General features: G+C 33.0%; 49 protein-coding genes and 2 pseudogenes (2 of these 51 cut by a window edge). 14 read left to right on the top strand and 37 right to left on the bottom strand.

The annotated features are described in order from the left end of the window. Window positions 1-37, top strand: partial view of a hypothetical protein gene (locus tag E0I26_RS07765; protein WP_131915916.1) — the end only. The gene continues 470 nt to the left of window position 1, outside the view; the window shows 37 of its 507 coding nt (coding positions 471-507); its start codon lies off the left edge, out of view; its stop codon occupies window positions 35-37. 50 nt (window positions 38-87) lie between these two features. Here E0I26_RS07765 and E0I26_RS07760 read toward each other — a convergent pair whose 3' ends face one another. The 10 genes from E0I26_RS07760 to E0I26_RS07715 form a co-directional block, all read right to left on the bottom strand. Then, a complete protein-coding gene (locus tag E0I26_RS07760) occupies window positions 88-516 on the bottom strand; it encodes a protease complex subunit PrcB family protein (protein ID WP_131915915.1) in 429 nt (142 codons plus the stop codon). A gap of 72 nt (window positions 517-588) precedes the next feature. After that, the gene (bshA, locus tag E0I26_RS07755) at window positions 589-1,722 is read right to left on the bottom strand and encodes an N-acetyl-alpha-D-glucosaminyl L-malate synthase BshA (protein ID WP_131915914.1); all 1,134 of its coding nucleotides are present in this window, start codon (window positions 1,720-1,722) and stop codon (window positions 589-591) included. Window positions 1,723-1,802: 80 nt separating this feature from the next. After that, complete coding sequence (locus E0I26_RS07750; protein ID WP_131915913.1) at window positions 1,803-2,441, bottom strand: phosphatase PAP2 family protein; 639 nt, start codon at window positions 2,439-2,441, stop codon at window positions 1,803-1,805. Between the two features lie 159 nt (window positions 2,442-2,600). After that, complete coding sequence (locus E0I26_RS07745) at window positions 2,601-5,597, bottom strand: glycoside hydrolase family 3 N-terminal domain-containing protein (RefSeq protein WP_131915912.1); 2,997 nt, start codon at window positions 5,595-5,597, stop codon at window positions 2,601-2,603. A gap of 13 nt (window positions 5,598-5,610) precedes the next feature. Then, window positions 5,611-6,093, bottom strand: coding sequence for an ABC transporter ATPase (locus E0I26_RS07740; protein ID WP_131915911.1), 483 nt, complete (start codon window positions 6,091-6,093; stop codon window positions 5,611-5,613). Window positions 6,094-6,173: 80 nt separating this feature from the next. Then, window positions 6,174-6,965 (bottom strand): (Fe-S)-binding protein, encoded by a 792-nt coding sequence (locus E0I26_RS07735; protein WP_091206088.1) that lies wholly within the window; start codon window positions 6,963-6,965, stop codon window positions 6,174-6,176. Between the two features lie 162 nt (window positions 6,966-7,127). Next, window positions 7,128-8,459 carry a (Fe-S)-binding protein gene (locus E0I26_RS07730; RefSeq protein ID WP_131915910.1) on the bottom strand — a complete coding sequence of 444 codons (1,332 nt, stop codon included), beginning with the start codon at window positions 8,457-8,459 and terminating at the stop codon, window positions 7,128-7,130. 5 nt (window positions 8,460-8,464) lie between these two features. Beyond that, window positions 8,465-9,430 (bottom strand): MlaD family protein, encoded by a 966-nt coding sequence (locus E0I26_RS07725; RefSeq protein WP_131915909.1) that lies wholly within the window; start codon window positions 9,428-9,430, stop codon window positions 8,465-8,467. A 50-nt stretch (window positions 9,431-9,480) separates the two neighbouring features. Further along, entirely contained in the window at window positions 9,481-10,635 is a 1,155-nt protein-coding gene (locus E0I26_RS07720; RefSeq protein ID WP_165929422.1) for an N-acetylmuramoyl-L-alanine amidase family protein, read from the bottom strand. A gap of 49 nt (window positions 10,636-10,684) precedes the next feature. Beyond that, a complete protein-coding gene (locus E0I26_RS07715) occupies window positions 10,685-11,854 on the bottom strand; it encodes an N-acetylmuramoyl-L-alanine amidase family protein (RefSeq protein WP_131915908.1) in 1,170 nt (389 codons plus the stop codon). Window positions 11,855-11,937: 83 nt separating this feature from the next. Here E0I26_RS07715 and E0I26_RS07710 point away from each other — a divergent pair, with 83 nt between their 5' ends. Next, window positions 11,938-14,685 carry a putative LPS assembly protein LptD gene (locus E0I26_RS07710; RefSeq protein ID WP_131915907.1) on the top strand — a complete coding sequence of 916 codons (2,748 nt, stop codon included), beginning with the start codon at window positions 11,938-11,940 and terminating at the stop codon, window positions 14,683-14,685. Window positions 14,686-14,726: 41 nt separating this feature from the next. Further along, a complete protein-coding gene (locus E0I26_RS07705) occupies window positions 14,727-15,107 on the top strand; it encodes a RidA family protein (RefSeq protein WP_131915906.1) in 381 nt (126 codons plus the stop codon). Here E0I26_RS07705 and E0I26_RS07700 read toward each other — a convergent pair. The 5 genes from E0I26_RS07700 to E0I26_RS07680 form a co-directional block, all read right to left on the bottom strand. Then, window positions 15,088-15,462 carry a methylglyoxal synthase gene (locus E0I26_RS07700; protein ID WP_131915905.1) on the bottom strand — a complete coding sequence of 125 codons (375 nt, stop codon included), beginning with the start codon at window positions 15,460-15,462 and terminating at the stop codon, window positions 15,088-15,090. The genes E0I26_RS07705 and E0I26_RS07700 overlap by 20 nt on opposite strands. Window positions 15,463-15,465: 3 nt before the next feature. Continuing rightward, window positions 15,466-16,317, bottom strand: a complete 852-nt coding sequence (locus E0I26_RS07695) for an N-acetylglucosamine kinase (RefSeq protein ID WP_131915904.1) — start codon at window positions 16,315-16,317, stop codon at window positions 15,466-15,468. A 112-nt stretch (window positions 16,318-16,429) separates the two neighbouring features. Then, window positions 16,430-17,434: a type I glyceraldehyde-3-phosphate dehydrogenase gene (gap, locus tag E0I26_RS07690; RefSeq protein WP_131915903.1), complete on the bottom strand. Its 1,005-nt coding sequence runs from the start codon at window positions 17,432-17,434 to the stop codon at window positions 16,430-16,432. A gap of 73 nt (window positions 17,435-17,507) precedes the next feature. Beyond that, window positions 17,508-18,494: a 6-phosphofructokinase gene (pfkA, locus tag E0I26_RS07685; protein WP_131915902.1), complete on the bottom strand. Its 987-nt coding sequence runs from the start codon at window positions 18,492-18,494 to the stop codon at window positions 17,508-17,510. A 387-nt stretch (window positions 18,495-18,881) separates the two neighbouring features. After that, complete coding sequence (locus E0I26_RS07680; RefSeq protein WP_131915901.1) at window positions 18,882-23,288, bottom strand: translocation/assembly module TamB domain-containing protein; 4,407 nt, start codon at window positions 23,286-23,288, stop codon at window positions 18,882-18,884. A gap of 225 nt (window positions 23,289-23,513) precedes the next feature. On the opposite strand from E0I26_RS07680, the gene tsaD reads away from it, so the two are divergent. From tsaD to E0I26_RS07630, 10 genes are all read left to right on the top strand, one after another. Continuing rightward, the gene (tsaD, locus tag E0I26_RS07675; protein WP_131915900.1) at window positions 23,514-24,536 is read left to right on the top strand and encodes a tRNA (adenosine(37)-N6)-threonylcarbamoyltransferase complex transferase subunit TsaD; all 1,023 of its coding nucleotides are present in this window, start codon (window positions 23,514-23,516) and stop codon (window positions 24,534-24,536) included. A 3-nt stretch (window positions 24,537-24,539) separates the two neighbouring features. After that, window positions 24,540-25,250: a 16S rRNA (uracil(1498)-N(3))-methyltransferase gene (locus E0I26_RS07670; RefSeq protein WP_131915899.1), complete on the top strand. Its 711-nt coding sequence runs from the start codon at window positions 24,540-24,542 to the stop codon at window positions 25,248-25,250. An 18-nt stretch (window positions 25,251-25,268) separates the two neighbouring features. Beyond that, on the top strand, window positions 25,269-25,907 hold the full coding sequence (locus E0I26_RS07665) for a DUF4159 domain-containing protein (RefSeq protein WP_131915898.1): 639 nt from the start codon (window positions 25,269-25,271) through the stop codon (window positions 25,905-25,907). Window positions 25,908-26,396: 489 nt separating this feature from the next. Further along, window positions 26,397-27,344, top strand: a complete 948-nt coding sequence (locus E0I26_RS07660) for a zinc metalloprotease (RefSeq protein WP_131915897.1) — start codon at window positions 26,397-26,399, stop codon at window positions 27,342-27,344. A 540-nt stretch (window positions 27,345-27,884) separates the two neighbouring features. Then, the gene (locus E0I26_RS07655) at window positions 27,885-28,829 is read left to right on the top strand and encodes a zinc metalloprotease (protein ID WP_131915896.1); all 945 of its coding nucleotides are present in this window, start codon (window positions 27,885-27,887) and stop codon (window positions 28,827-28,829) included. Window positions 28,830-29,085: 256 nt separating this feature from the next. Then, the gene (locus E0I26_RS07650; protein WP_131915895.1) at window positions 29,086-30,045 is read left to right on the top strand and encodes a zinc metalloprotease; all 960 of its coding nucleotides are present in this window, start codon (window positions 29,086-29,088) and stop codon (window positions 30,043-30,045) included. 221 nt (window positions 30,046-30,266) lie between these two features. Further along, window positions 30,267-31,214, top strand: coding sequence for a zinc metalloprotease (locus tag E0I26_RS07645; RefSeq protein WP_131915894.1), 948 nt, complete (start codon window positions 30,267-30,269; stop codon window positions 31,212-31,214). A gap of 75 nt (window positions 31,215-31,289) precedes the next feature. Further along, the gene (locus E0I26_RS07640) at window positions 31,290-32,381 is read left to right on the top strand and encodes an AI-2E family transporter (RefSeq protein WP_131915893.1); all 1,092 of its coding nucleotides are present in this window, start codon (window positions 31,290-31,292) and stop codon (window positions 32,379-32,381) included. Between the two features lie 2 nt (window positions 32,382-32,383). Continuing rightward, a complete protein-coding gene (locus E0I26_RS07635; protein ID WP_131915892.1) occupies window positions 32,384-33,565 on the top strand; it encodes a class I SAM-dependent methyltransferase in 1,182 nt (393 codons plus the stop codon). Window positions 33,566-33,567: 2 nt separating this feature from the next. After that, window positions 33,568-34,134 carry a hypothetical protein gene (locus E0I26_RS07630; RefSeq protein ID WP_131915891.1) on the top strand — a complete coding sequence of 189 codons (567 nt, stop codon included), beginning with the start codon at window positions 33,568-33,570 and terminating at the stop codon, window positions 34,132-34,134. 4 nt (window positions 34,135-34,138) lie between these two features. On the opposite strand, the gene E0I26_RS07625 is transcribed toward E0I26_RS07630, so the two are convergent. From E0I26_RS07625 to E0I26_RS07565, 13 genes are all read right to left on the bottom strand, one after another. Beyond that, window positions 34,139-34,798, bottom strand: coding sequence for a M15 family metallopeptidase (locus E0I26_RS07625; RefSeq protein WP_131915890.1), 660 nt, complete (start codon window positions 34,796-34,798; stop codon window positions 34,139-34,141). Between the two features lie 343 nt (window positions 34,799-35,141). Then, a complete protein-coding gene (locus E0I26_RS07620) occupies window positions 35,142-35,870 on the bottom strand; it encodes a superoxide dismutase (RefSeq protein WP_131915889.1) in 729 nt (242 codons plus the stop codon). Further along, window positions 35,867-37,033: a chromate transporter gene (locus E0I26_RS07615; protein ID WP_131915888.1), complete on the bottom strand. Its 1,167-nt coding sequence runs from the start codon at window positions 37,031-37,033 to the stop codon at window positions 35,867-35,869. Before E0I26_RS07615 ends, E0I26_RS07620 begins: the two co-directional genes overlap by 4 nt. Window positions 37,034-37,046: 13 nt before the next feature. Further along, a complete protein-coding gene (locus E0I26_RS07610) occupies window positions 37,047-37,547 on the bottom strand; it encodes a hypothetical protein (protein ID WP_131915887.1) in 501 nt (166 codons plus the stop codon). 55 nt (window positions 37,548-37,602) lie between these two features. Continuing rightward, the gene (locus tag E0I26_RS07605; RefSeq protein ID WP_131915886.1) at window positions 37,603-38,472 is read right to left on the bottom strand and encodes a chromate resistance protein ChrB domain-containing protein; all 870 of its coding nucleotides are present in this window, start codon (window positions 38,470-38,472) and stop codon (window positions 37,603-37,605) included. Window positions 38,473-38,825: 353 nt separating this feature from the next. Then, a complete protein-coding gene (locus tag E0I26_RS07600; protein WP_235831738.1) occupies window positions 38,826-39,995 on the bottom strand; it encodes an efflux RND transporter periplasmic adaptor subunit in 1,170 nt (389 codons plus the stop codon). Window positions 39,996-40,059: 64 nt separating this feature from the next. Beyond that, window positions 40,060-41,904, bottom strand: coding sequence for a heavy metal translocating P-type ATPase (locus tag E0I26_RS07595; RefSeq protein WP_131915885.1), 1,845 nt, complete (start codon window positions 41,902-41,904; stop codon window positions 40,060-40,062). A gap of 12 nt (window positions 41,905-41,916) precedes the next feature. Beyond that, window positions 41,917-46,257, bottom strand: a complete 4,341-nt coding sequence (locus E0I26_RS07590) for a CusA/CzcA family heavy metal efflux RND transporter (protein WP_131915884.1) — start codon at window positions 46,255-46,257, stop codon at window positions 41,917-41,919. 29 nt (window positions 46,258-46,286) lie between these two features. After that, complete coding sequence (locus tag E0I26_RS07585) at window positions 46,287-46,901, bottom strand: hypothetical protein (RefSeq protein ID WP_131915883.1); 615 nt, start codon at window positions 46,899-46,901, stop codon at window positions 46,287-46,289. Between the two features lie 13 nt (window positions 46,902-46,914). Then, complete coding sequence (locus E0I26_RS07580; RefSeq protein WP_131915882.1) at window positions 46,915-47,598, bottom strand: HupE/UreJ family protein; 684 nt, start codon at window positions 47,596-47,598, stop codon at window positions 46,915-46,917. 69 nt (window positions 47,599-47,667) lie between these two features. Then, complete coding sequence (locus E0I26_RS07575) at window positions 47,668-47,883, bottom strand: hypothetical protein (RefSeq protein WP_131915881.1); 216 nt, start codon at window positions 47,881-47,883, stop codon at window positions 47,668-47,670. 43 nt (window positions 47,884-47,926) lie between these two features. Then, window positions 47,927-48,355, bottom strand: a complete 429-nt coding sequence (locus tag E0I26_RS07570) for a hypothetical protein (protein ID WP_131915880.1) — start codon at window positions 48,353-48,355, stop codon at window positions 47,927-47,929. Window positions 48,356-48,607: 252 nt separating this feature from the next. After that, window positions 48,608-49,000, bottom strand: a complete 393-nt coding sequence (locus E0I26_RS07565) for a hypothetical protein (protein ID WP_131915879.1) — start codon at window positions 48,998-49,000, stop codon at window positions 48,608-48,610. 570 nt (window positions 49,001-49,570) lie between these two features. Here E0I26_RS07565 and E0I26_RS07560 point away from each other — a divergent pair. After that, entirely contained in the window at window positions 49,571-50,176 is a 606-nt protein-coding gene (locus E0I26_RS07560) for a c-type cytochrome (protein ID WP_131915878.1), read from the top strand. Window positions 50,177-50,404: 228 nt separating this feature from the next. On the opposite strand, the gene E0I26_RS07555 is transcribed toward E0I26_RS07560, so the two are convergent. The 9 genes and pseudogenes from E0I26_RS07555 to E0I26_RS07525 all read right to left on the bottom strand — a co-directional run. After that, window positions 50,405-50,848: a universal stress protein gene (locus E0I26_RS07555; protein WP_165929420.1), complete on the bottom strand. Its 444-nt coding sequence runs from the start codon at window positions 50,846-50,848 to the stop codon at window positions 50,405-50,407. A 2-nt stretch (window positions 50,849-50,850) separates the two neighbouring features. Then, a pseudogene (locus E0I26_RS16630) lies at window positions 50,851-50,946 on the bottom strand (heavy metal-binding domain-containing protein); the annotation flags it as partial. A 38-nt stretch (window positions 50,947-50,984) separates the two neighbouring features. Beyond that, window positions 50,985-51,395 (bottom strand): hypothetical protein, encoded by a 411-nt coding sequence (locus E0I26_RS07550; protein ID WP_131915876.1) that lies wholly within the window; start codon window positions 51,393-51,395, stop codon window positions 50,985-50,987. 182 nt (window positions 51,396-51,577) lie between these two features. Then, entirely contained in the window at window positions 51,578-54,460 is a 2,883-nt protein-coding gene (locus tag E0I26_RS07545) for a multicopper oxidase domain-containing protein (RefSeq protein ID WP_235831736.1), read from the bottom strand. Window positions 54,461-54,480: 20 nt separating this feature from the next. Continuing rightward, on the bottom strand, window positions 54,481-55,350 hold the full coding sequence (locus E0I26_RS07540; RefSeq protein ID WP_131915875.1) for a DUF2911 domain-containing protein: 870 nt from the start codon (window positions 55,348-55,350) through the stop codon (window positions 54,481-54,483). Between the two features lie 25 nt (window positions 55,351-55,375). Next, window positions 55,376-56,086: a PepSY domain-containing protein gene (locus E0I26_RS07535; RefSeq protein WP_131915874.1), complete on the bottom strand. Its 711-nt coding sequence runs from the start codon at window positions 56,084-56,086 to the stop codon at window positions 55,376-55,378. A gap of 24 nt (window positions 56,087-56,110) precedes the next feature. After that, window positions 56,111-56,311 (bottom strand): GDCCVxC domain-containing (seleno)protein, encoded by a 201-nt coding sequence (locus tag E0I26_RS16625; RefSeq protein WP_235831740.1) that lies wholly within the window; start codon window positions 56,309-56,311, stop codon window positions 56,111-56,113. Between the two features lie 69 nt (window positions 56,312-56,380). Further along, window positions 56,381-56,710 (bottom strand): annotated as a pseudogene (locus tag E0I26_RS16620) (MerC domain-containing protein); the annotation flags it as partial. A gap of 37 nt (window positions 56,711-56,747) precedes the next feature. Further along, window positions 56,748-57,671: the 3' portion of an efflux RND transporter periplasmic adaptor subunit gene (locus E0I26_RS07525; RefSeq protein ID WP_131915873.1), read on the bottom strand. 291 nt of this gene lie beyond the right edge of the window; only the last 924 of its 1,215 coding nucleotides appear in the window; its start codon lies off the right edge, out of view — the gene reads right to left on this strand; it ends in the stop codon at window positions 56,748-56,750.

The following is a 57,671-nucleotide window of genomic DNA, read 5'->3' as shown; positions in this document are numbered from 1 at the left end:
TTCTGATATTGCACTAGGACTTAGATACCAATTCTAATATTTTTAGAAAACATATTAAAAACGCCACTATTTCTAGTGGCGTTTTTTTTATTTAAAAATAATTTCTTTTTTGGAATTTATTTTGACTACACAAAAAGGATTTGTAAATGCTTGTGTAACCATGCTCCCAGGTTCAGGGCTAGTTTCTTTTATAGTGATAACAATATTTTTATCGGTTTCTACTACAGTATCAATTCCTATACTATAACCTCCCGAAGTTTTTTCACCCATATTCAAAACTATAAAATTAGAAGTCTGAATATCATTCGGACTAATTTTATTTTTTAAATTTTCATCATTCTGTAGCATTGCAATTTCATTTGGTTCCGAAAGAATCTCAAAAAAACGAATACTTGCACCGCCATTCGTCTGTTGGGTCAAGACTTCATATAAAGAATTTTTATCGGAACTTTTTGTAGATGTTGCGCCACAGGAAACTAAAGTTACAGCCACTAGTGCTACTAATATTTTTTTCATTGCAGAATTTTATTGATTAATAAATTAAATTTAAAAAATGTTACTTGCTTCTATTATAGAAAAATGTAAAATCTATGCGTATTTTTTTATGGCTTTTTTATATAATTCTTCGTAAAGTGGCAAGATGTTTTTGATGTCAAATTGTTTTGCAACTGACAGCGCATTTTCTTTAAATTTCTGAAGAGTAGCATCGTCTTTTAAAATTTTCAAAGCATTTTGTGCCATTTCATCCGTGTTTCCCACATCACTCAAATATCCAGAAATACCGTCAAAATTTACTTCTGGTAAGCCTCCAGAGTTACTTGAAATTACAGGAACACTCCAAGCCATTGCTTCTAAAGCGGCAAGTCCAAAACTTTCGGTTTCAGATGGCAACAGGAATAAATCAGTATAACTCAAAATTTTATCGATTTCATTACTGTTTCCAAAAAAAATAACTTTATCCTGAATTCCTAATTCCTGACATAAATATTCTGCTTTTTCTTTTTCAGGACCATCTCCTACCATCATCAATTTAGCAGGAATCTCTTTTTGAATAGTATAGAAAATTTTAATTATATCCGGAATTCGTTTTACTTTTCTGAAGTTACTGATATGAGTAATGATTCGCTCATTTTCCTTTGCCATTACGGAACGATGACAAGCAATAGTGGGATCATTGACGTTTTTATCTAATTCTATAAAATTAGGAATTACCTCAATTTCGTTTTTTATATTAAATAATTTATGGGTATCATCTTTCAAACTTTGGGAAACCGAAGTAACAAAATCCGATTTGTTAATGCTAAAAGTTACTGCTGGTTTATAGAATGGATGATTCCCTACTAATGTTATATCAGTTCCGTGAAGTGTAGTCACCATTGGAATATTAATTCCCTCATCTTTCAGCATTTGTTTTGCCATATACCCCGCATAAGCATGCGGAATAGCATAATGCACGTGAAGCAATTCGATTTTATATAACTTTACCATGTCAACTAATTTGCTTGACAAAGCCAATTCGTAAGGTTGATAATGAAACAATGGATATTCAGGAACATTCACTTCGTGATAATGCACATTTGCATTTAAAAGCGCCAAACGAACGGGTTGGCTATACGTTATAAAATGAATTTCGTGACCACGTCTTGCCAATTCAAGACCTAATTCTGTAGCGACAACACCACTTCCTCCAAAGGTAGGATAACAAACTATTGCAATTTTCATGTATGTGTTTTAATGAAACGAATTTAAGAAAAATAGGAATGCCTTTTATGGAAATTTAAGTTAAATACTATAAAAGATAATTACATTGTTTCATGCGCTACTTGTCCTTTTTTAGACCTTTTTTTATTAATCCATTTATTCACTTTATGGCTGAGATAAGCCGAGCCGCTTCCTATAATTGCTCCTGCAAATACATCACTTGAATAATGAACCCCTAAATGCATTCGTGAATATCCTACTGCTCCTGCCCATACAAAAGATGGCGCAATTACGTACCATTTGGGATATGCTATGCTCAGTGATGTTGCTGTTGCAAAAGCTAAAGAAGTATGACCGGAAGGAAATGAACTCTCCACTGCCGATGTTGCTTGATCAATATCGGGATAGGTTTCAAATGGTCTGTCCCTTTTCATAGTATGTTTCAATGCAGTGGTAATAAATGCATTCACTAAAAATGTTTCTCCTATAAAAATTGCCTGTTTCTTGATGGAACTATCTTTCTTTATTAAACCAACAGAATATATAATAATGGGAGTTGCAACACTAAATGGAACCGCACTATTCGTTACCAATTTAAAAGTGGGATCTAAGTCTTTATTTCTATCTACATTAATATCGCGTAGCATATTTATATCCATATTTTGAGCATTTACAAAAGTCATGCAAAAAAGCAACACAATTAAATTGACTTTTGTAAAAACGGTATTCTTATTTTTCATCAAGCTATTTTTAGCTCAAATATACTATAATACAGAGTGAAGTTTGAAACTAAATACTTCAAATAAAATTCATAATAACGCTTTTAATAACAATAGCCCAAATGAAATTGTTTGCTAATCTCATTTGGGCTAAGTCCTAATTATTACATTAAAATTAGGCTAGTGTACAATCGCTTCATAAATTACCTTCTGGATATCTTCCCTAATGTTTTCTTTAGATAATCTATTTTCACCTGCAACTGGAAAAGTTCTGTTGGATAAAAACACATAGACAATTTGCGTTTCTGGATCAGCCCAAGCCATCGTTCCTGTGTAACCGGTGTGTCCAAAACTTGTCATGGAAGCACAACCGCACGTAGGTCCTTCAGTACCCAATTGTGGTTTATCAAAACCAACACCTCTCCTATTTCCTGCAGCACAAAAATAACACGTATTGAAATCTTCAAATGTTTTTTCAGAAAAATACTGCTGATTGCCATAACTTCCTTTTTGCAAATAAAGCTCCATCATTTTAGCCACATCCATAGCATTCGAAAAAACGCCGGCATGACCCGAAACACCACCTTCTAAAGCTGCTGACAAATCATTGACATCCCCTTGCAAAAGCTGATGACGGAAATACGTATCTGTTTCTGTTGGAGGAATTCTGTTTTTATCAAATTTAGTCAATGGATTAAAACTGGAATTATTCATTCCGAGTGAGCGATAGAAATTCTCTTGAATTAAAACATCCAATGTTTTACCCGTTGTTTTTTCTAAATAATCTTTCAAAATCATAAAAGTAAGATCACTGTACTTGTATTCTTTTTTCAATGAAATTTTACTCTTAACAATCATTTTCATTATTGTGTCGCTAAAATCATTTCTTATAAAAAGACTGTCTGTCAATCGTTTAGAAAACTGCTCTTCAGAAATTTTTCTGAAGTATTTTTCAGATGGAAATTTCGATTTGTCCACTGTCGCTTTATAAAATGGAATTCCTGCGGCAAGTCCCGCATAATGAGACAATAAATCCTTAAAATTAATATTCGCCTTATTCGAATCTTTAAAAATAGGACACATTGTTTCTAATGTAGTTCCCAAATTTATTTTTTGATGATCGTATTGCAGCATTACATTGGGCAACGTAGCCAGTATTTTTGTCAACGAGGCAACATCATAAATGTCTGAATTTTCAACTTTTATAGTTTTATCATACGTATGATGTCCGAATGATTTCTGATAAATTACTTTTCCTTTTCTGGCTACCAAAACCTGAATTCCGGGTGTCATTTTACCATTAATCGCTTTATTGGCGATAGCATCAATTTTTGACAAAATTGCAGCATTCATTCCTACATTCTCAGGAGTTGTGAATCCCAAGCGATTTAACTTTTCGGTTGATAATCCGTCATTTACTTTAAAACTTGAATTTATAGAAACTGGTAATTTTCCTTTGGCTTCAATCGCTCCAAAGATTAGTTCTGCAGAAACAACTTGTGCAATAGCACTGTTTTGATAGGAAACAACCAATCCTTCGATATCATTAAAATTTGTAATGGGTAATAACGAATAGGGTTTGGTAAAAACATTCAGAATTACATTATTATTTTTGGCTAAAAAATTGATCTTAAATAATTCATTTGATTTTAAATCGTCATTTTTGAAAGCAACATCCGATTTGTGATATCCAATGATTACAGTTGTAAACGGTTGTAATTTTACTTGTAAACTGTCCAGATTTACATCTGCAATTACAGTTACCTCGGTGTATTTTTTCAAAGTTGAAACAAAAGTATCATTACTGTCATCTCCTATTTTTACGTAGGCTATTTTTTGTTTGTCCAAATTTTTTATTGGTAAAACAGCAGCCGTGTTTTTTAGAACTGTAACTGCATTTTCATACAACTCATACTGTAAAGCATCATTTTTAGATGAATTTAAATCGTCATATAAGTTATCCGTTGCAATAGGTTTATAAGAGTTTAAACCCGCTTTATATTTGAATTTCAATATTTTTTTTACAGAAAAAGCCAATCTTTCGTCTGTAAATAAATTAAGAGAATAAGCAAGCTTAAATTTCTCAATAGCTGTAGAAACATTTTCAGGAAATAACAGTACATCGTTTCCAGCCATAAAAGCTTCAAAATTAATTTCGCTGGGCATCATGAAGTTGCTCACTCCTTTCATATTCAAAGCATCAGTAAAAATAAGTCCTTTGAATCCTAATTCTTTTTGAAGAATATTGGTTACCACATTATAGGAAATAGAGGAAGGATAATTAGGTCTTGATTCTAAACTGGGAACGTTTAAATGCGCCACCATAACAGACGAAAGTCCTTCATGAAACATTTTTCTATAGGGATAAAACTCTACTAGCTCTAATCTTTCTTTAGAAAAATTAATGGTTGGCAATCCTTTATGAGAATCCGTTTCGGTATCGCCATGACCGGGGAAATGCTTTCCGGTAGAAAAAATTCCTTGGCTCTGAACGCCTTTCATTAAAGCAATGGCACGTTCTGTAACTTTGAATTTATCTTCTCCAAAAGAGCGAAAACCTATAATGGGATTTCTGGGATTTGTATTGATATCGAGAACCGGGGCAAAGTTAAACTGCAATCCCAATCGTTTGCTTTGTTCCCCCATTTGAGCACCAACCTTCTCCAACAATTTCATGTCCTGGATGGCTCCAAGTGTCATATTCCAAGGATAACGATACGTAGAATCAAGTCGCATACTCAATCCCCATTCCGCATCACTACCAATAAACAAAGGGATTTTTGACTTCGATTGAAAACGATTGGTTAATTTAACTTGACGAACCGGACCACCTTGAAAGAAAATTAATCCTCCAATTTTGTTGTCTTGTATCTGCTTGTCAATGGCGTTGAAGTGTACAGTATCTTTATTAGAATATGCGGCAACCATAAATAATTGCCCAAATTTTTCCTCTAAAGTCATTGCATTGTAAACACTATCAACCCATTTATTTCCTTCGGGAGATAATTCAAAAAGTCTAGGAGTATTACTTAAAGCTATACTGTCCAAATTTTTTGATTTGGACGGACCGTTGGTTAAAATTACTTTATTCTTATTAATTTTTGTCCCAACACAACTTGAAGCTACAAAGAAAAGTAAGACATAAAATAAAACAATTTTGACGCCTATTTTTCTCATGGTACTGTTTTGTTTAAAAAAAGCGACTATGCCAACTATCGATGGCTGGAACTTCCCAAGATTCATTGTACTCTTCTATATTATTGACTAAATTATTGAAAACTATTGTATTTTCAGTAACCGCTTTATCTTTTACCATTTTCTTGAAATCAATCAAAGGCTTATGGGCAATATGCTCTCCTAATTTGAAAGTCACATTCATTTTATCCAATAAATCAACCGTATACTTTTGTTCTAAACTTTGAATAAATTCCACAGAAGAGTCAATAGAACAACCCGTAGCTGCTTGTACATCCTGATTTACGGCAATAATGATAAATCGGTTGTATTTTAATTGATACGATGATTCTAAACTGGTACCATGTGCAGCCCAACCTTCAAGAAAGGATTGCAAGGCAGTTTCTATTTCAGAAAATTCGGCATCCGAAAATTTTCTGTTTGATTGATAAATCCAGATTTTAGATTCTTCGGGTAAATTTTCAAATGGAACGTACATCTTAATTGTGAGTTATGAGTTGTGAATTTTGAGTTATAAAATCAAAATTCGTAATTTTAAATTTTTAATTCGTAATTGATTTACAAATCTTGTGCATTGGCAATCAATTCCGCAATATCCATAACTTTTACTTCGCCTTCCTTTTCTTTGTTTTTAATACCATCTGTCATCATCGTATTACAAAAAGGACAACCCGCAGCAATTATTTCTGGTTTTGTTTCTAATGCATCTTCGGTTCTTTCAACATTGATTTCCTTGTTTCCAGGCTCAGCATCTTTAAACATTTGGGCACCACCAGCACCACAACATAAACCGTTAGCTTTAGAACGCTTCATTTCTACTAATTCAGCATCCAATTTAAGAATTAAATCTCTTGGTGCTTCATACACATTATTGGCTCTTCCTAAATAGCAAGGGTCATGAAAAGTAATTCGTTTTCCTTTAAATTGTCCTCCTTCAATGGTCAATCTTCCATCATCTAATAATGATTTCAAAAATTCCGTATGGTGAACGACTTCATATTTTCCGCCTAATTCCGGATATTCGTTTTTCAGTGTATTGAAACAATGCGGACAAGCTGTAACAATTTTTTTTGCTTCGTATGCATTCAAAACCTCAATATTCATCATGGCTTGCATTTGAAACAAAAACTCATTACCGGCTCTTTTTGCAGGATCACCAGTACAACTTTCTTCAGTACCTAAAACGGCAAACGATACATTTGCACGATTTAAAATTCGAACAAATGCCTTGGTTATTTTCTTTGCTCTATCATCAAAACTTCCTGCACAACCTACCCAAAATAAAACTTCTGGTTGTTTCCCTTGAGCTAACATTTCGGCCATAGTTGGCACTATTAAATTCTCTGACATACTATTTTATTGATTCGGTTATTTTCCCCACCCCAGCCCTCCCCGAAGGGGAGGGAGCCGAGATTGTTTTTGTATGGTTTAAAAATATTATTGCATTGCTATTATTTACTCCTACTTTCCAGTTTTAACTCCCTCCCCTTCGGGGAGGGCTGGGGTGGGGAACTATTCGTTTTTCCAATTCAATCGATCTTGCTGATTGTATTGCCAAGGCGCACCGTTATTTTCTATATTAGTCATCATTGCATTAATTGGCATTGGTGCTGCACTTTGTTCCATTACTAAATAGCGTCTCATATCCATGATAATTGAAAGCGGACTAATATTTACAGGACATTCCTCAACACACGCATTACATGATGTGCAAGCCCAAAGTTCTTCCGGTGTGATATAATCGTTCAATAATGTTTTGTTATCCGGAATAAAAATACCTTTATTGGCATCAATATTTCTTCCTACTTCTTCCATTCGATCTCTTGTATCCATCATGATTTTACGTGGAGACAATTTTTTACCTGTTATATTCGCAGGACAAGATGAAGTACAACGACCACATTCCGTACACGTATAAGCATTCAATAACTGAACCCAATTTAAATCCTGAACGTCACTTGCTCCAAATTTACTTGGAACTGCATTTTCATCCACTGGTGCTGCCGCAAAGGGATCAGCATTAGGATCCATCATCAGTTTTACCTCCTTGGTAACGGATTCTAAATTATCAAATTGTCCTTGAGGATTTAAATTCGCAAAATACGTATTTGGAAATGCTAACAGAATGTGTAAATGCTTAGAAAAATAAAGATAGTTCATGAAAATCAAAATCCCAGTAATATGCAACCACCAGAATATTTCAGAAAGAAGCATCACTAATTCATTAGACATTCCATTAAATAATGGCTCAATAAATTGACTGATTGGAAATGAACCTGCTTTAATAAAATGAGAAAAACCTCCAGGTACATTCTGTAAATGCAAATCAGATGCATTCATTAATAAAAACAATGTCATTAGAACTACCTCAAAATACAAGATATAATTAGCATCGTTTTTAGGTGCTCCGGTCAAATCAGGATTAGCAAATCGCTTTAGTTTGATGATATTTCTTCTTATCCAAAAAGAGATTACTGCAACTAAAACTAAAAGAGCCAAAATTTCGAAAGAAGCAATTAACACATCATACGTAGTTCCTAAAAAAGCAAAAACACGATGTGTCCCAAAAAGTCCATCAATAATAATTTCTAATAATTCTATATTTATAATTACAAAACCTACATAGACTATAATATGCAATACTCCAGCAATAGGTCTTTTCACCATTTTGGATTGACCAAGAGCAATCATGGCCATATTAGTCCATCGTGCTTTGGGATTATCGGAACGATTTACATCGGTTCCAAGGTTTATATTTCTAATTATTTTTTTAACGTTTGTATAAAAATAACCAAAACCAATTACCAAAAGGATGGCAAATAAAATATTGTCTAAATAGCTCATAATTGCTAATTTTTTACATTAGATATAGAATCGTTTACAGGAGCAACATAAGGCTTGTTTTTCTTTCCAAACAAAGAAACATTGACATATCTGGTTGGATAAAGTCTTACGTCTTGCAATAATAATTCTAATTCTTTTGTTGTACTTTTAATATTTTGGTAGAAAGCATCATCGTTCAATAATTTACCCATAGAACCTTTACCGGATTCCAAACCGCTCATAATACCATCGACTCTGCCTAAAGTTGCATTTAGGTTTTTTACCGTTTTTCCTAAATCGGCTTTATTCAATGAATCAGATATTTTAGAAAAATTCCCGGATATTTTATTAAAATTGGTAACAACACCATTTATTTGAGTTTTGTTATCATCTAATAAAGTATTAAGACTTAAAGAAACTTTGTGAAATTGTTCAATAGTCTTGCTCAATTCCGCTAAAGAAACTTTTAAATCCTGCTGCCCTTTTTGATCCAAAACATTATTCAATCCTGAAATCAATTTATCAGTAGTTCCCAGTAGTTTTTCTAATTTTTCTTGAAGTGGTGCTAATTGATCTCCTACTTTATCTGTAAGTCCTAATTTTACTCCGCCCTCTAATTTTTGACCATCAACAGCTAATATTTTATCATTAAAATTAGGAATAATTGCAATTTGTTTACCTCCGATAAATCCTGGCTCATAAATAGAAGCTGTACTCGATTTAGAAATTGGGAAATCCGTTTTTAATTGTAATTCAACTAATAATACACCCGTATTTTCATCTATTGTAATACTGCTAACTTTACCAATAACTAATCCGTTTAGCGTAACAGGCGCAGATGTGGCTAAACCTTCTACACTTTTATATTCAACATAAAATGTTTTGTAATTGGTAAAAAGGTCCCTTCCTTTCAAAAAACTGTAGCCCCAGATAAATAATAAAATAGATGCAATTACTAAAATAGCAGTTTTAATTTCTCGTGTTATTTTCAAAATTTAAGTATTTTTTACAAATTTAATATAAAATATTTGACTTGTTGTAATTATTTAAGCGCTTCTTGAATACTAATATTCTTTCCATCTTTGATTGCAATTATATATGCCGAAGCATATCCTTTGGATTTTACCACTTTTAAATCCTGTTTTGCGATGTTATAGTCTGATGTTAAGCCATATGCGTACTTATATAAAGATCCATTACTTTTTGTTACCGAAACATTTTTTAATCCTTTAAAATTCGAGGAATTTAATTTAATGTTTTTATTTCCGGCTGCAAATTGAACTTTAAAAACTACATCTGAATTTTGTGTTTTCGGCTCTTGTTTTTCTATAATACGCTTTGATTTAGTACTCTTTGAAGTGTCTTTTCTTTCATTTTCGACTACTTTTTTGGATGGAAGCTCTTCATAATTTTCATTGGATTGCGTTCCAAAATATTCTTTTTTGTAAGCAATAATAGCCGATGCAATAGCTTCTGCCATATTATTTTGTCCTTCCTCTGAATTTAAATAAAGTCCTTCCTCACTATTGGATAAAAAACCCAATTCAATCAATACACTTGGCATATAAGCGGCATCCAAAACCCATAAAGGAGTCTGTTTTATACCTCTTGATTTTCGATGTAATTTATTTTTAAAATTATTTTCAATTTTTGAAGCCAGATTTATACTTCGATCTAAATAATCTTCTTGCAGAATTTTCAATCCAATCAAAGTTTCAGGATTCTTGGGGTCAAATCCTTTATAGGTTTGCTTGTAATCTTTCTCCAGTAATATTACCGAATTTTCTTGTTTAGCAATTTCTAAATTACCTTTACTTCTTGCCAAACCCATTACAAAAGTTTCTGTACCAAAAGGAACTGGATTTTTAACCGAATTGCAATGTACAGAAACAAATAAATTAGCATCGATACTATTTGCTTTTTTGGGTCTGTCCTTTAATTCTATAAAAACATCAGTTTTTCTGGTATGAACAACTTGAATGTCATTGTCTTTTTTGAGGTATTTTTCTAACTTTAAAGTCGTTTTAAGCGCAATTTCTTTTTCAACAAAACCATGATAAGAATTCCCTGGATCTTTACCTCCGTGACCCGCATCTAAAATAACAGTGAACTTTTGATTGGATTGAGAAAAAGCATTGAAGCAGAAAAAAAGAAATATAGCAAAAATTGTGGTTTTGACTCCTCTGGTTATTTTCAAAATATGAGTATTTTTTTTACAAATTTAATATAAAAAGGATAAGCTATTATTATTTAATTACATCTTGAATGTTAATTTTTTCTCCGTTTTTAAATGCGATCAAAAATGCGGAATCATATCCTTTTTCTTTTGCTTCATTTAATTGCTTTTTTGCTTCATCATAATCCGCAGTTTCTCCATACATATATTTGTAAACCCTGTTTTCAAAGGCTACAGAAATATTTTTAAGTCCGTTAAAATTTTTCGGTACTAATTCTAATCTTTTACTACTGGCTGAAAGTTGTACTTTGAATAAAGTTTTAGAATCATCAGCCGTTTTTTTTACTTGTGTTGATTCTCCTGCAGGTTGAGAAGTCATTTTTGGTTTGGCAGGAGCAACAGTATCTCTTATAGGTTTTTCATTAATTTTTTGCGAAGGCGACTCTTCAAAAACTTCAGTTTCACCAGTACCAAAATATTCTTTTTTATAACTGATAATTGCCTCTGCGATAGCTTTGGCAATTTCATTTTGACCGTCTTCTGAATTTAATGTATTCCCTTCAATAGAATTGGATATAAACCCCATTTCAATCAATACTCTTGGCATGTATGCTTTGTGAAGCACCATAAAAGGGGCTTGTTTCACTCCTCCACCTCGTATTTTTTTTCCTAAATCTGCAAAAGCATCTTCTACCTTACTTGCCAGCGAAATACTATTGTCTAAATATTCCTCCTGCATCAAGGTCATACCAATCATAGTCTCGGGAGAGTTCGGATCAAATCCTTCATACTTTTGTTTGTAATCTTTTTCTAAAGTAATTACAGAGTTCTCTTTTTTTGCAGCCTCAAGATTTGAAGCAACTTTACTCAAACCCATCACATAAGTCTCAGTACCATCGGCAGCAGTGTTTCTATTGGCATTACAATGAATCGAAACAAAAATATTAGCGTTAAATCTATTGGCAATATTGGCTCTTTCAATTAAATCAATGAATACATCTGTTTTTCGGGTATAGTTGACATCCATTTGTTTTGTAGACTCTAATAGCTTCCCCACTTTCAAAACTACGGCCAAAGCAATATTTTTTTCCACACGCCCTTCATAAACAGCGCCAAAATCATGTGCTCCGTGACCCGCATCTAAAGTTACCTTGAAAATATTGCTTTGACTAAAGCCCGATAAAGAAATTATCGTCAAAATAAAAGTTAATATTGTTTTTATTTTATATGTAATATGCATAAATCCAAAAGTTAATTTAATTAAAACACTACCGTCATAAAATTTTTTATTTGACTATTTTTGACAAAAAATTATATGTAAGTTTGACATGTCAAAAAACAGGCCATAATTTTACAAAAATAGCATTTAAACCTTTGTATACAAACTTATTTAATATCGTTTTATTATCAATTTTCCTATCATTAGGGTCTGGTAAATTATATTCTCAAGATATAACAAAAAAAAAGACGGGAATATCCGCAAACAAACAAAAAGATAGTACCACTTTAGATACTAACAAAAAAGGCACAGCTATTTTAACGGTTACAAAAGAAACCGATTCCATAAAAAAAGACAGTGTAAAGCCTAAAAAAGCGTTTCTTGACGGAAAGGTAAGATATAAAGCGGAGCAATATGCTAAAATTGACCAAAAGAAAAAGCTGATCACATTATATGATAAAGCGGAATTGTATTACCAAGACATCGAATTGAAATCTGGAATAATCGTTATGGATTATGAAAAAAACGAAGTGTATGCAGGACGCATCAAAGATTCAACCGGTGCTTTCACACAATATCCAAATTTCAAACAGGGCGCAAATGTAATTGAACCTGATTCTATCCGTTTTAATTTTAAAACCAAAAAAGCTTTAATCTGGAACTCAAGATCCGATCAAGGTGAATTTAAAATTAAAGCAGCTGTCACAAAAAAAGAAAACGACTCGGTTTATTTTTTAAAAGGGGCTCGTTTTACGACATCAAAAGACGTTGACAATCCTGAATATTATTTCCAAACCAACAAAGTGAAATTTATTCCAGGCAAAAAAGTAGTAACCGGATTGACTAATATGGTCATTGCAAATGTTCCTACACCTATAGCGTTACCGTTTGCTTTTTTTCCAATGAGCAAAGAAACCAGTATTTCAGGATTGATTTTACCAAGCTATAATGACTCCAATGACAGGGGATTTTCTCTTCAAAATTTAGGGTACTATTTTGCTCTCAGCGATAATTATGATTTAACCGTTTTGGGAGATTATTACACCAATGGAAGTTATGGGTTGCGGTTTGAATCCAGCTATGCCAAAAGATACAATTATAGAGGAAACTTAAACGTTAGATTCGAAAACTTAATCACCAGCGAAAGAGGATATCCAGATTATTTGAAACAAAATATTTACAACATCCAATGGTCTCATTCCAAAGACTCTAAATCAAATCCTAATTCAAGTTTTTCAGCTTCTGTGAATCTTGGAAGCAGTAAATATTTTAAGCAATCCATCAATCAAGTTAATATTGGATCAAATCTTAATAATACATTGAGCTCTTCGATATCGTATTCAAAAACATTCACTACTGTTCCTCAAGTTAGAATGTCGTTAACAGCCACACATTCACAAAATACTCAAACGGAAGTAATCAATATGACTTTACCGACACTCCAATTGAGTGTTGACAGGATTTATCCTTTTATAGGTAAAGACGGTGTGAAAAAAGGTTTTTTCAAAAACATAAATTTGCAATACAATTTAAACGGTAGAAATAATATTGTTACAACTGATTCCTTATTTTTTAAACCACAAATGTTTCGAGATGCGAAAGTTGGTTTTCAACACAGCATTCCATTAAGCACCAATTTTAAATTATTCAAATATTTCAGTGCTTCTACCTCTATGAATTACGAGGAAATATGGTATACCAAAACAATTGAAAGAAGTTATGATGTTGACCAAAGCAAAGTTGTTGATAAAACCATAAATGGATTTGACGCTTTTAGAACCTACTCCTTTTCATCCAGCGTAGGAACAACTATTTATGGAACTTTCAATTTTGGCAATGACAAAAAAATCAAATCGATAAGACACGTCATGAGACCATCTGTTTCGTATGGTTATACTCCTAGTTTCGAAAAATACTATGATACGTATGCTTCAGACGCTAGCGGGACAATGAAACAATATTCCAGATTTGAAAGCGGAATTTTTGGAGCACCGGGATTAAGCAATTCCAATACTTTAGGCTTTGATTTGAGTAATACTTTTGAGGCAAAAGTTACTGATAAAGACAGTACTAAAGTGGAACCTAAAAAAATAATGCTTCTTAATAATTTAAACCTTTCCACTAGTTACAATCTGGATGCCGATGGTGTAACTTCACTTGCCTTTTCTCCTATAAGAGTTAGTGGTGGTACACAACTGTTCGATAATAAAATGAATGTCAATTTTGGAGCAACATTAGACCCTTATGCAATTGACAATTCCGGAAACCGAATTAATGTGTTTAATATTGATAATGGCGGAAGTCTTTTTAGAATGACCAGTTCTAATATGACCTTGAATTATTCTCTTTCAAGTAAAGGAAAAGACAAAACTGATAAGGATAAAAACACCCAAAGTCAAAGAAATGGTGGTCGTGAAGACGATTTATTTGGAACAAATACAGACTTAGGCGACAACCGAAGAAGTCAATTTGAAGACGAGGAAGAAGACGAAGGAGAAGATAAAATCGCAGAATTTTTTAATTCAAAGTTACCTTGGGACATGACATTTGCCTATTCCTTAACTTATGGAAACAACAATAGAGAAAATAAAATCATTGGAAATTCCATTATGATTTCAGCGAATGCTGACATAACTCCAAAATGGAAAGCTGGAGTATCTACCGGTTATGATTTTGTTCAAAACGGAGTAACTTTCACCCAACTTCGTTTTGAGAGGGATTTATTGAGTTGGAGAATGGATTTTAACTGGTCACCCTTTGGCACAAATGCAAATTGGGGTTTCTTTATTGGAATAAAATCTGGTGTTCTTAGTGATATCAAATGGGACAAACGAAGTACCATCAATAGATAATTGATTTTTAAACTATTACTATATAAAAACACAACTGTATTATGAAAAAGATAATTTTCACAGAAAATGCTCCGGCTCCAATCGGACCATATAATCAAGCCGTTCTTAAAGGAAATACGTTATACACTTCGGGTCAAATTGCAATTAATCCCGCCACTGGAGAATTGATTACTGATACCATTGAAGTAGAAACAGAGCAGGTAATGCAAAACATGAAAGCTGTACTTGAAGCGGCAGGAATGACATTTGATAATGTTGTAAAAACAACTATATTCATCATGGACATGAATGATTTTGGAAAAATAAATACCGTTTACGGTTCTTATTTCAACGAAAAAACCGCTCCAGCTCGTGAAACGGTTCAAGTGGCTTGTTTGCCAAAAAATGTAAATGTTGAAATTTCTATGATTGCTGTGCAATAGCATCTAATAATAATTGTGCCGTTGCTTCATTGGTTGCCAATGGCACATTATGTACATCACAAACGCGAATGAGCATGTTTATGTCAGCTTCATGAGGATGACTCGATAATGGATCTTTAAAAAAGAAAACCATTTTAGTTTTCCCTTCAGCGACTCTGGCTGCAATTTGAGCATCGCCTCCTAAAGGTCCTGAAAGCATTTTCTTTACTTTGAAACCTGAATTTTCGGCTTTACTTCCAGTAGTTCCGGTTGCAATCAGCTTTATTTTTTCCTCTTGTAAAATGGCTTTATTTTTATTCAAAAATTGAACTAAATCTGCTTTTTTACCATCATGAGCAATAATAGCTATTTCCATAAATTATTTATTAGCGATGTGATACGCGATAAGCCCATCAATTGGTCTTCTTAGTACGTTGCCTAAATTCAGTTCATATTTATCAAAGGTTTCTTGTAATTCTTCTTTTAAATAAAAAGCTATAGAACCTACAAAGTGAACTGGCACTTCTTTGCAATTATCAAATTGCTTAATCTGATTTTTTACAAAAGATTTCATTCCTTTGAAAATAATTTTTCTACAAAACTCCGTTTCTTTATGTTGGATCAGGAACTTTGCAAAAGTCGCTAAATAAGCATTGGGGTTAGACTCTTTGTATAATTTATTTTTAATAAAATCCGGATCCACATTGTACTCTTTTTCAAATTCAAGAGCCAATTCTTTTGGCATTTTATTAAAATAATATTTTCTTATTAATTCTTTTCCAAAAACATTACCACTACAATCATCCATAATAATATATCCAAGTGATTGTACTTTTTGATGTAATTCCTTTCCATCAAAATAACTGCAGTTTGATCCCGTACCTAAAATAGAAACAATTGCTTTCTCTCCCTTAGGCGTTGTTGCGTAAACAGCTGCATAAGTATCCTCTCTAACATCGATAATCGCATTTGGGAAATAGGTTTGAAAAACCTGTGAAAGCGCAATTTTCATTCTATCAGTTCCACAGCCTGCACCATAGAAAAACAAATGAGTGGCCTCTTTTTTATTTTGCAAAATATCGAAACGATCATTTAAACGTTCAATAATTTCGTCATTTTCTAGAATTTCTGGGTTTAATCCTAATGTTTGTGTGGTAAACAATACTTTTCCATCATCATCTATCGCAATCCAATCCGCTTTGGTAGAACCACTATCAACTATTAATCTCATTTTATTTTGGTTTTTTGGTTTTTGGAGTATGCTTTGGATAATTTTAAAACATACATTAAAAAATAAAATCCCGCTAAAAAAATATAACGGGATTTTTTGTAAATATATCTAATTATTTTAAACCTGCAATATGAACCGATAAGTCAATTAATTTGCTAGAATAACCATATTCATTATCATACCAAGATACAATTTTGAAAAAAGTAGAATTCAAACCAATTCCAGCAGTAGCATCAACTATTGAAGTTCTTTTATCAGAAATAAAATCTTGAGATACAACAGCATCTTCAGTATATCCCAAAATACCTTTCATTGTAGTTTCAGAAGCTTTCTTCAAAACAGCCATAATTTCTTCATAAGAAGTTTCTTTAGCTACTTTTACAGTTAAATCTACTACAGAAACGTCAGCAGTAGGAACACGGAAAGACATACCTGTTAATTTTCCATTCAAAGCAGGAATTACTTTCCCAACCGCTTTTGCAGCACCAGTTGAAGAAGGAATGATGTTTATACTTGCAGCACGTCCACCTCTCCAGTCTTTTCTAGAAGGACCATCAGCAGTCATTTGAGTTGAAGTTGTAGCGTGAACAGTAGTCATCAACCCTTCAACAATTTCGAAATTATCGTGAATAACTTTAGCTAAAGGAGCTAAACAGTTAGTCGTACAAGAAGCATTAGAAACTACTAAATCAGAAGCTTTTGCCGTTTCGTGGTTTACTCCCATTACAAACATTGGAGCGTCTGCAGATGGAGCAGAAATGATCACTTTTTTCGCACCACCTTTAATGTGCTCATTTGCAGTTTCGATAGTTGTGAAGATACCTGTACACTCAGCAACTACATCAACATCAACTTCATTCCATTTTAAGTCAGCTGGGTTTCTTTCAGCAGTGATACGGATATTTCTTCCGTTTACGTAAAGTTTTCCTTCTTTTACTTCTACCGTTCCATTGAAACGACCGTGAACTGAATCATATTTTAATAAATAAGCTAAGTGATCTACATCTAACAAATCGTTGATTGCTACTACCTCTACATTATCTCTGTTAAAAGATTCTCTAAAAACAATTCTTCCAATTCTTCCAAAACCGTTTATTCCTAATTTTACTTTCGACATTTTTTTTAAATTTTTTGTTATTGATTAACTTAATTTAAAGTCTAATTTCCTCACAATAAACTTCATTTTTTTTCTATGTTGACATGATATCTGAAACCCTCAGTAATTCTCTGTCTATTTCTGTTTTTCCTTTAATAGCTTGTTCTAAAGGTGTTAACGTTACTTTATCATTTTGCAATCCAACCATATAATTTGATTTCCCTTCCAATAAAGATTCAACTGCTTTTACACCTAATCTGCTGGCTAAAACCCTGTCAAAACAAGATGGTGAACCGCCACGCTGCATATGACCTAAAACCGAAACTCTAACATCGTATTCCGGTAAATTGGCTTCAACATAATCTTTTAATTCAAAGACATTTTTACCAATTTTATCTCCTTCAGCAATAACAACGATACTAGATGATTTACCCGAAGCTTTACTTTTTTGCAAGGACTCTAATAATCGGTCTAAACCTAAATCTTCCTCAGGAATTAAAATTTCTTCAGCTCCCGCACCGATACCAGCATTCAAAGCAATATGCCCGGCATCTCTCCCCATTACCTCTACAAAGAATAAACGGTTGTGAGAACTTGCAGTATCTCTAATTTTATCAATTACATCTACTACAGTATTTAAAGCAGTATCGTACCCTAAAGTATGACTAGTCCCAAAAATATCGTTATCAATAGTTCCAGGAATTCCCATTACTGGAAAATTAAATTCAGTATTGAATAATAAACCTCCTGTAAAAGTACCGTCACCTCCTATTACTACTAAAGCGTCAATTCCTGCTTTAGTAAGATGTTCGTGTGCTTTTTTTCTTCCTTCCGAAGTTTTAAATTCTAAAGATCGAGCCGATTTAAGAATCGTCCCTCCTTTATTTACAATGTTGTTTACACTTCGAGGTCCCATTTCTTTGAAGTCGCCTTCAATCATTCCCTGATATCCTCTATAAATTCCTATGCATTCTATATTATGATAAGCACATGTTCGAACAACTGATCGAATAGCTGCATTCATTCCTGGCGAGTCTCCTCCCGAAGTCAGAACACCTACTTTTTTTATTGTTTTTGGCATTATTTAAGTATTAAAGTGTAAAATTAGCAAACATTCAGCACTTTTAAAGCTGTGTTTTTAATAAATTAGTAAAGCGATTCAAATTCAAACGTTTTCGTTGATAAGTTTTTAAAAAAACAAAATAAAACGAATTTTATTTAACAAAATTGAAAAATATTCGATTTTTATTTGATAATTAACAATTAGCTTGTTTTTTTGATTATAAACCAAGACAATATACTAACTATTTGTTACTAAGACACAAAAAGAGAGTTTTCTTCTGTGTATTTTAAAAAATTAATTATGATTTTATGCAGCGCTTGGTAGTCCGAATTACTAATTGCTGTTCCTGTAGAACTGCATTCTTATTCCGAATTCGTAGTATTTGTATTTGAAAAGACCAACTAATTAGTTTTCCTCAGGAAGTAAACCTTCTTGATTTTTCTTGACCTTTTTGGTACTGGATTTTTTTGGTTTAGAAAAATTAATATAATCTGGAGACATCTCTGAATCTTGATCTTCGGCAACAGGTGCAGTTTCCCTGTCTATTTTTAGATTTTTAAAAATTTTATTGACTAACTCTTTAAAAGTATCAAAATCGACCTCGTAAGAAACCCCTAAACCTTGTGTATAACCAATTCCTTGACCTATATAATTAATATCATTTTCTTTATTAAAAAGGCGCAAATTAAGTGTTCCGTCTTCGTTAACTCTGTACAGCACTTCCACATCTCCTACAATTGCAGATTCATTAATCCCTCCAAAAGGAACTCCGAGTTTTCCGTTAATAGTAATTCTTTCATTTATTTTTGATGAAATTGTTGCTACAAATCGTCCATCCGTTTCTTTTCCTATTCTTCTATCGGCACCAATAAAATTAAGACCTACTTTAAATTTCTCATCATCAGATTGTATAATTCCACCTAATAAACTGGAAGCTGTCTCAAATAAACTTCCGGAAAAATCAGATTGGCTCACTCCTTCCGGGCTTAAAAAGCCACCAGATGATAATAAATACAAGGCTTGCGTTTGTCTTACATCCTTATCATTTAATTTATATTGAATTTCTGATTTCAAAACATTACTTACTGTTGGAAATTCAATATTAAAATCGGGCTCCGGACTGGTCAAATCGCCTCGAATACCAATAACTACTTCAACAGGCACTTTAGTGTTAAAAGAGGAGTTATCCAACAATACTGCAGGATTAGCACTCGTTTTATACACCGCTTCAAGGTTTAATTGCGCTCTCATCGGATTTCCTTCCCAAGTAATCGATCCGCCTTTTTTAACTGCAAATTTCTTATCAATAAGTCCTCCATATTTAAAATTATAGGTTCCTTCATACGCCTGGAAATCGCCCCACATATTAAACTTCCCTAAAGTATTTATTTTAAACAATAAAGATCCAAAACCTTTTCCTTTCATTCCATGACCTGTATTTCGGTCTAAAATCACTTCGACTTCGGCATCTGGAGTAATATCAAAATCAAACTCTAATTCCAGTCCGTTGTAATTTCTGGTGTTATCAGTAATACCCTTTTCCAAATTGTATTTCTCTTGAGCGGTCACAAAATGTAGAAAAACATTATCACTTACACTTTCGGCATTATTAATAGGAATTTTAATAGCCGTTCCTTTTCCAGATTTTGCGTCAACTTTTATAAACAAAGAATTCGTTGGTCCTTTTATGGTAGCAATACCATCGATAAAAGCAGTTCCGTAATAAGCGGCATCCTCACTGTCTTGGGTATTTAACGCTAAAAGCCTTTTGGAATTAATGGCTAAATCCAATTTCCAATCTCCAAAATTCTTATGCTCAATACTTCCGTTCAATTTTCCTGTAGTTCCGTATTTTGTATCCGTAAGCGTATTATTCCTGAATAGAAATTTTTCGTCAGTAAGATCAATAATTGTATTGTTGCTCAATGCATAATCAACATTCAAATACGGAATAGTAATACCGGCATCATCCAAAAATAAACGTCCATTGATATTGGGTTTTTTAAGATTTCCCTCAATAGTGGAATTACCGGATATAGAACCTCTTATATTTGATAATACTTCCCCGCCGAGTGAGTTAAGAGTTGCAATGTTAAACTTTTCGAATTTTAGTTTTAAATCAAGAATGGTTTCTTTGTTAACGATTTCAAAACTTCCATTGGCATTAAATGATTCAAAATTTTCATTTTCTAAATTAGAATTTATTGCAAACTTTCTAAGACTTTCATCTCCTTCAATTTCAAAATTCAAAGTACCTAAATCCGTTTTATTTACATTCAAATTATCGATTACGATAGAAGATGTGGGCTGATAAACATTATTATTTTGCTTGAAATTTACCTCGCCATTAATATTTCCATGCGCAACAAACTTATTATTGGCGGGCGTAATTTGGTTTAAATCAACATCTTTAAAACTTAATTTCAAATCCTTAATAGTCGCGCCTTTAAAATCGCCCATTAATGAAATCGACTGATTTTCATGCGACAATATTATATTGTCAATATTGAAGTTTTTAAATGATTTATCAAAAACAATCTGGTTATTTGGCGTTTCATTTTCATTCAAAAACCAAAGATAATCCTTGAATTTAACTTCCGATTTACTGATTCCAACTACGTTATTATTGGCTGCATTGATCGTATGATATAAATTCAGATTAAAATAATCTTCTCCTTTTGATCCGCCTTTAAATTCAGAACGAAAGAACAAAGTATCTTTCATGGTCACATTTATCACACTAAAATCACGAATTTTATAATATTTAGTTTTGATACTGTCCAATTCAATGTAAGCATTATACAGTGGATTTTTATTGTCTACCGAAACTCTGATATTATCAAATGTGTTGTTAGAAGCTATGATTTGCGGTGAATTAAAATTAAGCTTAAACTCTTGATTATCAGAGTTTATATTGCCTTTAATTATAGTATTAGAACCGATTGAAATGTCAGGATAAAATATTTCGATGATTTTATTATAAATCGAGAAATTAAAATTAAGAAACTGTCCTTTTTTTACCTTACTTGGTTTGAAATTCGTATAAAGACTTCCTAAAGAATTCTTAACTAAATTCTCTAATTGATTGAATTCATATTTACCTACAATTTCACCCTCAACAATATCTGGGGAATTTACTGTTATGGTTCTAATTCTATTTTGGTCAAAACTGGAAATTATAGTAAAATCATCAAAATTATAAATTCCTTTTGTATTTTGATAAGACGTTTTATTGATATAAACATTTCCTTGAAAATTTTCTATATTGTTTCCAGAAGCCTCAACTACAACATCACCTTTAAAAACAGAAACAGAATCTTTTATTAATTTTAATTTATTTAAATCTGCATTTTCAACATTGATATGAAAATCGTATCGGCTGTCTTTTTTACTTAAATCCAATAAACCATCAAAAGTCATACTCAAGTTAGGGTCATTTACGGTTATTTGACCTTTGTAATTAGGGCTTTTAAGGGTTCCATTAACAACAATATTAGTGTAATTGTAGTTTTTATAATCCATTTGACTGATGTCTCCTTTGATTGCGGTATTAAGATATTCTCGTTTAAAACCTTTTCCATCTACATCAATATTCAAACTTATGCTACCTAACTCCTTCTGATCAAATAATGTCCCAATATCAAAGTTTTCTAAAATTACATTCCCTAAATAGGAAGCCTTATCGATTACATCAATATTTTGTATTGCTAGGTTAGACGTTACTTTTCCTAATGCGGTAATCATAGAAAAATCAGCGTCAACTGCAGTAGTTGAAACATTAGACGTTCCTGAAGCGGTAAATCTTCCTAGTTTTTTTAAAGAAGTAGGCAATTTATTTCCTAAAATATTGGGAAGTATTACTATTAAATCATCGTAACTGGAAGTTAACTTATCAAACTTAGCATACATCGAAAATTTTTCCCCTTTTCTAGCAAACAAATTCTTGAAATTGATATCACCGTTAATTCGTGTCTTGCGATCATCAACTAATTCTAAATTTATAAATCTCAAATCATTAAGAGTTCCTTTTATACTTGCTTTGGTATAAAAATGTTGGTTCCTGCCTAATTCTTTATAAAAATAGCGAATGTCATTTGAAGCAAGTGATGCTGCGTCTAATTTTATATCAAACTGGACTTTATCCGTAAAATTAGAAAAATCTTCAATTTTATATTTTAATAAAACGGTCCCTTTCAACGTTGATTCTTTGGTCAACAAATCAAGATTTTCCAGTTTTATATTCTTTTTTGAATAACTGAATTTGGAGCTTAAATTTTTAACATACAAACCACGAAAATCCAAAAATGACATTCTATTAATCATAGTGGTAACATCCGGACCGTATATTTTGAAATCAGTTACTGAAGCGTTAAGCTTTGTAAAATCCAAGTCTTTTGGATTGTCACGATTGTCATCTGTCAAAATAAAATGACCATCATAAATTTTTAACTTATTAGCTTTTAATAAAAATTTCTTACTTGATGGCTTTCCTGTTTCAAAAGCTGCAATAAACTTATCGAGATTTGATTGTTTTTCGTTTTTGTACGTTCTCAAATTAAAAAGCAACCCGTGCAAATCTAAATCATCAAAGATTAAATCTCCATCGAGCATTTTTTTACCTTCTAAAATAGTGGTTGAAATTCTATTGGAATAAATTAAAGTATCTTTATGATGATCCCGAATCAATACTTTTTTAAATTTTACCCCTCCAAAAACTGAAATGGCAACTTCATCTATGTTAATACTGGTGCCAAAATCTTTATTGATACTATTCGTGAAATATTGAGCAATTTTTGTTTGAACAAATGGCATGGTTAGAGCAATACCGAGTACCAACAAAAGTAGGATTAGTCCAAGGAGAGAACGAAATACTATTTTTTTAATTTTTTTGATACCTATATACTATTTAAATTTTCTAATATTTCATTTTGCCTTTGGAAACGGAAGCACCTTAAATAAAAATTCTTTAATTTTGGCTGCTACAAAACGATTTTTATAATCGACTTGTCAAATGTAATTCAAAATTTGTGCCTTTTTATGCAAAATCCCGAGGTTTTTATTCTTGCTATCGAAAGTTCCTGTGACGATACCGCTGCTTCCATTTTACAAAACGATAAAGTGTTGTCAAATGTTGTTGCAAATCAGCTTATACATAATCAATATGGTGGCGTGGTTCCTGAACTGGCTTCCCGAGCGCACCAACAAAACATAGTTCCGGTAATCGATGCCGCGCTTCGTAATGCAAATATACAAAAAGAACAGCTATCAGCAATTGCCTTTACACAAGGTCCGGGACTGATGGGATCCCTTTTAGTAGGAAGTTCATTTGCAAAATCTATTGCTCTAGCTTTGCAAATTCCTTTGATTGCTGTAAACCACATGCAAGCGCACGTTTTGGCTCATTTTATAGACGAAGAAGGATATGAAAAACCTACTTTCCCTTTTTTGGCTTTGACCATAAGCGGCGGACATACTCAAATTATAAAAGTGGATGACTATTTTGACATGACTGTTATCGGAGAAACCACTGATGATGCGGTAGGTGAAGCTTTTGATAAAAGTGCAAAAATACTGGGTCTTCCTTATCCTGGCGGTCCTTTAATTGACAAATATGCACAATTAGGAAATCCAAAAGCCTTTGCATTTACAAAACCAAAAGTTCCAGGATTGGATTTCAGCTTTTCAGGTTTAAAAACGGCCATTTTATATTTTATTCAAAAGAAAAAATTAGAAAATCCAAATTTCGTTGACGAAAACCTCAATGACATTTGCGCTTCCATTCAACATACGATTATTGAAATTTTAATGGACAAATTAAAATTGGCCGTGAAGGAAACCGGAATAAAACAAATAGCAATTGGCGGTGGAGTTTCTGCAAATTCTGGAATCCGAAATACATTAAAAGAAACAGAGAATAAATACGGTTGGAAAACCTTTATTCCTAAATTTGAATACACTACCGATAATGCTGCAATGATTGGAATTGTAGGTTATCAAAAGTTTTTATCACAAAAATTCGAAACTTCTTCTGTCGTTTCTAAAGCAAGAATACAATTATAAATTATGCAATTATTTTACAATCCAAATATTACTGAATCTACTGAAACTTTTTCTTTTGACAAAGAAGAAAGCAAACATATCATTAAAGTACTACGCAAGAAAGATACCGATATATTATTTGTAACCAATGGCTTAGGTTTTTTATTCAAAACTGAAATTACATTAGCTTCGGATAGCAAATGCACCGTTAAAATCCTTTCATTCGAAAAAGCACCGGCTTCAAAATTTCATTTGCATTTGGCAGTAGCGCCAACTAAAATGAATGATCGTTACGAATGGTTTCTGGAAAAAGCAACTGAAATTGGCATACACGAAATCACACCTATTATCTGTGATCATTCTGAGCGAAAAGTCATTAACAATGAACGATTTGATAAAATTTTGTTGGCTGCCATGAAGCAATCTAATGAATTGTATTTGCCCAAATTGAATGATGCTGTGACCTTCAAAGAATTTATTAAACTTGAAAAAGAAGGTTTAAAACTAATTGCACATTGCGAAGAAACAGATAAAAAAACACTGAAATCAGTTTTGAAACCCAATGAAAATGTAACATTACTAATAGGGCCCGAAGGTGATTTTTCCGAAAAAGAAATTGCTTTAGCGCTTGAAAATAACTTTATTCCAGTTTCATTAGGCAATACTAGATTAAGAACTGAAACTGCAGCAATTGTAGCCTGTCATAGCGTAGTTTTTATCAATGAAGAAGAATAACAACTGATTTATACCATTATGAAACAACTATTTTATCTGCTGTTATTATTTTCAATACCAACATTTTCACAAGAAATTGCTTTGGTAAAATATAGCGGTGGAGGTGATTGGTATGCAAATCCTACTTCTTTACCCAACTTGATAAAATATTGTAATGTCAATATCAATACCAGAATAAAAACGAAGCCATCCACTGTTGAACCCAGCAGCCCCGATTTATTTTCGTATCCTTATGTTCACATGACGGGGCATGGAAATGTTGTTTTTAGTGATGCTGACAGCAATAATCTTAAAAATTATTTACTTGCCGGAGGATTTCTTCACATTGATGATAATTATGGTATGGACCAATATATTCGAAAAGAAATAAAAAAAATATTTCCAAATAATAACTTGATCGAGATTCCTGCCAATCATGCCATTTTTCAAAAACCATATTCGTTCCCAAACGGATTGCCAAAAATACATGAGCATGATGGAAAACGACCACAAGCCTTCGGAATATTTATAGAAAACAAATTAGTATTGCTTTACACGTACGAATGCGATTTAGGTGACGGCTGGGAAGATCCGGAAGTCAATAACGATCCCATTGACGTTCGGGAGAAAGCATTGAAAATGGGTGCCAATATTCTTAATTATATTTTTAATAATTAAGAGTTCTATTTTCAAGATTCCATTTTAAAACGGCCTATCCAAATTTAGATTTGGATAGGCCGTTTTCATTTAAAGATATTTTTTAAGCGAAATAATTTTAAAAAAAAAATCCGAACTCTGATAAACAAAAAACCTCAAAGAAATAGATAGTACACCTACAGTCATTAAAAATAAGGAAGAATAACTTGAAAAAGTTTATTTTCAACAAAAATCAAAAACATTAATTCCACACACATTTACGATATTGTTTTATTTAATGACAGAATATATCTTAAATAACTTCATTATAATTTTCAGCACTCCAATTTCACAAAAAAACCTGTATGAAAGTACTGCAAATTAAAAACCTCAAAATCAGCTAAAAGCAGTAAAATCGATCGAATGTTTTTCTTTTGGTGGATTTTTTTTCAATAAAATTTTTTTTGCGAAAAAATTGTTATAAAATTGTTAAATAATTAACCAAATCTATTAATCTTTAACAAAATTATTATGAAAAAAATTCTTTTATCTGCTGTAGCATTATTGATGCTTTTTTCTTGTCAAAATGACACAACAGAAACAACACCGGAAAACAGTGCTTTAGCGCAACGCGGTTGTGCCTCTCAAGAAGTTCTTGAAGCACAACTAAAAGCTGACCCAACATTAGCTTTAAGAATGAACGAAATTGAAGCGTTTACTCAAAAAGCAATGCTAACTGGTCGTTTAGTAAATGGGAAAATTGAAATTCCTGTAGTAGTAAATGTATTGTACAAAACTGCTGCTGAAAACATTTCTGATGCTCAAATTCAATCCCAAATTGATATATTGAACGATGATTTTAATGCAACTAACTCTGATTTTAATAGTACTCCTGCTTTATTCTCCGGAGTTGCTGCAAATGTTGGTATCACTTTCGTTTTAGAAACAGTAAACAGAAAATCTACTACTAAAACATCTTGGGGTACAAGAGACGCTATGAAAAAAACAAAACAAGGAGGTTTAAATCCTACTTCACCAACAACAACACTTAACATGTGGGCTTGTACTATAGGTGGTGGGATCCTTGGTTACGCACAATTTCCTGGTGGATCAACAGCGACTGATGGAGTTGTAATTGATTCAAAATATTTCGGATTATCCGGAAGTGGTGCTTATCCTTATAACTTAGGAAGAACTGCTACTCACGAGGTAGGTCACTGGATGAACTTACGTCACATTTGGGGTGATGCAACTTGCGGAAGTGATTTAGTTTCTGATACACCTACACACAACACTGCTAACTATGGTGTTCCAGCGTATCCACATTACAGCACTTGTACTGGAACTCCAGTAGAAATGACTATGAACTACATGGACTACACTGATGATAGAGGAATGTACATGTTCTCTAACGGTCAAAAATCAAGAATGGCTGCTATTTTTGTTTCAGGTGGAGCAAGAGCAGGTTTCGGAATATAATTTTCTTTATTTAAATGAAAGGGAGAGAGCCAAAATTGGCTCTCTTTTTTTTGTTTAGCAATCCCCAGAATAGGTGCTAGAAAACTGCATTATCTTTTGTCAGACAACCTCTATTTGATGAAAATCGGGGAGGATAAATTCTTTGTTATTCTCAGGGCAAATTATTTATTAAATGATTTAATTTTAAAAAAAACTACACCAACTATCCTTCAGAATTGATGAAAATAACTTCTAAAAAGATTATTCATAATAAAAATCAAGAATACTGATTATACACACATTTATGACATTTTTTTAATTAATGATAAAACATATCATAAATGACTTAATTATAACCACTATTTTCAATACTAAAATTTTACAAAAAAAAACTTGTATGAAAGTACTGCATATTAAAAGCCCTAAAACCAGCAAAAAGCAATAAAATCGACAGAATCATTTTTTTTAGGCATTTTTTTTAGAATAAAATTTTTTTTATGGAAAAATTGTTATAGAATTGCGTAATAATTAACCAAAACCATTAATTTATAACAAATTTATATGAAAAAAATTCTTTTATCTGCTACAGCACTTTTGATGCTTATCTCATGTCAAAATGAAGTAACAGAAACAGCTCCAGAAACTAGTGCTGTATCTCTACGTGGTTGTGCTTCTCAAGAAGTTCTAGCTGCACAAATGAAAGCTGATCCAACATTAGCGCTAAGAATGAGTAAAATTGAAGCTTTTACTGAAAAAGCAATGTTAACTGGACGTTTAGTAAACGGTAAAGTTGAAATTCCAGTGGTAGTAAATGTATTGTACAAAACTGCTGCTGAAAATATCTCACTGGCTCAAATACAATCACAAATTGATGTATTGAACGAAGATTTCAATGCAACTAACGCTGATTTTAGTAGCACTCCTGCTTTATTCTCTGGAGTTGCTGCAAATGTTGGAATTACATTTGTATTACAAAATGTAGTTAGAAAATCTACAAAAACAATTTCTTGGTCAACAAATGATGCTATGAAAAGCGGAACTAAAGGAATTGCTCCTACAACGCCTACTACAGTATTAAACATGTGGTCTTGTAATATGGGTGGTGGTATCCTTGGGTACGCACAATTTCCTGGTGGTTCTTCTGCAACTGATGGAGTTGTAATCGACAACAATGCTTTTGGACGTACTGGAACAGTTTCTGGTGTTTACAATTTAGGAAGAACTGCTACTCACGAAGTGGGTCACTGGATGAACTTACGTCACATTTGGGGTGATGCTTCTTGTGGTAGTGATATGGTTTCTGACACGCCTACACACGATACTGCTAACTATGGTGTTCCAGCGTATCCTCATTACAGCACTTGTACTGGAACTCCAGTAGAAATGACAATGAACTACATGGATTACACAGATGATAGAGGAATGTACATGTTCTCTAACGGTCAGAAATCTAGAATGGATGCTTTATTTGTTACAGGTGGAGCAAGATCAGGTTTCGGAATATAATTTTTTTTAGATTTTAAAACTCGCTACTGGTTAGCGAGTTTTTTTTTTATCATTTTCTTCGAAAAAGGCTATTAGAAAAAATGGCCTCCAATCATTAATAAAGCTAAATCCATTTTTTTATATCTATGTTTTAATCCATGTGTTTTATTTTAATCAATACTATACAGACATTTAACAGTACAGCAATAAGAAAACGAATTCAATCGAAAGTATATAAATAACCAAAACCTTAATTTTTATAACCAAAACTATTATTATGAAAAAAATTATTTTAACTGCAACGGTATTTCTAATGCTTTTCTCCTGTCAGAATGATGCTATTGATTCATCTGACACCAAAGCATTATCGTCTAATGATTTTGAAAATCGCATATGTGCTTCTCATGATGTGCTTGAAGCGCAAATGAAAGCAGATCCTACATTGGCTTTAAGAATGAACCAGATTGAAGCTTTTACAGAAAAAGCGAAGCTAACAAGCCGCTTAGTGAATGGTAAAGTTGTAATTCCAGTAATAGTAAATGTATTATACAAAACTGCCGCTGAAAACATTTCTGATGCTCAAATACAATCGCAAATTGATATCTTAAACAAAGATTTTACTGCAACTAATACTGATTTTAACAGCATCCCTGAATTATTCGCCGGAGTGGCAGCCAATATTGACATTACTTTTGTATTAGAAGGTATCAACAGAAAATCTACCACAAAAACATCTTGGGGAACTACAGATACAATGAAAAAAACAAAACGTGGAGGTTTAGATCCTACTTCACCAACTACAAAACTTAATTTATGGGTATGTACAATTGGTGGTGGAATCTTAGGCTATGCTCAATTTCCGGGAGGATCAACTGCTACTGATGGAGTTGTGCTTGATTCAAAAAATGTTGGATTATCTGGATCTGCGAATTTTCCGTATGATTTAGGGCGAATTGCAACTCACGAAATAGGACACTGGATGAATTTACGCCATATTTGGGGTGATGCCACTTGTGGAGATGATTTGGTTTCTGACACTCCAACACACAATGCCGCAAATCAAGGTGTTCCTGCTTATCCTCATTACAGTACCTGCCCTGGAACTCCGGTAGAAATGACGATGAACTATATGGATTACACCGTAAACAGAGCCATGTATATGTTCACTAACGGTCAAAAATCAAGAATGACGGCTTTATTTGTTTCAGGTGGAGCAAGAGCCGGATTCGGAATATAATTTTTTAGTTTTTAGAATTCAAAACTCGCTACTGGTTAGCGAGTTTTTTTTTGAATAATCACCAGTAAATTTTTATTTTACAAAAAACTCCCTCCTTCTGCCATAGCATTGCGATGGTACAAATTTATTTTTAAACATTAATAAATTAATAAAAAAATAATTGTAAATTTATTAATTATTAGACTGATTAACAACTATTTACGATTTAAAAAAACACAATTATGAAAAAAATTATTTTATCTGCAGCCGCATTTCTAATGCTTTTTTCATGTCAAAATGAAGAGACCCCAACCGTCCCATCTACAGACGCAATTGTTCAACGTGGTTGCGCATCGCAGGAAGTACTTGAGGCGCAATTAAAAGCTGATCCTACTTTAGCGCTACGAATGGATCAAATTGAAGCTTTTACACAAAAAGCAATATTAACAAACCGTTTAGTAAATGGTAAAGTTGTAATTCCGGTTGTCGTTAATGTATTATACAGAACCGCCGCTGAAAATATCTCTGCTGCTCAAATACAATCACAAATTGATGTCTTAAATAAAGATTTCACTGCTACAAACTCTGATTTCGGAAGCATTCCTGCTGAGTTTGCTGGTGTAGCAGCAAATGTTGATATCACTTTTGAGTTAACAAATATTGTTAGAAAATCTACAACTAAAACATCTTGGGGAACTAGAGATGCCATGAAAAATTCAAAAAAAGGAGGTATAAATCCAACTTCACCAACCACAACCCTAAATATCTGGGCTTGTAAAATAGGAAACGGGATTTTAGGTTATGCACAGTTTCCCGGTGGTTCATTAGCAACTGATGGAGTTGTAATTGATTCTTTCTATTTTGGTTTATCAAGTTCTGGAAGTTACCCTTATAATTTAGGAAGAACTGCATCTCACGAAGTAGGTCACTGGATGAACCTTCGACACATTTGGGGTGATGCTTCTTGTGGAAACGATTTGGTCAATGATACGCCTATCCACAAAACTGCAAATTATGGAGCTCCTACATATCCATATATAAGCACGTGCTTACCAACTCATGCAGAAATGACAATGAACTACATGGATTATACGGATGATAGAGGAATGTATATGTTCACTAAAGGTCAAAAAACAAGAATGTCAGCTTTATTTGTTTCCGGCGGAGCAAGAGCAGGTTTCGGAATATAATTTTTTAGTTTTTAGAATTCAAAACTCGCTACTGGTTAGCGAGTTTTTTTTATATTTACAATCTAAAGTAAAGACATGATTACATCCAAAACCATTTCAAATGGCATTCTTAGAGCATTGTTAACACTAGTTTTTGTTAGCTTAATCTTATTCTTTTTCTACCAAATACAATCCGTACTGATTTATCTTGTTGTATCTTTTATACTTACATTGATTGGAAATCCTATTTTAGACTTTTTCAAAAAAAGATTAAAATTCAATCATCTCTTTGCAACCATTACGACTTTATTTATTTTCATATTGATCATATTTGGATTCATAATGATGTTTATCCCTTTAATTTCATCACAAGGACAAAATTTATCGCTTCTTAATACATCAGAGATTGAAAAAAATATAATTCAATTAATAAATCAACTTACCTTATTTTTAGAAAGTCATCAGATTGATTCCTCAAAATTGCTAAAGGAGGCCAACATCACTTCTAAAATAAATTTCAATAGTATCCCCAATTTTTTAAATGCAATACTAGGTACCATCAGTAGTTTTGGAATGGGATTAGGTTCCGTTTTATTTATCACTTTTTTCTTTTTAAAAGATCGATTAATGTTTATCATCGGAGCAAAAAAATTAATTCCAGACAGCCATGAAGACCAAATTTTGAATTCATTAGAAAAAATAAACCACTTGTTATCCAGATATTTCATTGGACTACTGCTTCAATTATTTATTGTATTCCTTTTATACCTTATAGTTCTAATCATTTTTGGTGTTCCAAATGCTCTTGTTATTGCTTTTTTATGCGCTGTACTAAACATCATTCCATACATTGGCCCACTGATAGCCTCTTTTTTAGCCGCAATTTTAACGATGTTGAGTAATTTAGGAAGCGATTTTCAATCTGAAATTTTACCTTCAACTATTTATGTGCTAATCGGTTTTTGGATCGTTCAAGTAATCGATAATAATTTATCTCAACCTATTATTTTTTCAAAGAGTGTAAGCTCACATCCTTTAGAAATATTTCTTGTAATCTTAATTGCAGGTTTCCTTTTTGGAATATTAGGAATGATTGTGGCAGTACCTTTATACACCATAATAAAAGTGATTGGAAAAGAATTCTTTCCTGAAAACAAAATTATTCAACTATTAACTAAAGACATTTAATTTTGGATTTAAGGATTCTAAATGCCGAAATACAGGCGTTTATCAATGATAATATTGGCAAAAGCATTTCGAAGTTAGCACTTCAAAAAAATCCCTTTCAAGATGTGGATTGGATTTCTATTTTGAACCAAATAGAAGCTAAAACAAAAGCTAAAGACAAATTGCCGAATTGGTTTTCGACCAAAAACATTATTTATCCAAGTAAAATTTCAATAGAACAAACTTCATCCGAAAAAACAGCAGCCTACAAAGCTTCAATTGTATCTGGCGAATCTCTAATCGATTTAACGGGAGGTTTTGGAGTTGATGATTATTATTTTGCAAAAAAAATAAAAACGGTTGCACATTGTGAAATCAATCCAGAGCTTTCTAATCTTGTACAGCACAATTTCAAACAATTAAATGCTTCCAATATCACTTGTTATCCTGGAGACAGCTTAGTAACTTTGTCCTCTTTAAATTCAAAATGGGACTGGATTTACATTGATCCTTCCAGACGAAATGATGCCAAAGGAAAAGTATTTATACTTAACGATTGTTTGCCAAATGTTCCTGAAAATCTTGATTTTTATTTTACCAATTCAAATGCTGCTCTAATAAAAACAGCACCTCTCCTTGATATTTCAGCAGGTTTATCCGAATTAAAAAACGTGAAAACGATTCATATCGTAGCCTTAGAGAACGAAGTAAAAGAACTATTATGGGAATTGCACAAAGGCTATTCCGGAAATATAAATATCAAAACCGCAAACCTTTTAAAGGATAAAACGGAAACATTTGATTTTATTTTGGGCGAGGATTCTAAATTTTCGAACTTTAGTTTGCCTCAAAAGTATTTATACGAACCTAATAGTGCTATCATGAAATCTGGCGGATTTGATGAAGTGGGCTCGTTTTATAATCTAAACAAACTACACAAACATTCCCATTTATACACATCGACTGCCTTAATACCCTTTCCTGGGCGCGTTTTTGAAATTCAAAATACATTTCCTTACAACAAATCGGAAATGAAAAGTTATTTAGAAAAGACTCAAGCGAATATCACCACCCGAAATTTTCCGGATAGCGTAGAAAGCATTCGAAAAAAATGGAAAATAAAAGACGGAGGAAATGTATATTGTTTTTTTACAACTGATGAAAATAATCATAAAATTGTTTTAATTTGCACCAAAATATCATAAAAATGAAATACGTTATTACCCTAACTTTATTGTTCTTCAGTCTGCATATATTTGCTCAAAAACCATGTGATTACAGCGCAAATGTTACCGATTCTTTAGGTACTTACAAATCGACAAAAGAATACATGATTAGCGAGAAAAATTTTGCCGGAAATTCCAGTTATATTTTTTATTCTTTGGCATTAACGGATGGCTTACCAACATTGAGTGTACAATTCCTTCAAAAAAGTAAAGACTTTTTGAAAGCGAATTGTTTTGATGAAAATTCTAAATTGTTTTTACAATTAAACAATGGAAAAATAATTACGTTGATACATATCAATCAAGAAAACTGTGGCACCCTGATACGCGATGATAAAGGATTTGACAATAGAATTAATTCTGGGATTTTTATGTTTACGAAAGATAGCTTTGAAGAATTAAAAAACTCCCCGGTTTCTATGATGCGCATTAAATATTTGACGGATACGGAAGATTATATCTTCAAAAAAGAGTTTAAATCGGAATTAACGAATGAAATTTACAATCCGGAAACCTACTTTATCGATAACTTAAAATGTATTGAATAAGTGACTATTTACAATCCCATTTAACATTAGAAACTTTATCATTCAAACCTGACTTCAAATTGTAATGCCACCATTCTGAATCAAAAGAATTGAAACCACTACTTATCATGATTGTTTTCAATACAATTCTGTTTTCTTTTACTACTTTCGAAACATTAGGGTAATTGTGACTGGCTTCGATTCCAAAAAAATCAAAAGAAGTCCCCATATCCAATTCTTTCCCATTGCTATCAACCAGAGTAATGTCTACTGCTCCTCCTCTATTATGGATAGAACCTTTGGCAGGATCAGCTACATATTGCGGGTTAGATACAATTTTCCACATTTTTTTCTGAATATCCAAAGGGCGGTAACAGTCAAAAATTTTGATTTTGTAGCCCTTTTTTATGAACTTCTTGTTAGCTTCAACAAGTGCAGTAACAGTTTTTAAACGTAAAAAACATTCGGCACAATCATACACTTTTGCTTTCAGGAAATTATCGGTTGTAGCATACTTCATATCATAGATAAAATCCTGACTGTATTCTTTTAAATTCACAAATGCAGTGTCATTGACAATTGGACTAGTTTTTTCTTGAGCGTCAGAAATGATAGTTTGCGATTTACAGGAAACAATACAAAAAACACAACAAAGAAGTACAAATGGTTTGAAGTAGGAAGTCATAAACACTATTTTTTATAAAAATAGAATAATTAAAGGGATTTCAGGAAATATAAAAACAAAAAAAAAACGATACTATTTCTAGTATCGTTTTAAGTGAACCTTGCAGGACAAAATTCGAACCTTTTATTAGAAGATTTAAAGCTTTTGAGTGACATATAGAACGTACAGCTTTTTCGAAAAAAACATAATTTAATAAAATAGCAAGAATGTTTATTCTACTGACTTCTCTTGACAGTGTTGAGAGTTTTAGGGAATTTAATCTCTTTATTCTGTTCAATTAGTTTATTTAATTTGAATTACAAAATTAGTATTTACTGTTTTTTTTGATATGTTTACTATCATTTTATTGCGTCAATTTTAACGCATCATTCAATCGCATCGCCACATTATCCCAATTGATGATATTAAATAATGCATCCACAAAATCGGTTCGTTTGTTTTTGTATTTTAAATAATAGGCATGTTCCCAAACATCAATGACCAATAACGGAATGGCTCCCCATTGCGTCAATTTTTCGTGGTTTTCGCATTGCAAAATTACTAAACTATCGCTGTAAGGCTGATACGCCAAAATTCCCCAACCATTACCATCTACCTTTTTTGAAGTAGCTGCAATTAGGATTTTAAGTTTGTCAAAACTGCCAAAACTTTTCTCTATTCGCTTCAACAAATCACCTTGTGGTAAGGTGCTTTTATTAGTAAGATTTGTCCAAAAAATGGAATGTAAGATATGTGATGAAAAATGATAGGATAACTTTTTTGTCCAGAAATCTACAGTTTCCAAATTATTATCGTCCAATGCTTTTTTTATCATTTGCAAATCTTTGTTGGCCCCTTTTACCGCACCTCCATGATGGAAAGTATAATGCAGGTGCAAAGTTTCCGCATCCATATAGGGTTCTAAAAAACTTTCGTTATACGGTAATGTTTGCTGAATATAATTGCCATTTGCGTCTACCAACCTATCAATTGAATTGTCGGCTAAATTTTCAGCAAAAGCATTGGTAGTAGGAAGTACTAATGCGGCCGCGCCAAATAGAGTACTTGATTTTAAAAAATCTTTTCTGTTCATACTATTAATTTTATAATGATACCTAAGACTGCTGCAACAGCAATAATGGATGGTTTCTGAATTTTATTGATATAAAGTAAAGCAAAAATTGTTGCAATAGCTATTAGGGTTGTTGGAATATCCAAAATACTTCTAGAAGCAATAACACCAACTGCACCAACCAATGCACCAACAACAGCCGCAGTAATGCCATCTACAAAAGCTTTGATTGATTTATTTTGTGCAATTTTCTTAAAGGATGGAGCCAAAGCAATTGTAAATAAATAACACGGTAAAAATGTGGCTAAAGCAGCTACCACTGCCCCTGGAAAACCAGCAATTAAATAACCGATAAAACCAACTGTTATAACAACTGGTCCCGGAGTAATCATTGCCACTGCCACTGCATCTACAAATTGTTGTTCCGTCAACCAATGGTTTTCGATAACAACGCCTGCATGCAAAAAAGGAACAATCGCCAATCCGCTACCAAATACAAATGCTCCAGCTTCTGTAAAAAAGATGGCGATTTTCATAAGAGTTGTATTTTCATAATTCCAAAAACCTACTTGTAATAGAACAATAGAATTGACAGTTTTATTATTAAACCATTTTGGTGGAGCTTTGACAATCATATATAAAAGCCCTGCTGCCACAAATAATAAAACATGTTCCTGCTGTGTGACAAAAGTTATGATTGCCGCAACAATGAAAAATAGCCACAACAACCAATTCGTTTTAAAGGATTCTAGATTGAATTTACCAATGGATTTTAGCGTTAGTTTATAAGAACTCATTGCGATAATACCTATAACCGCTGCGCCCACACCATAAAATACGGCTTGAATCCAAGACAGACCTCCGTATAGCTGATATACTAATCCTAATAGCACTACCATTATAAAAGAAGGTAAAATAAAAGCAAATCCTATCAATGTAGCTCCAAAAATGCGATAATGTACAAACCCAAGGTAAATTGCCAATTGGGCAGCTAATGGACTGGGAGCCAATTGAGCCAAAGCCAAGCCTTCTTTATATTCATCTTCTGAAATCCATTTTCTGTCTTCGACTAAATCCCTGTGCATATAGCCAACCAATGCTACTGGACCACCAAAACCAATTGTTCCTAATTTTAAGAAATAAAGGAGCAATTCTTTTAAAGTATAAGTTGGGTTTTCATTCATATTAAGATATGTTTTAAAAGGCGATACCAAATTGTAAACCTACAGTAAATGTTGCTGGATGTTCATTGCCAAATCGCAGTGGTAATGGAATAGCTATATAATAGCTACTGTTGGCATTTTTTATTACAGTTTTGTTGAATACTGGAGTTACTCCGTATCTGCCATTAGTTTCAAATGCGGCTCTTCCTGCAAATGTGTACCCATTTCCTAATGCCACTAATATGCCGGGATGGAATAACAGATTATTCATTTTACTAGTTCCGTCTTCTGCTTTTATAGTAGGGACTACTTCAAAAGAGAATCCAATTTTAGAGCTTTTCCAAATATTGATTCCTGTTGGAAAACCAACAGTATAATAATCTCTAAAGTTTAAAGTAGTTTCATTTTCACTGAAAGTTGCTATAGGATGGACTACACCAAAATAACCCGTTATTTTTGGATAAGTCGTCTGAGAAAAAATGGAAGTATTGAATGCCAACAAAGCAAATAGAATTGCAAATCTAACTTGTATCATATTGTTTTAATTTATAAACCAAAACTAATGATGCTAAAGCGGTATAAATAGTATGCTATTTACCTTTTGTATCTGAATTACTTTTTAATGTTTTTTTTCGATAGGAAGATGGATTTTTCCCTGTACTCTGTTTGAATATTCTCGTAAAATGACTTTGGTCTGAAAATCCAGTCATATAAGCTATTTCAGTAAGTGTGTAAGTTGAATCCTGAATCAGAGTTATTGCTTTTTCAATTCGTAATTTTCTAACATAATCTCCAAAATTAAGGTCATCAAAATACTTCGAAAACTCTCTTGATAAATAGGAGGGGTTAAGTTCTAAATCATTAGATATTTTTTTCAAGTCAAAAGTAAATTGGGTGTCTATTTGATCCTGAATAATTGCTTTTAAATCTTTAACCCAAGCAGGCGTTTTCTTATTACTTGTTTTCTTCTCTTTTAAAAATTTATGATAAACTTCATGCAACATATTTTCAAAAGGGCTATTCTGTAAATGATTTTGTTTGTATAAATGTGTTGCCCAACTGTATAGCGCATCATAAATAACCATTCCACTTTCTAATAACTGATAATCATCCGTAATGTTATAGGAAAGTCCTGCTGAAATCGCCCAAAGTCCTGCTGATTCTTTTGCGATATCATGCCTGTCTGTGTCTGCACCACGAACAATATCAGCTATAATTAAAATAGCAGGATCTTTAATTTCATATTTTTTTACGATGTAGTCAAAGGTACTTTGCTCTTTGTAATGTGTAAATTCTACATTAGGAATGTCAAATGGAACGGCATCTAGTTCTTTTGCTTTATCCAAAACTTGGCTGAATGGAACATAAATAAATTCAGCCGCTTTGTCTACAAATTTTTTAATCAACCAAGGACTGGCTATTCTATCAATTTTAGGACGCTCTCTGGTTATCCATTTCATCTATAATTGTTTTACAAGGTTTTTTATATAATACACCTTTTGTTTTACAGCGGGCGGAGGAAAAAACTCCAGTTAGCTAAAGAAAAATTGCCAAAAGGGTATGCTACTTGTTTGTGTTTTTTCAAATGTTTAGTAAAAAAAACACCCTTTAAATCCATTAGAAATAAGGGGTGTTTTAACGGAATTAATAATTTATAGTTTTACATTTGTCAAACAAAAAATCTACAATGGAAATCGTATTCATAATTCTAGTTATATTTTTATTATTTTATGTTCCTCAATATTTTAGAAAACGTAAATAATACTACTTGATTTTAAAAATCATTTTCTGTCTAGATTGTAAATTTACGTTTTTATTCTTCCACATTCTTCATTTTCATTAAAAGTGAATAAGCCCCTTTTATCACAATAGTAGCCTCATTCAAATCTTCTGAAATAATTTCAGTAAATTCATTTTCGGTATTTCCTGTTGTAACTTCCTTCATTTCAAATTGTTTGTTTTGTTTGGCAACAAAAATATAATTCTTGTTTTCATAATTCACAATAGCATCAGATGGCAATACATTTGATTGCTGACTGTTTAATTCTATTTCGGCATTCATATACATTCCCGGTAAGAGTGCTTTGTCGAAGTTTGTAAAATGGCAATGTATTTCTGTGCTTCTGTTTTCTGAAAAATCTTTACCTATTAGAATAATTTTGCAAGGATATTTTTTCTCCGGATTGGTGTTGGTATACGCTAAAAGAGATTGACCAATTGCTAATTTATTGATGTCTTTTTCAAAAACAGTCAATGCCAAATGAATATCCGAAGGATTAACAATCTCAAATAAGATATCACTTGGGTTTACATACTTGCCAATATTTACGTTTACTTTGGAAACATAACCGCTTATTGGCGAGTATATATTGATGCTTTTTGAAATGTTCTTTGTAGAAACATTGCTTGGATTTATCCCTGCGAATTTTAATTTCTCTCCATACGATTGCACCATTACCGATAGTGAGTTGTATTCTGATTGTGCTTGTTGATACACTTTATCGCTGCTAGCTTTGCTTCGGTTGAGTTCTCTTTGTCTTTCGAATTCGGCTTTTGCGTACCCTATTTTTGCTTTTGCCAAAAGATAATCTTCCTGCAATTGAATGTATTGTTGGTCTTCTACAACACACAAAACCTGCCCTTTGGTTACATACATTCCCTCTAAAAGTTTGGTATATTTTAAATAACCACCCATGGGCACACTTATGGATACTAAGTTTTGAGGCGGTACATCTATTTTACCATTTAATTTTAAGGTAGATGAAATTTCTTTTTGCTCGATTTTCCCAGTTTCAATACCTGCATTTTTTATTTGTGCATCAGTAAGTGTTGTCGTGTTTTCGATAGTTGGAGTAGCTTCTGTTTCGCTTTCTGTTTTCTTATCTCCACATGAAGAAAGGAATACTATTGCCAGTATTGTAATGATTGTGTTTTTATTCATGATTGTATTTTTATTTTGGTGTTCGTGAATCTGCGATTTCATTTTATTTATTTTGAATATTAAGATAGTGTTTGTTATTTAAAATTTCATTGCCATTGCTAATCGGTTAGGCATCAATCTTAACGCGAAGGAGTTTTATGGAATTAATAAAGACTAAAGTGTCAGGAAGCAAATGAATAGCTGCTGCTTCAATCGGTCCAATTATTTTAAGCAATACAAGGGTAATTCCAATCACATGAACGACACCAACCCCTACAAAAATATTTTCACGAATGGTTCGATAGGCTCTTTTACTAATAGCACGAGCTTTGGCGATTTTTTCCAACTTATCCTGCATCAGAACGATATCAGCTGCTTCCATTGCTGTTTCGGTTCCCATAGCACCCATTGCTATACCTATATTTGCCTGGACTAAAGCAGGCGCATCATTAATGCCGTCGCCAACCATTACAATCTTAGAACCGTCCTTTTGCAATTCTTTTATGATATTGATTTTATCTTCTGGCAATAAATTGGCTCTGTAATCGGTAATTCCTATCTGATTGGCAACATGTTTGGCAGTTTCAGGATTATCACCGGTAAGCATAATTATATTTTGAATTCCACTTTTTCTTAAACCTTCAATCATTTCTTTTGCACCCTCACGTATCGCATCGGATATATAAAAGATACCCGCCAGTTTATTATTAACTGAAAGATAAATAGCAGTATCGGTACTATTTTCTGAGGATTTCGACACCGGCACTTTGCTTTCTTCCATAAAGAGCTTGTTCCCTAATAAAACCGATTTGCCATCTATTTTTGCGGACCCCCCCCGTCCTTTTACTACCTCGAAATTTTCAGGCTCGCCATAGATAAGTTTTAATTTATCGGCATAGCTTAAGATTGCTTTTGCTAATGGATGGCTGGAACGACGATCAACGGATGCAGCAAATTGAACCAATTGGTTTTCATTATAAACAGGATCTAATATTTCAACGCTATTCACAATAGGACTTCCAACTGTTAATGTGCCTGTTTTATCAAAAACTATGGTAGTTACTTTAGCAAGCTCTTCTAAAAACAAACCTCCTTTTATCAAAATACCTTCTCTCGCAGCGCGTGCAATTGCTGCAATGGTCACAAGCGGTGTTGCCAAACCTAATTCGGCAGGGGAAGTAAAAATCAGCAATGCAATCACCAGTTTGACATCTCGGGTAAAAAAGTAAACAGTACCAACAAAAATAAATACCACCGGAATAAGCCATGAAGCCACTTTGTCCGTGAATTTTTCAATAGGAGCTTGCTGGCTTTCTGCCTCTTCCACCAAGGCTATAATACGCGAAAAAACGGTGTCTAATCCTGCTTTTGTCATTTCTATATCGAGCGCACCTAATTCCAGGATGGTTCCGGCAAATGCTTCACTTCCCGCTGTTTTTTCCTGAGGTACGCTTTCGCCGGTTATCGGAGCTTGGTTCACAGAACCTGATCCGCCAATCACTTTACCATCAACAGGGATTTTTTCTCCGGCTTTTACCAGAACAATATCACCGATTTTTAAATCGCTTATTTGCACTATTACTTCAGAGCTGTTCTTTTTTACTATCGCAGTCTTTGGAACAGAACCAATCAACTCTTTTATGGATGCTCTTGCTTTTTCGGTACTTGCACTTGCGATATATTCTGCAATAAGGATGATCATAAGTACGACAGCACCAGCCAAATATTCCTTACCAAGAACTGAAATTATTACCGCTATGGTTATAAACAATTCGGTACCTATTTTTCTTTCTTTTATGATATCCAGTACCGCAGTTTTTACTAATGAATAAAGACCGAAAGCCATTGCGACTATCAAAACGGGTAATGGAATAATTTCAAAATAAAATAATAAACAGGCTATTCCCACTGTTATGATCCGTACAATTTCCCACAGGAACTGTCGCGAAAAAAAGGTTTGCGTATAATTCATAATTAAACTATTTTAATTAGTTAATGCATTGATTTCAATCACACTTATATTCAACTTTCTAACGGCCTCAATATAATCTCTTTGAATTTCTGTGCTTTGATTAATAAGCATCACCCATTCCAGATAATTAATGTCACCATTGATAAATTTATCATTAGCAGCTTTGGTTACCAAATCAACATTTTTCAACGCTTGACTTTCGTAATAGGCGATAGTTTCTTTGTGTTTTTTATATTCTTGGACTAATTCCTGATTCTTGATTTCCAGTTTTAGTTTTTCATTATTTAAATTATTTTCGGCAATTTGGGTGTTTATCTCTAATGCTTTTTTCTTATTATTTATTGCCGCATTGAATAACGGAATTGCCACTCCAAATTGTCCGTAAACACCATTATAACTGTTTTGAAATGCAGTGCTTGTTTTGAAAGTCTGGTAATAAACACCACCTATTAATTCCGGTAATTTTTTAGATTTTTCAAGTGAAATTTCCGCTTTGCTGCTATTTACTTCTTGCTCAAATAATTTTATACTGGGTTGATTTCCAATAGCACTTTTATCTGAATTTTCGATAAAATCCATTTTGAATTTATCTGAAACTGGGATAAAGTCTTTGTCAGTATTAAGTAAATACTTGAATTGCGATTGTATTATTTTATAATCATTTTGTAATTCCAGAAGTTGAATTTTTATTTGTCCAGATTGGTTTTCAGCTGTTGCTTTTTCCAATATATTACTTTCGCCTTTGTCAAAACGGAGCGCTGTTTTCCTTAAAAATTCGGAATAAATACTATCGCTTTTTAGCAACAACTTTTCCTTTTCTTTTAGATACATCATTTCGTAAAACACGATTGTTACCTGTCTGGTCAATTCCTTTCTTTGCAAAGCTTCGTTCCATTGCCCTTTTTTGGCTTCTTCTATTAAAAGTTGTTTCTGCCTTTTGTAAACGGTTGGGAATTTTATGCTTTGCGAAATACCAATTTTTACATCATTTGCATTGCTGTTAAACTGACCGTATTCACCAATAATTCCCGTGTTGGAAATATCATAGCCTGTTTTGGTCATTTTTTGCAAGTACTCCGAATTTAGTTTTTCGTTTTTAATTTTTATATTGTTTGAAAGAGCCGTTTCAATGGCTTTATCAATTGAAATTTTTTCTTGAGCATTTGCATTTTGAAAAGAAAAAAATAGTCCCAATACCATGATTGTTGTAATTGATTTTATCTTTTTTGGTTTTAATTTAATTCCTTTTTCAAACATGATATATAAAATTGGTAGAACAAATAAAGTTAAGAACGTTGCAATCAGTAGACCGCCAATTACCACAGTTGCCAAAGGTTTTTGTACTTCTGCACCAGAACCATTGCTTAATGCCATGGGTAAAAAACCTAATGATGCTACAAATGCAGTCATTAAAACAGGACGTAAACGTACTTTGGTACCTTGTAAAACAATCGCTTTTAAATCGGTTTCACCAGATTTTCGTATGCTATTGAATTCCGCAATCAATACCAAGCCATTCAGAACCGCTACACCAAATAAAGCAATAAAACCAACTCCGGCACTAATGCTAAACGGCATTCCCCGCAACGCTAAAAAGAAAATACCTCCAATTGCCGAAAGTGGAATAGCAGAATAAATCAATAGCCCTTGTTTTACGGAATTGAATGCAAAATAGAGCAAAATAAAGATTAATAGTAATGAAACTGGAACAGCAATCATCAAACGATTTTTGGCTTCGTTTAAGTTTTCAAAAGCACCGCCATACGTTGGATAGTAACCTGCAGGAAATTTTATTTGAGCTTCGACTTTACCTTGCAATTCTTTTACAATACTTTGCACATCACGTCCTCGTATATTAAAACCAACTACAATTCTACGTTTGGCATCTTCTCTTTGTATTTGATTCGGGCCTTCGATAATTTCAACTTTAGCCAATTGAGATAAAGGAATTTGCGAACCAGTGGACGTTGGTATTAGTAAATTTTGAACATCTGCCAAATCCTGGCGTTTTTCCCCTGTTAAACGAACGACTAAATCAAATCGTTTTTCACCTTCGTAAACAACCCCAGTACTTTGTCCTGCAAATGCGGTGTTTACTATTCGATTGATATCCTGAATGTTCAATCCGTATTGTGCAATGGAAGCTCTATTGTAGTCAATTACTACTTGAGGCATTCCAGTAACGGTTTCTACATAAAGGTCGGAAGTTCCTTCTACGGTATTTACAATTTTACCTAATTTATTGGCATACAAAGCCAATGTGTCTAAATTTTCTCCAAATATTTTACAGACTACATCTTGCCTTGCACCTGTCATCAATTCATTAAAACGCATTTGTACCGGATATTGAAAACCATAGGAAACCCCTGGAACGGCTTCCAATTCTTTTGCCATTTTTTCTGATAATTCATCAAAAGTTTTGGCAGAAGTCCATTCGCTTTTGTCCTTTAAAATGATCATCATATCGCTGGCATCAATGGGCATTGGATCAGTTGGCACTTCGCTACTTCCTGTTTTACCTACAATTTTCTCCACTTCGGGAAATTTTTCTATTAATATTTTTGCACCCTGTGAAATGGCAGTCATTGATGTTTGTAAATTACTTCCCGGCAAAACCCTTGTTTCTACTGCAAAATCTCCTTCTTCCAATGAGGGCATAAATTCGCCACCCATAAACGAAAGTGTAATCAAGGCTAAAACAAATAAACCCAAAGTTGCACCGATAATTGTTCTTGGAATTCCCAATGCTTTATTTAAAAGTGGTTGATAGAAATTTTCTAGTTTCTCCATCATTCTATCTGAAAAAGTTTTTTTGTGGGATATATTTTTATTTAAAAATAAAGCGGTCATCATCGGAACATAAGTCAGCGACAATATAAAAGCACCAAACAGAGCAAATGCAATTGTTTGTGCCATTGGTAAAAACATTTTCCCTTCAATACCGCGCAAAGTAAAAATGGGAATGTACACTATCAATATAATCAACTCTCCAAATACGGATACATTACGCATTTTTATTGACGTATTTAATACTGTGTTGTCCATATCTTGCTGTGATATTTTGGACGTTTTCCTGCTGTGTAAACTAAACAAACACGCTTCAACAATAATAACTGCCCCATCCACAATCAATCCAAAATCTAATGCACCTAAACTCATTAAATTTCCGCTGACACCAAATAAATTCATCAGTATGACTGCAATTAACATTGCCATTGGAATAACCGATGCTACAATTAATCCAGCTCTTATATTTCCTAAAAAGAAAATAAGAACAAAAAGTACAATTAACGCTCCTTCTAATAAGTTTTTTTCTACCGTTGAAATGGAATTATTCACCATTTTTGTTCGGTCTAAAAATGGTTCTACTATAACGCCTTCAGGTAAGGTTTTTTGGATTTGCTCAATACGCTCTTTGATTTTTTTAATAACCACATTGCTGTTGGCACCTTTTAACATCATCACTACAGCACCCGAAACTTTGCCTGATTGCACTCCTTTTTTATTAAAAGTCATTGCACCATATCGAATAGCACTACCAATACGAACATCAGCTACATCACGAATAAATAAAGGACTTCCGCTATTCGTGTTTTTAATAGAAATGTCTTTTATATTTTCGATAGTACTAATTAATCCTTCACTTCGGATGTATAAAACTTTAGGGCCTTTTTCGATATAAGCACCACCCGTATTTTGATTGTTTTTTTCTAATGCAGTAAAAACATCGGTAATTGTAATATTATAGGATTGCAATTTATTGGGGTCTATGGCAATTTCAAATTGTTTCAATTTTCCACCGAAACTACTTACTTCTGCAACACCTTCCACGCTTAATAATTGACGGCGAACAATCCAATCCTGAATGGTTCTCAACTCGGTTACATCATATTTTTTTTCGTAACCGGGTTTTGTTCGGACGGCATATTGGTAAATCTCGCCCAGTCCTGTTGTCACTGGTGCCAGAAATGGATCGCCAATCCCTTTTGGAATTTGGTCTTTTACAGCACTTAATCGTTCAGTAACTTGCTGTCTAGCCCAGTACACATCAGTTGCATCATCAAAAACAATGGTTACAACTGATAAACCGAAACGAGAAAAACTTCGAATTTCTTTTAGTCCCGGAATATTACTATTGGCTTGTTCTATTGGAAAGGTAATTAGTCTTTCAATATCGGTTGCACCCAATGATGGTGCTGAAGTGATTACCTGAACTTGATTATCTGTAATATCAGGAACGGCATCAATTGGTAATTTGGTAAATTGATAACTCCCATATCCAATAAGAGCAACAATGAAAAGACCAACGATAAGTTTATTTTTGATTGAAAATTCTATGATTTTATTCAGCATAATTTTTAGGATTAATGAATATTCAATACTTATATTGAATACTGACCTTTTAATTTTATAGTAACTGTAATATCCTTATTTTCATTATTTCTGAAAAACCAACCGTGTTTCCCTTCATACGGAGCATAAAAAGTGCCAACCATATTATTGGAATAAGCCATGGTGTAACTTTCAAAATAAACATCATTAACTTCTTTTGCTTGTTTCACTTCGCCGTGAAAATCAAAATAAACGGTTCCATCATTAGTTTTCCATTCGTATTTCATTTTACCATATTTCAGCATATAAATTTTATATTCAATGCCTTTTCCTGCCGGAACGATTACTTCAACAGTATCTTCTCTTTCTACATATTGCTTTTCTGGTGCAGGATTATCTGCCTCGACTGGTCTTTTCACTTCAGGTCCAGAACCTGCTTTTTCCATTTTAATTAATGGAAATGTTTTTTGTGATGTTGTTTCCTGTTGATTTTCTGGTATATGAAGTTTGCTGAACCCGAACAATTTGCCAGTTCCTATTGGATCAATTCCATATTCTGCTGGTAAAACTGCGCTTACTAAAATTATTACAGAAAGAAGTAAAGCGAAGATAACTGCTTTGATAATTTGTTTTTTATTTACTATTTGATGATTTATTTCTGACATTTTTTATTTTTTTTTAAGAAGTAAAATAACCTGTTAATTGATACCCTATTAATACAAATCCAGCAGCCATAAGCAGCGTATTTGTTATTGTTGAAAATTTCATGAAGCTTGAATGTCTGCGCCATAAAGTAATCAGAATTAGCACAAAAGTTAATGCTATGAACTGACCAATTTCGACACCAATATTGAACCCAAGTAGATTGGTAAACAATCCTTCTTTTTCAAATTTGAAATCTTGCAATTTGCTGGCAAGCCCGAATCCGTGAAATAATCCGAAAATCAAAACAGCAGCTTTTGTATTGGGTTGCGTTCCGAAAAATCTCTTGAAACCACCTAAATTATCAAAACCTTTATATACTATTGACAGTGCAATGATCGCATCAATTAAATACGAATTAATAGATATATTACTCATAACGCCAAACAATAATGTTGCACTATGACCAATCGTGAAGAAACTCACATAAAGTAACACTTCTTTCGGGCGATAAAGGAAAAAGATAACACCAACTAAAAAAAGCAAATGATCGTAACCCGTAAGCATGTGTTTTGCACCAATATAGAGAAATGGGCCAAAAGCAACGCCATCATTTCCTGACAAAAAAGTTTGCGTATTTTCATCTACACCATGAGCAAAAATACCTGTGATGCCGACAAAAAAAAGTAAAACAAGAAATATTATTTTTTTTGAATTCATTTTTATTTTTCTTTTAAAAACTACTTCTCTCCTGAAATTTCCGGAAGAGAAGCAGCCTGTTAAATTATATTAATGCGTGTGTCCATGAGCCGCATCAACTTTGTCTTGCTCCACTTGATTAATACTATCCGTACTTACTTGATTAGTAGTATCTGTGATCACCTGAACTTGTTCTGTTGTTTCAGCAGGTTGAACTTCAGTGTTTTCAGTTTCGTTGTTTGCTTTTTTGTTGCAAGAAGCTAACATTCCGATTGCGATAGCAGCTACGATTAAAAAATTTTTCATAATTGTAATTTAAATTGGGTTTATAAAGAATAATAAAATTGAATTAATGTTGGTGTCCGTGATTAATATCTTGTTCAGAAACTTGGCTGTTTCTAAATTTAGAAGAGATTGTTTTTCCATTGACAACTAATGTGATGGTACAATAAGCATATATGCTTGCTTTAGGAACTTGTACAAATAAAGCATTGTTGGTGTCCAAAGAAACAGGATTCGTTGCTTTTGTTTTATTGAAAAATTCAAAAACAGCCGATCCAGTAATTTTTTTATTTGAAACCGTTTTTCCTTTCGCATCCAGTACGTAAAAACTAATATTGTTTTCTCTTTCGACCATTTCTATTTTGTAGTCGCCTGAATTTTGTATTATTCCACCGTGTGGCGTTTTTACAGTATTAGTACTTACTTGTGCATTAGAAATTGTTGTGCCTGCTATGGTTAGCAGTATCGCAACTGCAATGGATTTAATTGTTTTCATTTTTGATGTTGAAGTGTTAAAAGTAATTGAGTATGTCTTCGACATTACTAAAAAGTCAATTCATAGCGTATGCTTCTAAAAAATGATTCTAGTTATTTAGATGCATTAACTCACTAAAAAAACTTGTTTTTTAATACTGAATATTAGTGAAATTGATGCAAAGAAACATTCGCTATAACTATATAGCAAAGTGCTTTTTAATACTTAATTAGAAATATTCAGAATATCATTAATTAAGATTGAAAAATTAATTTAACTCAATTTGGGTGGAAGCCAGATGCATGCAAAAACATCGGAATTGTAAAATTCTGGAGGAAACGGAACAGTACTATTTACAGAAATAGTATTTGGTTTGCGAAATGAAAACTCGGTTATGTTTTCAAAAGCAAGGACTGTATTAACAGATTGGTTAATAGTCTTAAAAGGTAAACTTTGATGATTGTCTTTTTCCTGATTAGAATGATGTTGACTATCATTATAATGAATAGCTATAAAATCTAAAAAAGAAATCCCGTGCTTATCCTCATCTTGATCGTGATGTTCTGTAAAGTGTTCTGCTAAGTTAGGTAGTTTCAATAATTGCCCTACTTCTGTGTTGGCACACAAAAATATGGAAAGGAATAATATGGCAATTGTTTTTTTCACGATTGTAAAAATAGTAAATTTTATTGATTACCAATAATTTGAAAACTAAATATTAGGTGAGACTTAATTTACCAAAACTTTTAAGAGGATTTTGATGATGGCGTATCAATTTTGCTGACTTTTAGATTGTGATGTATTCTATCAAAGAATGAACAGATATATTTTATTTAGTTATTTCACATTAAACTTATTTTCAATCGTTTATAAATAAGAATATCTTTTCTTTCGAATTGTAATCTGAAGTTATCATCACTAAATAATTTGGCTTCTACTTTTTCAAATATTGGTGAAATAAATAGTAGGCATGGCGATGGAGATATGGGCACAATGAAAATTTGATAAAACTGAAATGGTTTTATGAAGTTAATCATTCCTTCAGCATGATGTATATTATTTATGGAAATAAAAATTTAAAAAACTCCTAGTTACATACTTAAATAAACCGTAAATTTATACTAATACAAAATAGTTTAAATATTTAAAATACAGAACTTTGAGACTTATTTAAGTATTTTTTAGTGATCAAAAATATTGAGTATTTGTTTATGGTTTAATTTAAAAACGAAAACTATGAAAAAATCAAAACAATATCGTGAGTTCTTCAGTCACAGTCTGCGTAAACTCTTCCGAACTATCAAAATCGAATTAGTAATCATTACCGCATTAATGTATGCACTGCTGATACTTACTTCTTGCAGGAATTCAGAAAAAAACCAAAAACAAGTTGAACAGAACCACCCTCAACAAGAAGAAGAAAATCACAACCATGAACATAGTGGGCATTCACAACAAATGAATGAAACTCGTGATTGGTTAAAGCAGGAATTGGGCGAAAAATACAATCAGCCCGTATCTCCCAGTACTGAGGAACAACTTGTACAAGGTAAAAACATATTCACAAAATATTGTATTACTTGTCATGGTAGTAGTGGTAAAGGTGATGGTCCAGGAGCAACAACATTACAACCAAAGCCAGCCGATTTTACTGACCCTGAGCATTCGTCATTTTATTCAAATCAAGGACGAATATACCTCATAAAAAAAGGAATGAAGGGAACTGCAATGGCAGCATGGGAAAACATTTTGAGCGAAGAAGAAATCCTTTCAGTTTATGCATATGTAAATTCTCTGAAAAATTCAGGCGAAATGATGGAACACCACGAGCAGAATCATTAAAAAACATAAATAATTCAAATGATAATAACCGAAGTGCTTTTAAAAGGAATGGAGTATATTCCAAATACTGAAAAGCAATTACGAACTAATATGTCTCAATTAAGCAAAAAGTAATGGTAAAAATTCTTAAAACAGTATGAATATGCACTATGGCATTATTACTATGGAGCTTTTCAGCTAAGACCCAACAAAGATACCAAACAAGGAAAGGAAGTATTGTTAAGTTTTTTATTTACGAACAATTTCTACAGAACATTTTGCATGTAATGCCACCGCTTGCGAAACCGAGCCAAGCAAAAAGCCTTCTATAACCCCATGACCATGAGAACCAACGATAATCAAATCAGCACCAAATGTTTCAGCTTCTTTGAGTATTGCACTTTTTGGAGAACCACCAATAACCATTGTAGTTACAATTAAAGCCGGATTTTTATCCCGCAAAATTTTCGCTGCATTTTCCGTAATTTTCTCTGCGCCTTTAAAAGCGTTGTGATCAACTTTAGCATAATATTCATGTGAAACTCCCATTGGCTCAAGAGAATTTATTAGCGACATTCTTTCATAAACAGAAACAATACACACTTCGGTTTTGGGCGGAAATGGTCTGTTGGCAATTTCATTAATTGCTGTTTTACTATATTTTGAACCATCGGTTGCTAGTAGAATTTTCATCCTTTTTTTTCCACTAAATTCATTCCGCATTTGGGACATTTTCCGGGTTTATCCGAAGTAACTTCTGGGTGCATTGGGCAGGTGAAAGTTTTTTGAGTTTCCATTTTTTTATATTTTAATGTAGTTTGTACTTGTCTTATTTGGACATATCCATATTTTTATCCATTCCAGTCATTTTGTGTGATTGCATTTTTTTATCTTTCATCATATCCATCATTTTAGGATTATCCATCATCGATTTACACATTTCAGACATCATCGTAGTATCTGTTTTAGATGCTTTCATCATTCCTTTCATCATATCTGGATTGTCTTTCATCATTTTCATCATGTTTTCGTGATTTGTCATCATCATTTTTCCTTTACTACTGTTCATCATCGCTTGCATCATATCTTTTGACATATCACTATTGTTAGCAATAGTATCCATAATTGCCTTTTTTGTATCTGAATTTGAAAGAATTTGATTTACGTCAGTTTTGGATTGGCAAGAAGTAAATATTGTTACAAAAACAATACTTAAAATAATTTTTTGAATGGTTTTCATTTATTTAATATTTAGCTATGAAGTAATTTTTACGATATAAAGATAATACAACTAATTCATTAAAATGTTAAGTTATTCTAAATAATAGTTGTATAATTAACATATTTTCAAGTGTTTGAGTAAAAAAAAAGATGCTTGTTTTTACAACAAGCATCTTCAACATTAACCTTAAATAAAAAATTTTAATAATTAAAAGTACCACCGAATCCAAATCCCATATCACTATCATAGTGGGTTGTAAATCCAAAGTTTCTTTTCACAATGTATTTTAAACCAGCCATATATTCTTTGTCGGTATTCCACATTAAGCTCATTCGTAGTCTTTTAGAAACTGGAATATCTTTTCGTTCAAACTGTAAACGTACATTTCCATCGGTGAATACTTCGACTTGTGCCATTATAAGCATTGGTAAAGTATAATTAACCCCTGCACTAAAAACAGCTCTTTTGTCTTTGGTATTGGTTTGACCGAAAAGATTTCTTTCTTGCTCGTCTATTCCCATTCTTCTAGATCTCCAGTCAAAACCAATAAAAGGCATTAACCATTGCATTTTATCAATGTATCTACCAATATGAGTTTCAGTTTCATAACCGTGGTGTTCTTTGTAACCTAAACGCCATTCAGTACCAATACTCCATCGTGTGCTTTGATACATCGCTTCTCCATCGTTTCCGTTTGTGGCAAAATCATTTTCTGCCATAAAATGAAATTTTCTATCGTCTGCAAATAATTTGCGTTGTGCTAATTTAGGGTTTGGTATTTCTGGATTTGCAGGTGAATTTTCGTAACTAAAAACCCTGCCCATTCCGCTCATCATGTGATACAAAATATGACAATGAAAAAACCAATCACCACTTTCGGTTGCTGCAAATTCTAACGTATCCGTTTCCATTGGCATGATATCAATGATATTTTTCAATGGTGCATAATCTTCTTGTCCGTTGATCACCCTAAAGTCATGTCCGTGCAAGTGCATTGGGTGTCGCATCATAGAATTGTTGTGAATTATCAGGCGTACATTTTCTCCTTTTTTAATTAAGATTTTATCGGCTTCCGAAACTACTTTATTATCCAGACTCCAAACGTAGCGGTTCATATTTCCTGTTAGTTCAAACTTCAACTCTTTTACCGGTGCATCTTTTGGAAGATTGGTTTTTGTTGGCGATTTGAGCATGGCATAATTTAATGTAGTAATATCAGAAAGTGCATTAGAATCATATTGATTGTCCATGCCGTGCATTTTATGGTCGCCCATATTCATACCCTCTTTTTTCTCCTTGTCTATATCCTTATCTTTCATTTCCTCTTTATTCATCTCCATTCCATCCATTTTATCTCCCTCCATATTCATACCCGGCATTTTATCGTCGCCTTTTTTCTTTAGCTCACCTGTTATTTCCGGATACATTACTACATTCATATCCATTTGATTGAGGCTCATCTGCATTCCCATATCGTCTAAATCACCGTTCATTTTCATCATGTCGTTCATCATTTTCATCCCTTCAAAATATTTGAGTTTTGGCAAAGGGGATACTAACTGTTTAACGCCAGTGCCTATATATAAAGATGCCGATTTTGTCCGGTCTTCTGGTGTGGCTAAAAACTCATAGGATGTTTTCTCTGCAGGAATGGTCAGGACAACGTCATAGGTTTCAGAAACCGCAATAAGTAAACGGTCTACCTCAACAGGCTCAACATCATTACCGTCACTTGCGACAACAGTAATTTTTCCTCCGGCAAACGTAAGCCAAAAATTGCTGGATGCACCTCCATTAGCCACGCGTAATCTTACTTTATCACCAGATTTAAACTGCGAAAGCTGGGTCTCATTTTTTCCATTGATTAAAAATTTCTCGTAATAAACGTCGCTCACATCCATGGCGTTCATTCGTTTCCATTCATTGATAACCTTTGTTTTGAAGTACCCTTGTTTTATGGCTTCGCCATAACTTTGTGTTGTGCCTTTTTTTATTGCAAACCAATCTGAGGCATTGTGTAACATCCTATGGACATTCTCCGGGTTGATATCGGTCCATTCGCTTAACACAATCGGAATTGTTGGAAGATCATCTATTCCCTCCCGAAAATTCGGATCGGAGTTTCTTTTATTCATCACAAAAGATCCATACATCCCGATTTGTTCCTGCAAACCAGAATGGCTATGATACCAATGTGTCCCGTGCTGCCTGATTGGAAAAGAATATTTGTAAGTACTGTGTGGCTTTATTGGCATTTGGGTAAGGTTAGGCACACCGTCTTCTTTATTGGGTAAAAACAAACCATGCCAATGTAACGATGTTTCCTCATTGAGTTCGTTATGGACATAAATCTCTGCGGTATCACCTTCAGTAAAGGTCAACGTAGGCATTGGTATCTGACCATTTACTGCTATCGCTCTTCTTGATTTTCCTGAAAAATTTACCACTGTATCCCGAACATATAAATCGTACCTGACTACTTTTGGCGGCTCATCTTTTATCACTCTTTTTTTTACGGGATGATTTACTGTTACCTTTTCCATGTTTTTCATATCATGGCCCTTATCCGTGTCGACTTTATCTGTAGAGGAAGATTTAGCTTTTTCAGGTGTTTCCTTTTTAACAGGAGTAGCCGCTTTTGGTTTTGCACTTGCTTTCGGCTTTGACTTTTCCTTTATCAATGTCATTCCACATTTAAGGCATTTTCCTGGCTTGTCAGCGTGAATTTCGGGATGCATTGGGCAGGTATACGTTACGGATGCCACCTTATTATTATCCGTTTTCATATTGTCCATGTCGTCCTTCTTTTTAGAAGTCTTTTTCAAGGGCATTTGGATTTCATCATGCTTTTTAACTATCGATTTCTTAACCGATTTCGCTTTTTCCTTTATCAATGTCATTCCACATTTAGGGCATTTCCCTGGCTTGTCAGCGTGAATTTCGGGGTGCATTGGGCAGGTGTACGTTGTGGGCTGCACCTTTTGTGCCTTTTCTTTTTTTGACATATCCATCCCTTTCATATCCTGTGCTTGTGCAAAGGAATAAATAGCGAGAATGAATGTTAATACTATTATTCTTTTCATTTTTTTAGTTTAAAATTGATTTATTTTTTCAATAGTAACTCCAACTCTAAAATTTGTTTTTTGAGTGATTCTACACTTTTCATTTTTTTAAATTCTGCTATTGATAAAGCTTTTTTACCTGCTTCAATTGCACTTGGATAGTCTTTTAGTTCCGTTGCTATTTTTTGTCTTAAATTAGGATAATAAAAATTTTCTGGATCTAATTTCTCGGCTTCAATAAGCCAAGCTATTGCTTGTTTGGAATCTCTGTTTGTACTGTAATAATAGTTTGCGGCTTGAAATAATAAATTAGCATCAAGGGTTTTTTCTTTAATGATGTTTTTATCTATTACTGCTAAAATATTTTCATCTACTTTACTTTTCAATGGAATTTTCACCATCGAATTTTCCCATATTATTTTTAGAAATCCCTCCCCTTTGTTATTAATGTCATTTATTTCGATTGTAAATGTTTCATAAAAATTGGGTATGCTTTCCACTGGAACTGTAAAACGAAAAACATCTTTTTTGGCATCATATCCAGTTTCGCCGTGTAATGTTGTATCTGTATTTACAATTATTGTCCACTCCTTTTTAGAAGGTATTGTGAATATTGAGTAACTACCCATTTTTAAAGTAGTATTTCCAAATACAATATCTTCGTTGGTAGTTATTGAAGTACAATCACTAGCGCCAGTTCGCCAGAGTTTTTCAAAAGGCACTAATTCACCAAATATTTTTCTGCCTCTTGCTAGTGGTCTGCTGTAAGAAACTTTGATTATTGTGCTACCCAATTCTTGTTCAAATGATGCAGATGGACTTGCAGAAGTTAGTTTTATTTGAACTTTTTCTTGTGCCGAAATTACTAAAGCTTGTAAAATAAAGAAATGTATTAGAATTACTTTTTTCATGGTTTTTAATTTTAAATTGATTTTATTATTTTTTTATTTTTCTCCAAATTTTTCTAATGGTAGGTGATGAGGTATACCAAAGTAAAAAACCACTTAAAACGGTTATTAACCCTAATAAAGAAAATAGTCGCAAAACAATATTATTCATATTGTCTCTATCTTCATAATCCATAGTATGGGTCATCCATAAAAAGTCAAACCATCGCCAATCTCTATGTCTGATCGTTTGAAAAGCTCCATCATTTGCCGAAATATAGACCTTTAAATTATTCGGTTCTTGGTATGAAATAACATAGGCAGGTAGTAAATGCTCTCTATATTCATGGTGTTTCCCTACTTCCTTAATAAGTTGTATTTCTTTTACTTTTAAACCTGATACAATATTTTTATCTGCAATTGACAACGCTTCTTCTTTAGAGATACCATTTTTTAATTTTCCTGTTTTGGCATTATAAAGCATCTTGTCATTAACCCAATAAAAAGGGGTCTTATTAATTTCTCTTAATTCAATAGATCGAATGGCTATCGAAGGATGAAGAAGGGAAGGACTTATTAAACCCGAAAACGACTCCTGAGCAATTCCTTTTTTATGAAATTGCATTCCATGAATGTCATCAATATTAGACCAACTAAAATACAGACCGCTAATAGTCCACATTAAGAATTGAAGGCCTAAAAATATTCCTAAATATCGATGGGATTTTCTAATCCATTTTGCTTTTTTTCCTTTAATCATTTAGATTGTTTATTTAGATTGGCATTAACAACAACTTTCACCCGCCTGTATTGATGGACATTTTACTGTACCATAACTACAATAAACACAACAATCGCCTTGTTTGGGTTTTAATATGACCTTACAATTCTCGCATTCATAAAAGAATTGACAAGCATCTGTAGGCATTATTTCGTCTTTTTTATGTCCACAATTGGGACAAATCAAAGTTGATTTTAGTTCCACTGATTTACCGTTGTATATAGTGCAAGTTTCGCAAGTGCCATGTGATTTATTCCTGTAATAATTGACTCCGGTCGCAATTAACAAGCCAAACATACCGATGTAGATAAAGTAAAAATTACTGCTAAAATAATACCCATACAAAATGAGTATTGCACTTGGAATAGCAAACAATAGGGGATAAAGAGAACGATGTTTTTGATAAGAAATGATTAAACCTACGATTGAGATTAAAATCATTGCCTGAAAAATCCACATGGTCCATCCACCAAACAACTCAAAACTACCCAATCCTAAAGCAGAAGCTCCGAATGCAAAAAGAGGAAAACAGCAAGGTGATAATAGTGCTGTGAAGAAAAGTCCAATTGTACCTAATTTATCAATGTTCAATTTTAATTCCATATTTGTTAATTCCATAATTTAATTTTTTTTCTAATCCTTACATATCCATCCCCTCCATGGGGTCACTTCCTTTGCGGAATTTATATTCGCTGTTTATGGCATACGCTCCAGTAATGACTACTTTTTTGGTTATATCCATTTCTGATTTAATTTCAATCATCCCATTGGTTTCTGCTCCTGTTTCCACCATTAGGCTTTCAAATACTCCCGGTCTTTTTTCAATCCAAATATAAGAAGCATTTTCTTCCCTGATTACAGCATCTGTAGGTATGAATATCCCTTTTATATTGGATTGTGTCAATTTTGCAATTGCCTGCATCCCGGGTTTTAACAGCAAATTTTGATTAGGTATTTCCATTCGAATTAAAAGCAGTCTGGTATCTGGATTTATTTCAGGATTGATAAATGAAATTTTTGCAATTATAGTTTTATCAGGATAATCAGTAAATGAAACTTTGGCGTTTTGTCCAAGGTGCATGCTTTTTGCATAATTTATATTCACCTGTGTTTCGAGCCAAAGACTATTTAAATTTGCCAATTTAATTATACCAGCACCCTCCATTGCATAACTGCCTTCTGTTGCTATTATCTCCGAGATAGTTCCACTGCTGTTACTATAGAAAATAGTGTACGGAGAAATTTCTTTACTCGATTTTATAGTTTCAATTTGGGCATTGGATAAACCAAAGAATAATAGTTTTTGTTTGGCAGCAATGAGCATCGTACGTGCATTTTTTCCAAAACCACCTGGCATGGTAAGTTGTTTGTATGCTGTGAAGTAATCTTGTTTGGCTATGGCAATATCTTCACTATACAATTGATATATTGGTTCGTTTTTAGCAACATAATCACCAACCGTTTTGAAGTATAACTTTTCAATTCGCCCCATTGCTCTAGCAGAAATGGTGTTGATTTTTTCTTGATTAATTGTTAAAACCCCTGTATAATTTTGCTCTAAACT

It is taken from the genome of Flavobacterium rhamnosiphilum (assembly GCF_004349195.1).
GTDB lineage: Bacteria > Bacteroidota > Bacteroidia > Flavobacteriales > Flavobacteriaceae > Flavobacterium > Flavobacterium rhamnosiphilum.
This window is presented reverse-complemented; position numbering and strand designations above follow the sequence as displayed.

Coding starts and splice junctions, on each gene's coding strand:
- E0I26_RS07760 (WP_131915915.1), bottom strand. CDS start 516: ATGAAAAAAATATTAGTAGCACTAGTGGCTGTAACTTTAGTTTCCTGT.
- bshA (WP_131915914.1), bottom strand. CDS start 1,722: ATGAAAATTGCAATAGTTTGTTATCCTACCTTTGGAGGAAGTGGTGTT.
- E0I26_RS07750 (WP_131915913.1), bottom strand. CDS start 2,441: ATGAAAAATAAGAATACCGTTTTTACAAAAGTCAATTTAATTGTGTTG.
- E0I26_RS07745 (WP_131915912.1), bottom strand. CDS start 5,597: ATGAGAAAAATAGGCGTCAAAATTGTTTTATTTTATGTCTTACTTTTC.
- E0I26_RS07740 (WP_131915911.1), bottom strand. CDS start 6,093: ATGTACGTTCCATTTGAAAATTTACCCGAAGAATCTAAAATCTGGATT.
- E0I26_RS07735 (WP_091206088.1), bottom strand. CDS start 6,965: ATGTCAGAGAATTTAATAGTGCCAACTATGGCCGAAATGTTAGCTCAA.
- E0I26_RS07730 (WP_131915910.1), bottom strand. CDS start 8,459: ATGAGCTATTTAGACAATATTTTATTTGCCATCCTTTTGGTAATTGGT.
- E0I26_RS07715 (WP_131915908.1), bottom strand. CDS start 11,854: ATGCATATTACATATAAAATAAAAACAATATTAACTTTTATTTTGACG.
- E0I26_RS07705 (WP_131915906.1), top strand. CDS start 14,727: ATGAAAAAGATAATTTTCACAGAAAATGCTCCGGCTCCAATCGGACCA.
- E0I26_RS07700 (WP_131915905.1), bottom strand. CDS start 15,462: ATGGAAATAGCTATTATTGCTCATGATGGTAAAAAAGCAGATTTAGTT.
- E0I26_RS07695 (WP_131915904.1), bottom strand. CDS start 16,317: ATGAGATTAATAGTTGATAGTGGTTCTACCAAAGCGGATTGGATTGCG.
- gap (WP_131915903.1), bottom strand. CDS start 17,434: ATGTCGAAAGTAAAATTAGGAATAAACGGTTTTGGAAGAATTGGAAGA.
- pfkA (WP_131915902.1), bottom strand. CDS start 18,494: ATGCCAAAAACAATAAAAAAAGTAGGTGTTCTGACTTCGGGAGGAGAC.
- E0I26_RS07680 (WP_131915901.1), bottom strand. CDS start 23,288: ATGCCATTTGTTCAAACAAAAATTGCTCAATATTTCACGAATAGTATC.
- tsaD (WP_131915900.1), top strand. CDS start 23,514: ATGCAAAATCCCGAGGTTTTTATTCTTGCTATCGAAAGTTCCTGTGAC.
- E0I26_RS07670 (WP_131915899.1), top strand. CDS start 24,540: ATGCAATTATTTTACAATCCAAATATTACTGAATCTACTGAAACTTTT.
- E0I26_RS07665 (WP_131915898.1), top strand. CDS start 25,269: ATGAAACAACTATTTTATCTGCTGTTATTATTTTCAATACCAACATTT.
- E0I26_RS07660 (WP_131915897.1), top strand. CDS start 26,397: ATGAAAAAAATTCTTTTATCTGCTGTAGCATTATTGATGCTTTTTTCT.
- E0I26_RS07655 (WP_131915896.1), top strand. CDS start 27,885: ATGAAAAAAATTCTTTTATCTGCTACAGCACTTTTGATGCTTATCTCA.
- E0I26_RS07650 (WP_131915895.1), top strand. CDS start 29,086: ATGAAAAAAATTATTTTAACTGCAACGGTATTTCTAATGCTTTTCTCC.
- E0I26_RS07645 (WP_131915894.1), top strand. CDS start 30,267: ATGAAAAAAATTATTTTATCTGCAGCCGCATTTCTAATGCTTTTTTCA.
- E0I26_RS07640 (WP_131915893.1), top strand. CDS start 31,290: ATGATTACATCCAAAACCATTTCAAATGGCATTCTTAGAGCATTGTTA.
- E0I26_RS07630 (WP_131915891.1), top strand. CDS start 33,568: ATGAAATACGTTATTACCCTAACTTTATTGTTCTTCAGTCTGCATATA.
- E0I26_RS07625 (WP_131915890.1), bottom strand. CDS start 34,798: ATGACTTCCTACTTCAAACCATTTGTACTTCTTTGTTGTGTTTTTTGT.
- E0I26_RS07620 (WP_131915889.1), bottom strand. CDS start 35,870: ATGAACAGAAAAGATTTTTTAAAATCAAGTACTCTATTTGGCGCGGCC.
- E0I26_RS07615 (WP_131915888.1), bottom strand. CDS start 37,033: ATGAATGAAAACCCAACTTATACTTTAAAAGAATTGCTCCTTTATTTC.
- E0I26_RS07610 (WP_131915887.1), bottom strand. CDS start 37,547: ATGATACAAGTTAGATTTGCAATTCTATTTGCTTTGTTGGCATTCAAT.
- E0I26_RS07605 (WP_131915886.1), bottom strand. CDS start 38,472: ATGAAATGGATAACCAGAGAGCGTCCTAAAATTGATAGAATAGCCAGT.
- E0I26_RS07600 (WP_235831738.1), bottom strand. CDS start 39,995: ATGAAATCGCAGATTCACGAACACCAAAATAAAAATACAATCATGAAT.
- E0I26_RS07595 (WP_131915885.1), bottom strand. CDS start 41,904: ATGAATTATACGCAAACCTTTTTTTCGCGACAGTTCCTGTGGGAAATT.
- E0I26_RS07590 (WP_131915884.1), bottom strand. CDS start 46,257: ATGCTGAATAAAATCATAGAATTTTCAATCAAAAATAAACTTATCGTT.
- E0I26_RS07585 (WP_131915883.1), bottom strand. CDS start 46,901: ATGTCAGAAATAAATCATCAAATAGTAAATAAAAAACAAATTATCAAA.
- E0I26_RS07580 (WP_131915882.1), bottom strand. CDS start 47,598: ATGAATTCAAAAAAAATAATATTTCTTGTTTTACTTTTTTTTGTCGGC.
- E0I26_RS07575 (WP_131915881.1), bottom strand. CDS start 47,883: ATGAAAAATTTTTTAATCGTAGCTGCTATCGCAATCGGAATGTTAGCT.
- E0I26_RS07570 (WP_131915880.1), bottom strand. CDS start 48,355: ATGAAAACAATTAAATCCATTGCAGTTGCGATACTGCTAACCATAGCA.
- E0I26_RS07560 (WP_131915878.1), top strand. CDS start 49,571: ATGAAAAAATCAAAACAATATCGTGAGTTCTTCAGTCACAGTCTGCGT.
- E0I26_RS07555 (WP_165929420.1), bottom strand. CDS start 50,848: ATGAAAATTCTACTAGCAACCGATGGTTCAAAATATAGTAAAACAGCA.
- E0I26_RS07550 (WP_131915876.1), bottom strand. CDS start 51,395: ATGAAAACCATTCAAAAAATTATTTTAAGTATTGTTTTTGTAACAATA.
- E0I26_RS07545 (WP_235831736.1), bottom strand. CDS start 54,460: ATGAAAAGAATAATAGTATTAACATTCATTCTCGCTATTTATTCCTTT.
- E0I26_RS07540 (WP_131915875.1), bottom strand. CDS start 55,350: ATGAAAAAAGTAATTCTAATACATTTCTTTATTTTACAAGCTTTAGTA.
- E0I26_RS07535 (WP_131915874.1), bottom strand. CDS start 56,086: ATGATTAAAGGAAAAAAAGCAAAATGGATTAGAAAATCCCATCGATAT.